The sequence below is a fragment of the Actinoplanes sandaracinus genome, from assembly GCF_030009775.1.
Taxonomy (GTDB): Bacteria; Actinomycetota; Actinomycetes; order Mycobacteriales; family Micromonosporaceae; genus Actinoplanes; species Actinoplanes sandaracinus.
This window is the reverse complement of sequence record NZ_JASCTH010000027.1, coordinates 1-54,180: the sequence shown is the minus strand read 5'-3', so window position 1 is coordinate 54,180 and position 54,180 is coordinate 1. Positions and strand designations below refer to the sequence as shown.

62 protein-coding genes and 1 pseudogene are annotated in these 54,180 nt (G+C 70.2%); 37 read left to right on the top strand and 26 right to left on the bottom strand.

The annotated features are described in order from the left end of the window. The first annotated feature begins 112 nt into the window (after positions 1 to 112). Complete coding sequence (locus QLQ12_RS34285) at positions 113 to 1,252, top strand: MFS transporter (protein WP_282764908.1); 1,140 nt, start codon at positions 113 to 115, stop codon at positions 1,250 to 1,252. A 108-nt stretch (positions 1,253 to 1,360) separates the two neighbouring features. On the opposite strand, the gene QLQ12_RS34280 is transcribed toward QLQ12_RS34285, so the two are convergent. Next, positions 1,361 to 1,723, bottom strand: a complete 363-nt coding sequence (locus tag QLQ12_RS34280; RefSeq protein WP_282764907.1) for a hypothetical protein — start codon at positions 1,721 to 1,723, stop codon at positions 1,361 to 1,363. A 314-nt stretch (positions 1,724 to 2,037) separates the two neighbouring features. Between QLQ12_RS34280 and QLQ12_RS34275 the strand changes: the two genes are divergently transcribed. After that, on the top strand, positions 2,038 to 2,388 hold the full coding sequence (locus QLQ12_RS34275) for a DUF1330 domain-containing protein (RefSeq protein WP_282764906.1): 351 nt from the start codon (positions 2,038 to 2,040) through the stop codon (positions 2,386 to 2,388). 68 nt (positions 2,389 to 2,456) lie between these two features. Here QLQ12_RS34275 and QLQ12_RS34270 read toward each other — a convergent pair whose 3' ends face one another. Then, positions 2,457 to 3,434, bottom strand: a complete 978-nt coding sequence (locus QLQ12_RS34270) for a hypothetical protein (protein ID WP_282764905.1) — start codon at positions 3,432 to 3,434, stop codon at positions 2,457 to 2,459. A 172-nt stretch (positions 3,435 to 3,606) separates the two neighbouring features. On the opposite strand from QLQ12_RS34270, the gene QLQ12_RS34265 reads away from it, so the two are divergent. Next, positions 3,607 to 4,098 carry a GNAT family N-acetyltransferase gene (locus QLQ12_RS34265; RefSeq protein ID WP_282764904.1) on the top strand — a complete coding sequence of 164 codons (492 nt, stop codon included), beginning with the start codon at positions 3,607 to 3,609 and terminating at the stop codon, positions 4,096 to 4,098. 257 nt (positions 4,099 to 4,355) lie between these two features. Here the strand turns inward: QLQ12_RS34265 and QLQ12_RS34260 are convergent, their stop codons facing one another. After that, a complete protein-coding gene (locus tag QLQ12_RS34260; RefSeq protein WP_282764903.1) occupies positions 4,356 to 4,838 on the bottom strand; it encodes a hypothetical protein in 483 nt (160 codons plus the stop codon). 156 nt (positions 4,839 to 4,994) lie between these two features. Between QLQ12_RS34260 and QLQ12_RS34255 the strand changes: the two genes are divergently transcribed. Then, entirely contained in the window at positions 4,995 to 6,734 is a 1,740-nt protein-coding gene (locus QLQ12_RS34255) for a hypothetical protein (RefSeq protein WP_282764902.1), read from the top strand. 103 nt (positions 6,735 to 6,837) lie between these two features. Here the strand turns inward: QLQ12_RS34255 and QLQ12_RS34250 are convergent, their stop codons facing one another. The 4 genes from QLQ12_RS34250 to QLQ12_RS34235 all read right to left on the bottom strand — a co-directional run bounded on the left by QLQ12_RS34250 (position 6,838) and on the right by QLQ12_RS34235 (position 9,640). After that, complete coding sequence (locus QLQ12_RS34250; protein ID WP_282764901.1) at positions 6,838 to 8,337, bottom strand: MFS transporter; 1,500 nt, start codon at positions 8,335 to 8,337, stop codon at positions 6,838 to 6,840. Continuing rightward, positions 8,334 to 8,573 carry a hypothetical protein gene (locus QLQ12_RS34245; RefSeq protein ID WP_282764900.1) on the bottom strand — a complete coding sequence of 80 codons (240 nt, stop codon included), beginning with the start codon at positions 8,571 to 8,573 and terminating at the stop codon, positions 8,334 to 8,336. Before QLQ12_RS34245 ends, QLQ12_RS34250 begins: the two co-directional genes overlap by 4 nt. Further along, the gene (locus tag QLQ12_RS34240; protein WP_282764899.1) at positions 8,570 to 9,154 is read right to left on the bottom strand and encodes a TetR/AcrR family transcriptional regulator; all 585 of its coding nucleotides are present in this window, start codon (positions 9,152 to 9,154) and stop codon (positions 8,570 to 8,572) included. Before QLQ12_RS34240 ends, QLQ12_RS34245 begins: the two co-directional genes overlap by 4 nt. 150 nt (positions 9,155 to 9,304) lie before the next feature. Next, a complete protein-coding gene (locus tag QLQ12_RS34235; protein WP_407651662.1) occupies positions 9,305 to 9,640 on the bottom strand; it encodes a YnfA family protein in 336 nt (111 codons plus the stop codon). Between the two features lie 190 nt (positions 9,641 to 9,830). Here QLQ12_RS34235 and QLQ12_RS34230 point away from each other — a divergent pair, with 190 nt between their 5' ends. The 3 genes from QLQ12_RS34230 to QLQ12_RS34220 all read left to right on the top strand — a co-directional run bounded on the left by QLQ12_RS34230 (position 9,831) and on the right by QLQ12_RS34220 (position 12,537). Further along, positions 9,831 to 10,313 (top strand): hypothetical protein, encoded by a 483-nt coding sequence (locus tag QLQ12_RS34230; RefSeq protein WP_282764896.1) that lies wholly within the window; start codon positions 9,831 to 9,833, stop codon positions 10,311 to 10,313. A gap of 236 nt (positions 10,314 to 10,549) precedes the next feature. Then, positions 10,550 to 10,936: a hypothetical protein gene (locus QLQ12_RS34225; RefSeq protein ID WP_282764895.1), complete on the top strand. Its 387-nt coding sequence runs from the start codon at positions 10,550 to 10,552 to the stop codon at positions 10,934 to 10,936. Further along, a complete protein-coding gene (locus QLQ12_RS34220) occupies positions 10,933 to 12,537 on the top strand; it encodes a flavin-containing monooxygenase (RefSeq protein WP_282764894.1) in 1,605 nt (534 codons plus the stop codon). Before QLQ12_RS34225 ends, QLQ12_RS34220 begins: the two co-directional genes overlap by 4 nt. Positions 12,538 to 12,599: 62 nt before the next feature. Here QLQ12_RS34220 and QLQ12_RS34215 read toward each other — a convergent pair whose 3' ends face one another. After that, complete coding sequence (locus tag QLQ12_RS34215; protein ID WP_282764893.1) at positions 12,600 to 13,085, bottom strand: VOC family protein; 486 nt, start codon at positions 13,083 to 13,085, stop codon at positions 12,600 to 12,602. 260 nt (positions 13,086 to 13,345) lie between these two features. Here QLQ12_RS34215 and QLQ12_RS34210 point away from each other — a divergent pair, with 260 nt between their 5' ends. From QLQ12_RS34210 to QLQ12_RS34165, 10 genes are all read left to right on the top strand, one after another. Beyond that, complete coding sequence (locus tag QLQ12_RS34210; protein WP_282764892.1) at positions 13,346 to 13,990, top strand: GNAT family N-acetyltransferase; 645 nt, start codon at positions 13,346 to 13,348, stop codon at positions 13,988 to 13,990. Positions 13,991 to 14,031: 41 nt separating this feature from the next. Next, on the top strand, positions 14,032 to 14,817 hold the full coding sequence (locus tag QLQ12_RS34205) for a GNAT family N-acetyltransferase (protein WP_282764891.1): 786 nt from the start codon (positions 14,032 to 14,034) through the stop codon (positions 14,815 to 14,817). A gap of 189 nt (positions 14,818 to 15,006) precedes the next feature. Then, positions 15,007 to 15,291 (top strand): hypothetical protein, encoded by a 285-nt coding sequence (locus tag QLQ12_RS34200; protein WP_282764890.1) that lies wholly within the window; start codon positions 15,007 to 15,009, stop codon positions 15,289 to 15,291. A gap of 213 nt (positions 15,292 to 15,504) precedes the next feature. Beyond that, positions 15,505 to 16,299 (top strand): GNAT family N-acetyltransferase, encoded by a 795-nt coding sequence (locus tag QLQ12_RS34195; protein ID WP_282764889.1) that lies wholly within the window; start codon positions 15,505 to 15,507, stop codon positions 16,297 to 16,299. 210 nt (positions 16,300 to 16,509) lie between these two features. Then, positions 16,510 to 17,556 (top strand): LacI family DNA-binding transcriptional regulator, encoded by a 1,047-nt coding sequence (locus QLQ12_RS34190; RefSeq protein WP_282765049.1) that lies wholly within the window; start codon positions 16,510 to 16,512, stop codon positions 17,554 to 17,556. A gap of 263 nt (positions 17,557 to 17,819) precedes the next feature. Beyond that, positions 17,820 to 19,922, top strand: a complete 2,103-nt coding sequence (locus QLQ12_RS34185) for a glycoside hydrolase family 36 protein (RefSeq protein ID WP_282764888.1) — start codon at positions 17,820 to 17,822, stop codon at positions 19,920 to 19,922. A gap of 58 nt (positions 19,923 to 19,980) precedes the next feature. Beyond that, entirely contained in the window at positions 19,981 to 21,288 is a 1,308-nt protein-coding gene (locus QLQ12_RS34180) for an ABC transporter substrate-binding protein (protein WP_282764887.1), read from the top strand. A gap of 85 nt (positions 21,289 to 21,373) precedes the next feature. Then, positions 21,374 to 22,330, top strand: coding sequence for a carbohydrate ABC transporter permease (locus QLQ12_RS34175; protein ID WP_282764886.1), 957 nt, complete (start codon positions 21,374 to 21,376; stop codon positions 22,328 to 22,330). Continuing rightward, entirely contained in the window at positions 22,327 to 23,175 is an 849-nt protein-coding gene (locus QLQ12_RS34170; RefSeq protein WP_282764884.1) for a carbohydrate ABC transporter permease, read from the top strand. Before QLQ12_RS34175 ends, QLQ12_RS34170 begins: the two co-directional genes overlap by 4 nt. Positions 23,176 to 23,199: 24 nt before the next feature. Beyond that, complete coding sequence (locus QLQ12_RS34165; protein ID WP_282764883.1) at positions 23,200 to 25,896, top strand: carbohydrate-binding protein; 2,697 nt, start codon at positions 23,200 to 23,202, stop codon at positions 25,894 to 25,896. Between the two features lie 137 nt (positions 25,897 to 26,033). On the opposite strand, the gene QLQ12_RS34160 is transcribed toward QLQ12_RS34165, so the two are convergent. After that, positions 26,034 to 27,140, bottom strand: coding sequence for a phospholipase D-like domain-containing protein (locus tag QLQ12_RS34160; protein WP_282764881.1), 1,107 nt, complete (start codon positions 27,138 to 27,140; stop codon positions 26,034 to 26,036). Between the two features lie 262 nt (positions 27,141 to 27,402). Here QLQ12_RS34160 and QLQ12_RS34155 point away from each other — a divergent pair, with 262 nt between their 5' ends. Beyond that, complete coding sequence (locus QLQ12_RS34155; RefSeq protein ID WP_282764879.1) at positions 27,403 to 28,281, top strand: hypothetical protein; 879 nt, start codon at positions 27,403 to 27,405, stop codon at positions 28,279 to 28,281. Between the two features lie 80 nt (positions 28,282 to 28,361). On the opposite strand, the gene QLQ12_RS34150 is transcribed toward QLQ12_RS34155, so the two are convergent. The 3 genes from QLQ12_RS34150 to QLQ12_RS34140 all read right to left on the bottom strand — a co-directional run bounded on the left by QLQ12_RS34150 (position 28,362) and on the right by QLQ12_RS34140 (position 30,678). Beyond that, positions 28,362 to 29,147, bottom strand: a complete 786-nt coding sequence (locus QLQ12_RS34150) for a PhzF family phenazine biosynthesis protein (RefSeq protein WP_282764878.1) — start codon at positions 29,145 to 29,147, stop codon at positions 28,362 to 28,364. Between the two features lie 81 nt (positions 29,148 to 29,228). After that, the gene (locus QLQ12_RS34145; RefSeq protein ID WP_282764877.1) at positions 29,229 to 29,564 is read right to left on the bottom strand and encodes a hypothetical protein; all 336 of its coding nucleotides are present in this window, start codon (positions 29,562 to 29,564) and stop codon (positions 29,229 to 29,231) included. 133 nt (positions 29,565 to 29,697) lie between these two features. After that, positions 29,698 to 30,678 (bottom strand): zinc-binding dehydrogenase, encoded by a 981-nt coding sequence (locus QLQ12_RS34140; protein WP_282764876.1) that lies wholly within the window; start codon positions 30,676 to 30,678, stop codon positions 29,698 to 29,700. A 701-nt stretch (positions 30,679 to 31,379) separates the two neighbouring features. Here QLQ12_RS34140 and QLQ12_RS34135 point away from each other — a divergent pair. Then, positions 31,380 to 31,562 carry a hypothetical protein gene (locus tag QLQ12_RS34135; RefSeq protein WP_282764875.1) on the top strand — a complete coding sequence of 61 codons (183 nt, stop codon included), beginning with the start codon at positions 31,380 to 31,382 and terminating at the stop codon, positions 31,560 to 31,562. Positions 31,563 to 31,643: 81 nt separating this feature from the next. Here the strand turns inward: QLQ12_RS34135 and QLQ12_RS34130 are convergent, their stop codons facing one another. Next, the gene (locus QLQ12_RS34130; protein WP_282764874.1) at positions 31,644 to 32,282 is read right to left on the bottom strand and encodes a DUF1036 domain-containing protein; all 639 of its coding nucleotides are present in this window, start codon (positions 32,280 to 32,282) and stop codon (positions 31,644 to 31,646) included. 376 nt (positions 32,283 to 32,658) lie between these two features. Next, entirely contained in the window at positions 32,659 to 33,231 is a 573-nt protein-coding gene (locus QLQ12_RS34125; RefSeq protein WP_282764873.1) for a TetR/AcrR family transcriptional regulator, read from the bottom strand. Between the two features lie 78 nt (positions 33,232 to 33,309). On the opposite strand from QLQ12_RS34125, the gene QLQ12_RS34120 reads away from it, so the two are divergent. After that, positions 33,310 to 34,062, top strand: coding sequence for a class I SAM-dependent methyltransferase (locus tag QLQ12_RS34120; protein ID WP_282764872.1), 753 nt, complete (start codon positions 33,310 to 33,312; stop codon positions 34,060 to 34,062). A 284-nt stretch (positions 34,063 to 34,346) separates the two neighbouring features. After that, positions 34,347 to 34,454 (top strand): annotated as a pseudogene (locus QLQ12_RS47425) (hypothetical protein); the annotation flags it as partial. 50 nt (positions 34,455 to 34,504) lie between these two features. Here QLQ12_RS47425 and QLQ12_RS34115 read toward each other — a convergent pair. After that, positions 34,505 to 35,803, bottom strand: a complete 1,299-nt coding sequence (locus tag QLQ12_RS34115; protein WP_282764871.1) for an extracellular catalytic domain type 1 short-chain-length polyhydroxyalkanoate depolymerase — start codon at positions 35,801 to 35,803, stop codon at positions 34,505 to 34,507. Between the two features lie 512 nt (positions 35,804 to 36,315). Between QLQ12_RS34115 and QLQ12_RS34110 the strand changes: the two genes are divergently transcribed. Then, a complete protein-coding gene (locus QLQ12_RS34110; protein ID WP_282764870.1) occupies positions 36,316 to 36,510 on the top strand; it encodes a hypothetical protein in 195 nt (64 codons plus the stop codon). Positions 36,511 to 36,546: 36 nt separating this feature from the next. On the opposite strand, the gene QLQ12_RS34105 is transcribed toward QLQ12_RS34110, so the two are convergent. Then, positions 36,547 to 37,422 (bottom strand): alpha/beta hydrolase fold domain-containing protein, encoded by an 876-nt coding sequence (locus QLQ12_RS34105; RefSeq protein WP_282764868.1) that lies wholly within the window; start codon positions 37,420 to 37,422, stop codon positions 36,547 to 36,549. 387 nt (positions 37,423 to 37,809) lie between these two features. On the opposite strand from QLQ12_RS34105, the gene QLQ12_RS34100 reads away from it, so the two are divergent. Further along, positions 37,810 to 38,556: an SAM-dependent methyltransferase gene (locus QLQ12_RS34100; RefSeq protein ID WP_282764867.1), complete on the top strand. Its 747-nt coding sequence runs from the start codon at positions 37,810 to 37,812 to the stop codon at positions 38,554 to 38,556. 177 nt (positions 38,557 to 38,733) lie between these two features. Here QLQ12_RS34100 and QLQ12_RS34095 read toward each other — a convergent pair whose 3' ends face one another. Then, entirely contained in the window at positions 38,734 to 39,195 is a 462-nt protein-coding gene (locus tag QLQ12_RS34095) for a nitroreductase/quinone reductase family protein (RefSeq protein ID WP_282764866.1), read from the bottom strand. 98 nt (positions 39,196 to 39,293) lie between these two features. Here QLQ12_RS34095 and QLQ12_RS34090 point away from each other — a divergent pair, with 98 nt between their 5' ends. Beyond that, positions 39,294 to 40,226, top strand: coding sequence for a CPBP family intramembrane glutamic endopeptidase (locus QLQ12_RS34090; RefSeq protein WP_282764864.1), 933 nt, complete (start codon positions 39,294 to 39,296; stop codon positions 40,224 to 40,226). Between the two features lie 37 nt (positions 40,227 to 40,263). Continuing rightward, positions 40,264 to 40,704, top strand: a complete 441-nt coding sequence (locus QLQ12_RS34085) for a hypothetical protein (RefSeq protein ID WP_282764863.1) — start codon at positions 40,264 to 40,266, stop codon at positions 40,702 to 40,704. A gap of 55 nt (positions 40,705 to 40,759) precedes the next feature. Here QLQ12_RS34085 and QLQ12_RS34080 read toward each other — a convergent pair whose 3' ends face one another. Both QLQ12_RS34080 and QLQ12_RS34075 read right to left on the bottom strand, forming a co-directional pair. Beyond that, on the bottom strand, positions 40,760 to 41,170 hold the full coding sequence (locus tag QLQ12_RS34080; protein WP_282764861.1) for a tyrosinase family oxidase copper chaperone: 411 nt from the start codon (positions 41,168 to 41,170) through the stop codon (positions 40,760 to 40,762). A 52-nt stretch (positions 41,171 to 41,222) separates the two neighbouring features. After that, positions 41,223 to 41,774 (bottom strand): hypothetical protein, encoded by a 552-nt coding sequence (locus tag QLQ12_RS34075; protein WP_282764859.1) that lies wholly within the window; start codon positions 41,772 to 41,774, stop codon positions 41,223 to 41,225. Between the two features lie 100 nt (positions 41,775 to 41,874). Here QLQ12_RS34075 and QLQ12_RS34070 point away from each other — a divergent pair, with 100 nt between their 5' ends. After that, positions 41,875 to 42,426, top strand: a complete 552-nt coding sequence (locus tag QLQ12_RS34070; protein WP_282764857.1) for a thymidine kinase — start codon at positions 41,875 to 41,877, stop codon at positions 42,424 to 42,426. A gap of 76 nt (positions 42,427 to 42,502) precedes the next feature. Here the strand turns inward: QLQ12_RS34070 and QLQ12_RS34065 are convergent, their stop codons facing one another. Then, the gene (locus QLQ12_RS34065) at positions 42,503 to 43,234 is read right to left on the bottom strand and encodes a Rossmann-fold NAD(P)-binding domain-containing protein (protein WP_282764856.1); all 732 of its coding nucleotides are present in this window, start codon (positions 43,232 to 43,234) and stop codon (positions 42,503 to 42,505) included. A 48-nt stretch (positions 43,235 to 43,282) separates the two neighbouring features. On the opposite strand from QLQ12_RS34065, the gene QLQ12_RS34060 reads away from it, so the two are divergent. The 3 genes from QLQ12_RS34060 (at position 43,283) to QLQ12_RS34050 (ending at position 45,045) form a co-directional block, all read left to right on the top strand. After that, a complete protein-coding gene (locus QLQ12_RS34060; RefSeq protein WP_282764854.1) occupies positions 43,283 to 43,651 on the top strand; it encodes a winged helix-turn-helix transcriptional regulator in 369 nt (122 codons plus the stop codon). 76 nt (positions 43,652 to 43,727) lie between these two features. Continuing rightward, positions 43,728 to 44,483: an SDR family oxidoreductase gene (locus QLQ12_RS34055; RefSeq protein WP_282764853.1), complete on the top strand. Its 756-nt coding sequence runs from the start codon at positions 43,728 to 43,730 to the stop codon at positions 44,481 to 44,483. Positions 44,484 to 44,550: 67 nt separating this feature from the next. Then, entirely contained in the window at positions 44,551 to 45,045 is a 495-nt protein-coding gene (locus QLQ12_RS34050; RefSeq protein ID WP_282764852.1) for a GNAT family N-acetyltransferase, read from the top strand. A 45-nt stretch (positions 45,046 to 45,090) separates the two neighbouring features. Here QLQ12_RS34050 and QLQ12_RS34045 read toward each other — a convergent pair whose 3' ends face one another. Both QLQ12_RS34045 and QLQ12_RS34040 read right to left on the bottom strand, forming a co-directional pair. After that, a complete protein-coding gene (locus tag QLQ12_RS34045; RefSeq protein ID WP_282764851.1) occupies positions 45,091 to 45,720 on the bottom strand; it encodes a GNAT family N-acetyltransferase in 630 nt (209 codons plus the stop codon). Between the two features lie 95 nt (positions 45,721 to 45,815). Further along, complete coding sequence (locus tag QLQ12_RS34040) at positions 45,816 to 46,049, bottom strand: hypothetical protein (protein ID WP_282764850.1); 234 nt, start codon at positions 46,047 to 46,049, stop codon at positions 45,816 to 45,818. Between the two features lie 153 nt (positions 46,050 to 46,202). On the opposite strand from QLQ12_RS34040, the gene QLQ12_RS34035 reads away from it, so the two are divergent. Continuing rightward, the gene (locus tag QLQ12_RS34035) at positions 46,203 to 46,589 is read left to right on the top strand and encodes a TipAS antibiotic-recognition domain-containing protein (RefSeq protein WP_282764849.1); all 387 of its coding nucleotides are present in this window, start codon (positions 46,203 to 46,205) and stop codon (positions 46,587 to 46,589) included. A 46-nt stretch (positions 46,590 to 46,635) separates the two neighbouring features. Here the strand turns inward: QLQ12_RS34035 and QLQ12_RS34030 are convergent, their stop codons facing one another. Next, a complete protein-coding gene (locus QLQ12_RS34030) occupies positions 46,636 to 47,259 on the bottom strand; it encodes a hypothetical protein (protein WP_282764848.1) in 624 nt (207 codons plus the stop codon). An 80-nt stretch (positions 47,260 to 47,339) separates the two neighbouring features. Here QLQ12_RS34030 and QLQ12_RS34025 point away from each other — a divergent pair, with 80 nt between their 5' ends. Further along, positions 47,340 to 48,278, top strand: coding sequence for a DUF2332 domain-containing protein (locus QLQ12_RS34025; RefSeq protein ID WP_282764847.1), 939 nt, complete (start codon positions 47,340 to 47,342; stop codon positions 48,276 to 48,278). Positions 48,279 to 48,284: 6 nt separating this feature from the next. Here the strand turns inward: QLQ12_RS34025 and QLQ12_RS34020 are convergent, their stop codons facing one another. Further along, positions 48,285 to 48,551, bottom strand: a complete 267-nt coding sequence (locus QLQ12_RS34020) for a hypothetical protein (protein ID WP_282764846.1) — start codon at positions 48,549 to 48,551, stop codon at positions 48,285 to 48,287. A 220-nt stretch (positions 48,552 to 48,771) separates the two neighbouring features. Here QLQ12_RS34020 and QLQ12_RS34015 point away from each other — a divergent pair, with 220 nt between their 5' ends. Further along, the gene (locus tag QLQ12_RS34015) at positions 48,772 to 49,251 is read left to right on the top strand and encodes a hypothetical protein (protein WP_282764845.1); all 480 of its coding nucleotides are present in this window, start codon (positions 48,772 to 48,774) and stop codon (positions 49,249 to 49,251) included. 73 nt (positions 49,252 to 49,324) lie between these two features. Here QLQ12_RS34015 and QLQ12_RS34010 read toward each other — a convergent pair whose 3' ends face one another. After that, positions 49,325 to 49,783: a hypothetical protein gene (locus QLQ12_RS34010; protein ID WP_282764844.1), complete on the bottom strand. Its 459-nt coding sequence runs from the start codon at positions 49,781 to 49,783 to the stop codon at positions 49,325 to 49,327. 143 nt (positions 49,784 to 49,926) lie between these two features. On the opposite strand from QLQ12_RS34010, the gene QLQ12_RS34005 reads away from it, so the two are divergent. From QLQ12_RS34005 to QLQ12_RS33990, 4 genes are all read left to right on the top strand, one after another. Next, on the top strand, positions 49,927 to 50,655 hold the full coding sequence (locus tag QLQ12_RS34005) for a DUF4253 domain-containing protein (RefSeq protein WP_282764843.1): 729 nt from the start codon (positions 49,927 to 49,929) through the stop codon (positions 50,653 to 50,655). Between the two features lie 79 nt (positions 50,656 to 50,734). Continuing rightward, complete coding sequence (locus tag QLQ12_RS34000; protein ID WP_282764842.1) at positions 50,735 to 51,112, top strand: hypothetical protein; 378 nt, start codon at positions 50,735 to 50,737, stop codon at positions 51,110 to 51,112. 237 nt (positions 51,113 to 51,349) lie between these two features. Next, a complete protein-coding gene (locus QLQ12_RS33995) occupies positions 51,350 to 51,958 on the top strand; it encodes a DUF4360 domain-containing protein (RefSeq protein WP_282764841.1) in 609 nt (202 codons plus the stop codon). Positions 51,959 to 52,444: 486 nt separating this feature from the next. After that, positions 52,445 to 52,624 carry a hypothetical protein gene (locus tag QLQ12_RS33990; RefSeq protein WP_282764840.1) on the top strand — a complete coding sequence of 60 codons (180 nt, stop codon included), beginning with the start codon at positions 52,445 to 52,447 and terminating at the stop codon, positions 52,622 to 52,624. A gap of 248 nt (positions 52,625 to 52,872) precedes the next feature. Here the strand turns inward: QLQ12_RS33990 and QLQ12_RS33985 are convergent, their stop codons facing one another. Then, on the bottom strand, positions 52,873 to 53,814 hold the full coding sequence (locus tag QLQ12_RS33985) for a hypothetical protein (protein WP_282764839.1): 942 nt from the start codon (positions 53,812 to 53,814) through the stop codon (positions 52,873 to 52,875). 209 nt (positions 53,815 to 54,023) lie between these two features. Between QLQ12_RS33985 and QLQ12_RS33980 the strand changes: the two genes are divergently transcribed. Beyond that, positions 54,024 to 54,180: Clp protease N-terminal domain-containing protein (locus QLQ12_RS33980; RefSeq protein ID WP_282765048.1), on the top strand; the 157-nt coding region annotated here is incomplete at its 3' end.

Here is a 54,180-nt window from a genome sequence, read left to right as displayed (position 1 = left end):
AGCCTCGCCCGCGTCCCGATGCGCCGGCGTCGCCTGATCGAGGGACCCGGCGATGATCTCAGCCAGAATTTAATCGGTGTCGCCGCGGAGATCCGGCCGGTACGAAGATCACGTGCCCTTTCTCGCGCTGTTCACCGCGGTCCTCCTGCTCGGCGTCGCGGACTCGATGATCCACTCCTACATCGTCCTCTTCGGCGCCGATGTGGTCGGGCTGACGCCGCTGCAGATCGGCGTGTGGGCGTCGGTGTCCGCCGTCAGCGGGATCACGATCAGCTGGTGGCTGGGGCGGCGGTTCGACCGCCGGCCCGCGCGGGCGTACGCGATCGCCGTGATCCTCCTCGGCGCGGCGGGCTATGTGCTGCTGCCCCGAGTGTCGAGCTTCCTGCTGCTGCTCCTGATGGCGGCGACGGCGCTCGGGGCGATGGGGGCGGCCTTCCCGCAGTTGTTCGCCCTGGCCCGCTCCGTGCTCGGCGAAGGCTCCGCCGGGCAGCGTTCCGCGCCGCTGCTGCGCTCCGCCTGGTCGCTGGCGTGGGCCGTCGGGCCGTTGCTGGGCGCGCTGGTGCTGTCCCGGGGCGGCTATTCATGGTTGATCTGGACCGCCGCCGGGGTGTTCCTCGCTTCCGCGCTGACCGTTCTCGCCGTGCCGCGACCCGAGTCCGTCGTGGTGACGGACTCGACGCCGGGCAACGCGCCGGTCCTGCTCATCATGAGCGTCACCCTGTTCTTCGCCGCGATGCTCGCCGGCGGCCTGGTGCTGCCGTTGTTCGTCACGCGGGTGCTACATCAGCCGCCCGCGTCGGTCGGCGTGCTCGTCAGCGTCTGCGCCGTCGTCGAGGTGGCGGTCACGCTGGGATTGGCCGTCGTGCCCGGCCGGGTCCGTCAGCGGGCCCTGATCGTCGGCGGCTTCGGCTCGCTCGTCTGCTACTACGCCCTGACGGTCGTGTCGTCGGGCATGCTGATGCTGATGATCGGGCAGGCCCTCCGCGGCGCGGGGATCGCGATCGTCGGGGCCGCCGGCCTGCGCTACTTCCAGGATCTGCTCGCCCCGGCGACCGGCCGCGCCACCACGCTGTTCGCCAACGCGTGCACGGCCGGTCTGCTGGTCTCCGGCGTCCTGTCCGGTGTGGCGGTCGAGCGCTTCGGCTATCGAACGGCGCTCCTGCTCTGCGCGGTGGCGGCTGCGGCCGGCGGAGTCGCCTTCCTCCTCGGTTCGCGCCACCGGAGCATGCCGAAGGTGCATGGCAGCGTCTGAGCTCACCCTTCGACGCGGTACCCGGCCGGCCGCGGATGTCGCGCCTGCCGGGCGCCGACATCGCGGTACGGGCCCGCCTGACTCCGCTCCTTCGTCCTCATCGCCCGATCAGTCGAAACAAATGGGATCATCCAGGATCTTCACGCCGACGACCACCTTTGAGGCGCCTCCCTGGTTATGGAACCAGGTGCCTTTCGGCGCAACACAGTCCTCTGTTCCGTCGGTGTGCAGCAACTGCACCACGTCGTTGTTCCGGGAATTGAAAACCGCGTAGGCGTGCCTGCCACCCGAGCCCAGTTTCCGCCAGTTGGAAATAATGTTCTGGTAGGTCGCAGTGGGTTTCCGGAAGGCCCAGTCCTCGCTGTTGAAGTACAGGCACACCTTCGGGTAATCGCAGCCGAAGTCGGCATCGGCCGACGCCGGAGCCTGGCTTGCCACAGACATCGCGGCAGTGCCGACGACAGCTACCAAGGCATGAATCGGTATTCTCGATCGCATCTTCTCAAGTCCTCGTCCGAATCGCTCCAGAATTCAGTGCCAACCCGCACATGATGCCATGCGATTTTCTTTGGCATAGCATATTCGCCACGTTTTCCAATGGCACCACGATCACGTTTGGATCCTTTGCGCCACAGCGTTCTCATCCGGCCCCAAATCTGCGTCAAAGGCGTCGCAGACGCTCGCGTCGATGCGCATCCGTCTGCGGGCCCTTACCTGGCAGGTAATTGTCGCCGCGGCGCGAGGGCGGCACGATCAGGCACATCACCGCATCGAGGAGGACCACGATGACCGCCTACGCCGTCGCCCACCTGCGCACCCTGTCGAGTCACGACGACGTGCTGACCTACATCGAGCTGATCCAGGACACCATGGAGCCGTACGGTGGCCGCTTCCTCGTACACGGCTCGGATGTCGAGGTCGTGGAGGGAGAGTGGCCGGGCGCGCTGGTCATGCTCTCCTTCCCGGATGTCGCATCGGTCCGCGACTGGTACGCCTCCCCGGCGTACCAGAAGATCCTGCCGCTGCGGACCGCCCACATCGCCGGCGACGTGGTCGTCGCCGAAGGCGTGGCGCCCGGCTACGACGCCCGGCAGACCGCCGCCGCGATGCGCGCGGCCCGCGCGGCGCAGTCCTGAACCCTCACCCCGGCGTGCCGGGCCTCACCAGGGCGGGCTGCCGCGCCTGACCGGGCTCGCCGCACCGGTCAGGCGGCCAGGCGCAGCAGGCCGGCGAACAGCACGACGCCGGCCGCCAGAGCGAGCAGCACGCGGGGCCGGCGCAGGCCGCGCCACCAGGGCAACGCCCAGAGCAGCGCCCACAGGCCGAGGAACCCGAGCACGTGCACGCGGATGACGCGCCAGGTGAGTTCCTCGCAGCCGTTGACGGCGCGGACCCCGTCGCAGATGGCCGGGGACTCGGAGCTGCTGCCGAGGATCACGATGCCCCAGAACAGCACCAGCGCCGGCGCGGCGAACAGCGTCACCAGCGGTACGCCGATGTAGGCCAGCAGATCCCGCCGCCGGTCTGCTCCCCACGCCGCGATCCCACCGGCCCGCGGCTCGGCCTCGGCGACCGTCTCGTCACCCGGCACGTCACTGTGGGTCGCGGCCTCGCTGCCATCGTCCTCCGGGACATCGTCACCGGCCTCGGGCTCACCGGCGGCGCCGGTCCCGGCCGCGGAGCCTCTGGTCGCCGCGGCGGCGAGATCCGCTGCGAGCGCGGCGGCCTCAGCCGCCTCCGCCGAGGCGGCCGCTGCTTCGGCGGCGGCGTCGGCGGCGGCCGCGGCGGCGCTCGCGGCGAATGTGGCCGCCTCCGCGGCGACCGTTGCGGCGACGGCCGCCCGCGTCACCGCGGAGTCGGCCTCCGGGTCCGCCGGGGGGACAGCGCCGGGTTCGACACCGGTGGAGCCCGAGTCCGCGACTAATAGCTCCGCCGCCGCGTCGGAGCCGGTCTCTCCACCTGCGACGGAGGCGGCGGCGCCCACATCGCGGGCGTTCCCGCAGGTGTCCGGCGACTCCACCACAGGCGCGCCGCCGTCCGGCACTCCCTCGGGCGAAGAGGACGCCTCGTGGTCAGCCGGGGCCGAGGATGAGTCGTCACTGTTGTCCGACGCGGTTCCGGAGGGATCTGCGCTGTCGGCGCCCGGCACGGCAGAGGGGGAGGCGGCACTACGTTCGGACATGAGGCAAGATCATAAACAGCGATGCGGGATTTCGATGCCCGTCCCGTCCGGGCCTCTCGCGCCGCGGCCTGCCACATAGCGCGCACACTCCGCCGGCCTCGCCGCGACGGCGCGCGGTCGATCGACGAAATGCGATGGCAGGTGGAGCGACAGTGCGGCAGGATCACGCGGCGTGATCGAACTACGTGTGCTCAGCCCTGACGATTGGCAGATCTGGCGAACGTTACGGCTTGCGGCCCTGGCCGAGGCGCCGTACGCGTTCGGTTCGCGCTTGGCGGACTGGCAGGGCGAGAACGACCGGGCCGAGCGCTGGCGCGACCGGCTGGAGCTGCCCGGTTCGTACAACGTCGTCGCCCTGCTTGACGATCAGCCGGTGGGAATGGCCAGCGGTGTGCCTGTCGATGAGCCAGGCGTTGTCGAGTTGTTCTCGATGTGGGTCAGTCCGACGGCTCGGGGCCGCGGCGTCGGGGATCGCTTGGTCCAAGCGGTCGAGCAATGGGCCGGACAGCGGCAGGCCAAGGTTCTCCGGCTGTCCGTCATGCGAGGCAACGAGGCCGCCGAAAGGCTCTACCAGCGTTGTGGCTTCGTCGGCGCCGAAGCCCCGGCGGACGTAGTGTCCGAGGAAGCGGGCCGCGAAGACGTCATGGAAAAGATCGTCGGCTGAAAAGCCTGCCGGGCGCGAATGTCACGTCCCGCAGGTTCACCGGCAACACCAGCCGACAGGGGCCCGCCGACTGCCGAGCCGTCTAGGCCCGGATCGTCGACCTGGGCGACAACACCGACTCCGACAGCACCTGCACTGACCGCTGACCACTACTGGCGATGTGGCCCTGGAGTGCCCAGCGATGCGGGCATCGGGGCGAGGACCTCGGCCGGGGATCCTGCGCGGCGGCGTCACTTCGCGGCGCGGGATCCACCGCCTCAAGGCCGGCCGGTGAACCAGGTCGGCTTCTCCCCGCCGAGCACGCCGATCGGCAGCTCGACCGGGCTCTGCACCAGCATCAGGAACCGGTCGCCCATCAGCAGGTGCTCATACGACGCACGCGTCACCACGTCGCACAGGCCGCGAGCCCACTCCGGATCAGCCGCGAACGTCTCGTCGAAGCGGCGGATGACGAGCGCCCAACCCGTACGCCCGCTGAGGTCGAGATGGCGGAGCGCGCCCATCGTCGCGCCGAGGTTGCCGACCGCGTAGTCGTAGTGTGCCGGGATGGGTTCGAGCAGTTCCAGCAACATCGTGGCCCCGGTCCCGCCGGTGACCTCGGCGATGCCGTACCCGAGTTTCGTCAGCTCGGCGATCACATGGTCGAGCATCTCCTCGCTGCGGAAGCCGGTGACCGCGCCGTCGGAGAGCAGTTCGTAGTCCCACTGCCGCTCGGTCTCCGCCGCGGTAAACGATGCCATGCCGGGCAGCCTACGGCCGCGGAGACCAGGCGGAGCGTCACGCCACCGCGCTGGAGCGTCGAACGCGGCACGCCGGCGCTCTACGGCACAACCGCTGACGGGGGCTTTCCGGCGAATCGGCGGATCCCCTGACGAGGGCCCGCCTACCTTGGGCCGATGAGGCGAATGAGGGTGCTGGCCTGCGCGGCTGTGGCTCTGCTGACGACCGCCGCGGCGGGCACGGCCGTCGGCGGGGACGTCGCCCGGGGGGTTCCGGCGCCGGCCGCGTCGCCGCCCCTCGGCGACGACTACTTCACATCCAGCGAGATGGAGCGGGGCCTGCCCGCCGTGGCGGACCTGCCCGCGGGATACACCGTCGCCGACGGCAGCACGGACGTGGGGTTCGCCACCTCCAACCCGTGCTCCTTCATGCCGAGCGACTTCCCGAACAACACCACGGTCGTCTCGCGGACGTACGCGCACCGGAGCGGGGCCCGGCTGACGATCGACATCGTCGCGTCGGGATCCACCTCGGCCCGGGAGACCGTCGCGTCAACCGCGGCGGTCCCGCGGACCTGTCCGACCGTCACCGACATCGACGACATCAGGCGGAACTCGCCCCTGCCGGTGCCCTCGCTCGGCGACGCCTCGGCCGGGATGATCTCGGTGACCGAGTCCCCGCACCATCCCCCGCAGCGCCGATACTCGGCCGTCGTAGCCCTGGGCGACGTCTACGTGGGCTTCGTGGAGACGGATGGCGACCAGGCCCGATTCATCGAGGTCGTGAAGGCGGGGACGAGGACGGCCGACAAGGTCGACGATCCGCCCTCCGCGACGGATCTGGAGCGGGCGCTGATGACCACCGCGGACCTCCCGGCCGGCTATCGACCGGCCGACGACTCCGTGGAGAACACCCGGGACTTCTTCACCGAGACCAAGTGCGACGGGACCCCGGTCGACTACGGCACTCCGGCGACCTTCGTGCATCGCACCTTCACCAAGGGCAGCGGCGGGCCGACCATCCGGGTGGCGGTCGGGACCGCCGAGAGGGCCGTCGACCTGATCGGGGCCATCTCCTCGCGGCAGGGGACCTGTGGGACGGACACCGAACTGCGGCTTCCCTCCACCGATCTCACCACCCGGGCCGGCATCGTCTACCCCGGGCTGCCGGTACGGGCCCGGGCGATCTTCGTCTACCGCGACGTGTTCACGCAGATCCTGGCGACGACGCCCGACCTCACCGGCATCCCCGAGATCGAGAAGATCATCGAGAAAGGCTGGCTGTCCAAGGTCTTCGACGTCTACTACCCCGACAGCCCGGAACGGCAGCGGCTCCACGCCTGGGGACTCTCGGCGCCCGCCACGTCGCCTCCCCCCGCCGGCGAGTACTACACGTCCGTGGAACTGGAGCGCGGCCTGCCCGCCGCGGCGGACCTCCCCGCGGGCTACACCGTCGCCCCCGACGACGATGAGCTCGGCCGTTTCAGCCCGTGCGACTTCCTGCCGGCCGCATTCCCGGACGACGCCACGATCGCCTCACGGACGTTCACACACCGGGGCGGCACTCAACTCACGATCGTCATCGTCGCGGCCGGGTCCGCCTCGGCCCGGGAGGCCGTCGCGCGCACCGCGGCGATTCCCACGACATGCCCGGACGTGAGCCAGATGTACCAATGGCGGACCAACACCCGCCTGCCACTGCCGGCTCTCGGTGACGCCTCGGCGGGGGTGGTGTCGGTGACCGAGTCTCCGCACGACTTCACGACGCGTATCTACTCCGCCGTGGTGGCCTACGGCGACGTGTACGTGGGATTCGTCGAGACGGGCGGTGACCAGGCCCGCTTCGTCAAGGCCGTCGAAGCCGGGGTGCGGACGGCACGGAAGATCGACGGCCCGAAACGGTACGGGCGGCGCTGAATCCTCCGAGGAGGGATCAGGTCGATCGTCGTCACCCGCCCGGTCGACCCTTCGGCACCGACGGCGAGCTGGCCCGGCCGCACGGTCCGGTTGTCCGGAAGTGTTAGTCGGCCACGGTTTCGACGATCATGGCGGCCTTCGCGGTGGTGGCGGCGAGCCGGTCGGCGAGCACGCTCTGGTAGGCGCTGCCGTGGTAAAAGGCGTGAGCGGCCGCGACCGAGGGGAACCGCCAGATGACGGTGTGGGTGCCGGCGGGGCCGGCTTCGGCCAGGTCGATGGTGTCGGTGGTGAGGGCGATGCGTTCGGCGGCGGCGCTGAGCAGGGGCCCGGCCGCGGTGCGGTAGGCATTGAGGGCGTCGGGGTCGGTGACGTCGTAGTTGAGGATCAGCAACGCGGCCATGGGCGGGTCCTTAGGGGTCGGCGCGGGGGTGGTGGGCTGGTCGGGGTGGCGGTGATGGGTGCGTAGCCAGGCGGCGGTGGCGGCGGCCAGGGCAGCGGCTCCCAGCAGGGCGGCTGTGGGTGTCACGATGGTGCTGGCGGTGATCAGCAGCCAGGGGGCGGCGAAGCCGAGGTAGGTCAGGGCGAGGAACATCGCGGTGCCCGCGCCGCGGTGTGCCGGGTCGCTGAGCTGTTCGGTGGTGCGCAGACCGGCGTTGAGGCACAGCCCGTACGCCGCGCCCAACGCGACTGCGGCGACGAAGACCGATCCGGTGACCGTGGTGGCGGCGACGGTCAGCCCGGCCACCGCGCAGCCCAGGCCGGTCAGCGCGGCCGCGCTCGGGTCCAGGCGTCGGGCCAGCATCTGTGCTGCGGTGCCGGCGCCCAGGGTGACGGCGGTAACCAGCCCGGCGCCCAGGACACTGAGCGGCGTGGTCCGGGCGGGTAGGGCGGCGAAGGCGGTGGTGGCGCAGCCGAACACCCACGGCGCCATGGGCACGACCGTGACGCGAAACGCCCGGCTGTCAAGGATCGCGGGCAGCCGGTGTCGCCGCGGCGTGGGCGGTGGCCGCTGCGGTGGTGTGCCGGGGTGCCTGGTGGTGGACAGCCAGGTCAGCGTGACGACGATCAGCGCCAAGTGCGGCAGGTAGGCGGTGACCAGCGGGGCGGATGTCCAGGTCGCCACCAACGCCGCGGCCAGCGGGCCGGCGCCGAAACCGGCGGACAGCGCTATGCTGACCCGCCGGGCGGCCAGACCGGCGTCGGCCGACAGGCCGGTGACCCAGGCGGTGGCCGTGGCGAAGACCGCGCCGGCGGCCACGCCGGTCAGCAACCGGCCCGCGGCCAGCACCACCGGCGTGTGCCCGCCGGCCATGACCATGATGGTCGCGAGCCCGGACACGGCGACGAACGCGATGACGATGCGCCGATGACCGTGGCGGTCGCCGGCCGGCCCGGCCCACAGCAGGGCGGGGATCAGTCCGACGGCGTACACCCCGAACAGCACCGCACCCGCGGTGGCCGACAGCCCGGCGTCGCGGTGGTAGGCCCCCAGCAGCGGGGTGAAGGAGTTCGCGCCCCACCCGACGGTGGACAACGCCAACGCCGCCGGCTGCCACCGCGCACCCACCACCGCCGCACCCGCGAACGGCGCGGTGCGCGTCACCGCCCGGTCGCCGCGGCTGATGCGACGGCCTGGTGGTGCACCTGGCGCCAGCCGATGCCGGCCTGGTGAGCGAAGACCCGGCGGGTGCGGATCGACAGGTCGACCGTGGTGGTGCCGACGGTGAACCCCCCGCGCTCACGCCGGCGAACACCACCGTCCGGGCCCTCCCGGCGAGTCCGCGGCAACACCGAGCGGGCATCACGGCCGAACACCGCGTCCACGGTGGTGATCATCATCGGTTGTCGCCTTCGACGGGGCGGCAGCAGGCGCGCAGCAGCGCGGCGGCGCCGGCCTGGGCGCGGCGCATCGCCGCTGGGTCGTCGGTGGCACGCGCCAGTACGTAGCCGCCCTGCACCACGGCGACCAGGCTTGCCGCTACCTCGCCGGGGTCCATGCCGTCGGTCAGCCGGCCGGCTGCGGCGGCCTCGCCCAGCCGGGCAGCCAACCGCCCCTGTACGTGGTGGAAGTACGCCGCGATCGGCGCGGCGATCACCGCCTCGCCAATCGCCGGTTCGGCGGCCAGGCGCCCCAACCGGCAGCCCCGCAACGCGTCACGTGGGGCCTGCAACCAGTCCAGCACCGCGACCACCGGATCCGCTGCGGCGTCGAGGCGGTCGTCGACCGCCGTGCGCATTTCTGCGCTGACCTCGTGCAGGGCGGCGGCGGCGAGGTCGCTCTTGCCGCGGAAGTGGTGATACAGGCTGCCCTGCCCCGCGCCGCTGCGCGCCAGGATGTCGCGCGGACTGGTACTGCCATAGCCGTCCTCGGCCAACAGGTGCTTCGTCGCCTCGATGAGTGCCTCACGCGTCTGACCCATGGCGTACATACTAGTAGGTACAGAACGGGTCGCGACGAGAAGGCGGCCCGTCACCGCTGAACGGTCATGGTTACAGCGTGTAACGGACGGCGGGCCGGGAGTGCCGGCGGGGCGCCGTCAGGGGGCCGGGACCACCGATCGGTGGATGTCTCAGGCGGCGTCGCGGGGCGCGTACATGATCACGGCGACGCCGATCAGGCAGAGGCCGGCGCCGATCAGGTCCCACCGGTCGGGGCGGAACCCGTCCAGCACCACGCCCCAGAGGAGTGAACCGGCGACGAAGATTCCGCCGTACGCGGCCAGGATCCGGCCGAAGTGGGGGTCGGGCTGGAGGGTGGCGACGAAGCCGTACGCCCCGAGGGCGATCACCCCGGCGGCGATCCACCAGAGGCCGCGGTTCTCCCGCCAGCCCTGCCAGATCAGCCAGGCCCCACCGATCTCGGCGACCGCGGCCAGGCCGAACAGGAGCAGGGAGCGCGCGATCATCACGATCGGCAACCCTAGCCGCTCACGAGGGGGATGAGAGTTGGCACGCAGAGGCGTCGTAGGGTGACACAGGCTCTCACGGTCGGCACGAAAGTGTCGATACGGATAGAGGGCCACGTGGTCGCGTCGGAGCGGAGGTCGGATGGACGAGTACGGAACGGAATCCGCTGGGGTCGGGGCAGCTCCGTCGGTGGCGCGTCTGCTGCTGGAACTGCGCAGCAGGGCGAACACCGACGTGAAGACGGTGGGAAAGACGTTGCAGGTGCGCCCCAAGGGCGGCAGCGGGATCGCGGTGCACATCCACCCGGGCGGGGTGGACGTCGCCGTCGCCCAGGACCGGGCGAACGAGGTCGCGCTCAGCATGCCCGGCGCGTATGTGCGGGATCCGGATGATCCGGACTGCTTCGTGTCGGTGCAGGCCGAGCTGATCGACGAGAACTACGACGCGCTGCTCGACGCCGCGGTCGAGGCGGTCGCCATGCGTGCCGCGGGCCCGCCGGCGCCGGTCCGCAAGACCCGGGCCGCGGCGGCGCCGAAGACCACCGCGGTGAAAGCGACCCGGGCCAGCACCGCGAAGCCGAAGCCGCCGGTGCGGCCGGATCCGCCGCGGTGCTCGAAGTGCCGCCAGTACGAGTTGCTGGCCAGCGGGGAGTGCCCGTCCGGCTACTGCTGACCGGTTGCCCGGGGCACGTCGCCACCATCGTCACACCGGGTGCACGGCCCTCGGCGGCCGCCTGGCCGCCGTGGGCCGCGGCCGGTTTCCCCTATCCTGGCGGTGCCAGCACGAGCATGGACCCCCTCGGAGTTCGACGATGAGCCCCCGATCAGTAGCCGTCACCGGCGGGCGGCGGCCCCGGACCGAGCAGGTGGAGCAGACCCGGGCCATGATCCTCGCGGCGGCCGGCGCAGTTGATCACTGAGCCGAGCCTGCTGGAGCTGGCCGCCGATGAGTTCCGGGACGCGGCGATGATGAACGCGGTCATCGACGGGCTGCAGCGGTGCCTTCCGGACCTGCCCGAGGCGGTGCGCCAGGAGCGCACCCACATGACCTACACCCTGATGGTGCACTTCTGCGCGCAGCGTGAACGTGCCGCCGCTCCGGCGTGGGAGGCGACCGCGGCCGGCCTCATCGACGCGATCGTGGGTCTTCTTCGCGCACCGGTCACCGACGTTACCGGCTGGAACGTGACCGCCGCATCCGTCCGGACGGCGCTACCCAATACCGGCGGGCCGCCGGCGAGTTCGGCTACTACGCCAAGGATCCGTACACCGAGCGGGTCGAACGCGAGCCGGTGACCGACCGGGTCGAGGCGGTGGTGATCGGCGGCGGTTTCGGCGGGCTCCTCACCGGCGCGCGGCTGCGGGAGGCCGGCGTCCAGCAGATCCGCATGATCGACGAGGGCGGCGACTTCGGCGGCACCTGGTACTGGAACCGCTACCCCGGCATCCACTGCGACATCGAGTCGACCGTCTACCTCCCCCTGCTGGAGGAGGTCGGGTACGTCCCGCAGTGGCGGTACGCCCCGGGCGAGGAGATCCGGCAGCACGCGATCGCCATCGCCCGCAAGTTCGACCTCTACTCCGACACCATGTTCCACACCCGGGTGACCGGGCTGACCTGGGACGAGGAGAACGCCGAATGGCGGGTGACCACCGACCGCGGTGACCACTTCCGGTCACGCTACGTGGTGATCTCCTCCGGCACGCTGACCCAGCCGAAGCTCCCCGGCATCCCCGGCATCGAGGACTATCGGGGGCACACCTTCCACACCAGCCGCTGGGACTACGGATACACCGGCGGTGACCAGACCGGCGGCCTGGAGAAGCTGGCCGGCAGGAAGGTGGCGGTGGTCGGCACCGGCGCGACCGGCGTCCAGGTCATCCCGCACCTGGCCCGGGACGCCGAGCATCTGTACGTCTTCCAGCGGACCCCGTCCTCGGTGGACGTCCGCGACAACCGGCCCATCGATCCGCGATGGGCGGCGTCGCTCCAGCCGGGCTGGCAGCGGGAGCGGATGGAGAACTTCCTGACCATCGTCACCGGCGGTCACGCCGACGTCGACATGATCGACGACCGCTGGACCTCGACCGCCAAACTGCAGCGGCAGATGCTCACCGGCAGCGTCGACACCAACATCTGCGCCGAGGACCTCGACGAGATGGCCGACTTCCGCAAGATGGACGAGATCCGGGAACGGATCGACGCGGTCGTCCAGGACCGCGCCGTCGCGGAGATCCTCAAGCCCTGGTACCGGTACATGTGCAAGCGGCCCACGTTCAGCGACTTCTACCTGGAGACGTTCAACCGGCCCGCCGTCACGCTCGTCGACACCGCCGACCACGGCGGCATCACCCGGATGACCGCCTCCTCGGTCGTGGTGGGCGAGCAGGAGTACGAGGTGGACTGCGTCATCTTCGCCACCGGCTTCGAGGTCGGCATCTCCGGTGTGCTGTCCGGCACCCTGCCGGTCGCCGGCCGCGGTGGGATGCCGCTGCTCGGGCACTGGCGCAACGGCCCGCGCACCCTGCACGGCTTCTACAGTCACGGCTTCCCGAACCTGTTCCACCTCGGATCGCTGCAGAACGCGGCCGCCGTCAACTTCGTCCACGTGCTGCAGGAGCAGGCCACCCACATCGGCGCGCTCGTCGGCGAGGCCGAGAATCGCGGCGCCCGCTGGATCGAGCCGACGGCCGAGGCCGAGGAGGACTGGGCGGCGACGATCTTCCGGACCGCGCCGAAGAACTTCGCCTTCCAGTCGGAGTGCACCCCCGGCTACTACAACGGGGAGGGCAACCCGCGGCCGGTGAACTTCATGTACGGGCCCGGCCCGGTCGCCTTCCACGAGCTGCTGCGCACCTGGCGGGCCGACGGCCACATGGACGAGGTGCTGCGCTGACGTCCGGCGCGCCGCCGGGCCACTCCGGCGGCGCGCCGGTGTCAGAATTTCGATACGCGCCACTACCCGCGCGGTGAGAAGTCGGCGCCCTGCACATAGTCCATGTTCGCCACGAACTCCGGATCACGCAGCCGCCGGTCCAGTTCCTCCCCCACCGGCGCGGCGACCCGCTGGTGGATCCACCACAGATTGCCGAACGGATCGGAGAACCGGCTCACCCGGTCACCCCAGAACAACTCGGTCGGCTCCGTCACCACCCGGGAGCCGCGCTTCACCGCCCGGGCCAGCACGGCCGCGTCGTCGGCCACGTAGAGCCGCAGGAACGACGGGGTGCGCGCCCACTCCGGCTTGTCGAAGAGCATCACCACCGAGTCACCGATGCGGACCTCGGCATGCCCGATGACGCCGTCGGTCTCCATCCGCCCGAGATCGGCGCCGTCGAACACCTCGACGAGAAAATCGATCACCGCCGCGGTGTTCCCCGCCGAGATGATCCACGGCGTCACGGTGTGATAGCCCTCCGGGACAACACTCAAACTCTCCGTCATGATTCGAGGCTAGAAGAGCTTGCGGTCACTTCCCGACCGCAATTCACGATTTCGTACGGCTACCGCGGGCACCGTGGCATCCCCGCGAGGTGGGCGCGGGGCGAGGCCGCCGCGCGGCCGCCGGGCTGCTGCGCGGCTCCCGGGCCCGCGCACACCCGCACCCGGCCCGTCTCCCGGCGGCCGGGGTGACATACCGTCGATCCGCTCGCCACGTTCGCGTTCACCGTCGATCCGCTCGCCGACAAGGGAGGCCCGACCGCATGGGGCAGACACTGGAGGAGATTCTCACGGCCGCGGCCGACGGGATCTTCCCGCCGCCGGACGGCCGCACCACCGTGGTCGCCCAGGCGGCCCACCGCGACGCCGGCGTGCTCGCGTTCACCGCCCATGCGGTGGTGTTCATCGACGAGGACCCCGACTGGGTGCACGCCACCCTGGCGGCCACCGGCTGCGACCCGCTCGCCGCCGCCATGCACCCGCGTTTCCTGACCGCCCTGCTCGACCGCACCGGCCGCCGCACCGACACGATCGACCTGCTCACCGTCGCGTCGCCGCTGCCCGGCCCGCCGCCCGTCGAGCTGCGCGAGATCCTGGATCCGGACCATTCGCGGGCCGCGAGCTCCCGGCGCCGGCGCTCCGGTGTGCGCCTATGGTCCGCCGACGGCGGGGTGATCGTCCTCGGCCGTGGCGTGGCCGGCCGCTGGGAGGTCGCCGTCGAGGTCGACGAGCGGTCCCGCCACCGCGGCCTGGGCCGCACCCTGGCCGTCGCCGCCCGCCACCTCGCGCCGGGCCCGCTCTGGTCCCAGCAGTCGCCCGGCAACGCCCGCAGCGTCCGCGCCTTCCAGGCCGCCGGTTACCGCCCGGTCGGCTCCGAGGCCCTCCTGATGCCACCGCCGGCGGCGTAAATACGTTGCCGGCGGCGGCATCGAGGTGCTGGGCTGCACCCGTGGAGCAACAAGAGGTACTCGCACTGTTCGACCGTCAGATGCGCCGTGAGTTCCGGCTCGAAGGCTCGTCGGCGCGCGTCGATCGCAGCGACACGATCGTCCGTCAGACCGGCGCCCCCGAGGACTGGAGCGCCGTCGTGTGGTCCGGTCTGGACGCCGGCACGGCCGATGCGGAGATCGCCGAGCAGGTGCGTCACTTCACCTCGCTGGGGCTGGGTTTCGAGTGGAAACTGTACGGCCACGACCAGCCCGCCGACCTCGGTGACCGGCTTCGCGAGGCCGGCTTCGCACCGGAGGACGAGGAGACGCTGATGGTGGCTGCGATCAGCGAGCTGGCCCTCGACGTGAAGCCGCCCGCCGGCGTGCGGTTCGACGAGGTCACCGACGCGGCCGGCGTCGACCTGATGGTCGACGTCAGCGAGCAGGCGTTCGGCGCGCCGTCCCCCGGCCAGCGGCACCGCCTGCTGGACCAGCTCACCGAGGACCCGGCGAACGTGCGCCTGATCGTCGCGATGGCCGGCGACGAACCGGTGTGCGCGGCCCGTCTGGAGCTCTCCCCCGGCACCGCGTTCGCGAGCCTGTGGGGCGGCGGCACGGTGCGGGCCTGGCGGGGCAAGGGCGTCTACCGGGCCCTGGTCGCGCACCGCGCCCGCATCGCCGCCGACCTCGGCTACGAGTACCTGCAGGTGGACGCCTCCAGCCAGAGCCGCCCGATCCTGGAGCGCCTCGGCTTCACCGCCCTGACCGTCACCGTCCCCTACCAGTTCCCCGCCCCGGCTCGTTGACCTCGCCACACGCCGGCGGCCCGGTTGAACCATGCGCTTGCGCGCGACGTTCACCCTGTCAGAGAAGAAAGTTGTCGTACCCCAGGCATAGCGTCAGCGATGAGTCGGCGGCCGCCGACCTGTCTTCACTACCGAGGACGTCGCTCATCCCGATATCCGTCGAGTTCGTCGCGCGAAGGAGGAGACATCATGACCACCGAGACCCCCGCCCTGACCGCCGCCCGCGCGGAGGCGCTGTTCACCACCGGTCTGGCCACCGGCAGCCGGCCTGAGTTCGAGGTCGTCGAGGAAGCCATCCGTGCCGCGGTCCGCACTCACGGCGGTGTCCGTGGTTGCGCCGCCGACGTGGCCGCCGAGTTCGGTGACCATCCCGAGTGTGCGGTGCCGCGCATGCGGTGGGCACTCGACCTGGTCGTCCTGCGTTACCCCCCACGCCGGAGCCGCCGCACGCACCGCTGGGCGCTGGTGGCCTGACCACCGGCAGCCCTCAGACGTCGTCCTGTCGGGTAAATCGCTGGGACGACACCGTGGAGGGCCGATAAACTGCCGTCGGCTGTGGCGCTGATGCAGGAGGTGAGTCCCGTGATCGTGGTATTGATGGGTGCTCCCCTCGCCGTCACGGCCGGCGATTGACGTAGGTGTCGCCGGGAGCCTCTCGACAAGGCGCTCCGGAAAAGGTGACACCTCATGGATTCTGCTTATCCGTCCTCGGCCGTGGACGAGAACACCGCTGTGGTCACGCGGGTCTCCGACCGGCACTGGCACGCTCTGGGCCCCGACCGGGTGGTCGGCCGCGGCGAGGTTCTGCGCAGGCCCGACGGCCGGCGTTTCCTCAGCGTCGACGCGTGGCACGGCGCCGTCTTCGACCAGCTGGCCGGCGCGATGCTGGCGGCCCTGCCGAAACCGCTCTACACCGTCGTCGACGAGGCCGACGTGGACCTGCTGTCCCGGTGGGAGCTCATCGGCTTCGGGCCCCGGCGCCGTGAGTGGGAGTTCGTCGTGCCCACCGATCCCCGGCTCACCGGTCTCGGCCCGGTGCCGCCGCCGGGCGTGACGCTGCTGGCGCCCGGCGAGGCCGAGGAGGGCCCGCTGCGCCTGCTGGACCGCCTCATCCGCGACGAGGTCGAGGCCACGCTGGGCTGGCAGAACATGCCGGCGGAGGTGCCGGCGCTCCCGGACGGCTCCTCGCTGCTGGACCCGTCGAGGTATGCGGTGGCGGTCCGGTCCGGGCAGTACGTGGGACTGGCACGGGTGGCGCCGCTGCCCCGGCAGCCACGGATCGGCCTGATCGCGGTCCGGGCCGGCCTGCACCGCCGGGGGATCGCCCGGGCGCTGCTGGCCGAGGTGCTCGGCGCGGCACACCGGCGCGGGATCACGACGGCGTCCGCGGACGTGAACCAGTCCAACCACGCGGCGATCGCCCTGTTCGAAGGCGTCGGCGCCCGGCGTGCGAGCAGCAACCTGGAACTGGTGCTCCGATGAGCCCGTCGCCGGCAAGGGCCCGCGCGACGACCGGAGCGACGACCGGCGTCCAGGGCCGGTCGCCCGATGCCGATGCCGTAACCCGTCCGGGGCGGTGACGGCCCGGCGCGGGGCCCGGCCGCGATCAATGCAGACCCGCCGTTATGACCCCTATGGGAGTGGAAATACACTTTTGACCTGTGCGTTGCCGCGGATCATGCTGTGCACGTGATGCGACCGTCTTCCGGCCGGCTGGACCGGCGTCAGCGCGAGGCCGTCCCGAGCATTCGTGATGTGGCGGCCACGGCGGGCGTCTCCTATCAGACAGTCTCCCGGGTGCTCAACGAGTCGCCCCGGGTCCGCCCGGACACCCGGCGGCTGGTGCTCGACGCCATCGACCGCCTGGGGTACCGCCCGAATCGGGCGGCCCGGGCGCTGGGCCTCGGGCGGGCGAACGCCGTCACGGTGGTGACCTCGGACACCATGCTGTACGGCTATGCCAGCACACTGCGGGGCATCGAGGAGGCGGCGCGGCAGACCGGCATGGCGGTCGGCGTCCGGGTGGTCGAGTCGGACCGGCCCGCCGATGTCCGGCAGACCGTCGAGCACGTCAGCGACCAGGGCGCCGGCGGCGTCGTGGTGATCGCGTTCGACGCCGCCGGAGCGCAGGTCCTGCGGGAGTTGCCGGCGGGGGTGTCCGCGGTCGCGGCGACCGAGGCGGGCGGGATCCCGGGCTGCGAGCGAACGATGATCTTCCTAGATGAGCGGCAGGCGGCGGCCGACGCCACCCGGCACCTGTTGTCCCTGGGACATCGCACGGTCCACCATGTCGCCATCCCGTCCGAGACCGGCCGGAGCGCCCGCCAGGTGGGCTGGCGTGACGCCCTCGAAAGCGCCGGGGTCGCCGTTCCCGAGATCCTGCCGGTGGACTGGTCACCCGGCTCGGCGTACACGGCGGGCCGTCGGCTGGCCGCGGACCGCGACGTCACCGCCGTTCTCTGTGGCAACGACGACGCCGCACTGGCGGTGCGCCGGGCGCTGTACGAGGCCGGGCGCGATGTTCCCGGGGACGTGAGCGTCGTGGGGTTCGACGACGTGCCCGGCGTGGCGTACTGGACGCCCGCGCTCACGACGGTCCGCATGGACTTCGTCGGGCTGGGCCGGGCCTGTCTCGCCGCGCTCCTCGACGAACCGGGCGGCGACCCGCGGCCCGGCGCCGCGCCGGAGGCTCCGCGCCTGGTCGTGCGAGAGTCGAGCGCTCCGCCGAGCCGCGGGTAGACATCGACTGGTAACAAAAGCGTAACGCCCCCTTTCGGTCTGCCGTGTGACCGGTCACACTCCTTTCACGCCGCACGTGACCGGTCACATGTGGCGCCCCATCCCCGCGATCCTCAGCGCCCGCACGCCATCGGCGGTGTCCACCGGCAGGCACCACCTCGATCTCGCATCCGTCCGGAGCTCACCTTCACCCGGCGGATCGTCACCACCGATCAGCCGGCCCTCGGCGGCCGGCGTCAGGCACCAACGAACAGGAGTCAGCAGTGGACACCAGGCTGGTGTGGGGACACACGGCGTTGCAGCTGGCCATCGACATCTCGGCGGATGGCCCGGTCGGCGTGCGTTCGCTCTCCACCGCCCCGGCGCAGGGCCCGATCCGGGCGACACAGCCGATGGTGGAACTGCTGACCGCCGGCGCGGGCCGGGCGCGGGTCTCCAGCCGCTTCTCGGAGACCACCATCGGCCGGCGGATGGTCTACGCCGGCAGTGAGCAGAGCCGGGACGGAGCATGGCGCGAACTGCGCGTCGATCTGCGCGACGAGCAGACCGGCCTGGCCACGCGGACCCTGTTCCGGTCGGCCGAGGGAGTGAGCGCCGTCCAGGTGCGTACCCGGGTGGTCAACCAAGGTCCGGAACCGGTGCTGCTGCTCGGCGTGACCTCGTTCGCCGCCGGGCTGCCCGGCCACCCGGTGGCGGACCTGGATCTCCTCCGGGGGGACAGCGAGTGGCTCGGCGAAGGCCGGTGGACCCGCCGCCCGCTGCGCGACCGCATCACTCCCGATCTCGCCCTCCCGCTGCACGGGCAAGACGGCCGCGGCCGGTTCGCGGTCGTCAGCCAGGGCTGCTGGTCCACCGGGACACACCTACCGACCGGCGGGATCGTCGACCGTCACGCCGGCGACGCGTGGCTGTGGCAGGTCGAGCACAACGGGGCGTGGCGCTGGGAGATCGGCGAACGGGTCGACGGCGCGTACCTCGCGTTGCTGGGCCCGACCGACATCGATCACCAGTGGAACCAGCGGCTGCTCCCCGGCGAGTCCTTCACGACCGTGCCGGTGTCGGTCGCCGTCTCCTCCGACGGCCTGGACGGCGCCGTCGCCGCGCTGACGGGGCACCGGCGTGCGCTCGCGCGCCCGCACCGTGACCGGGCGACGCTGCCGGTGGTCTTCAACGACTACATGAACACCCTTATGGGCGACCCCACCACGGCGAAGCTCCTGCCGCTGGTCGACGCCGCCGGCGACGCCGGCGCCGAGGTGTTCTGCATCGACGCCGGCTGGTACGACAACGACAGCACCTGGTGGGACAGCGTCGGCGAGTGGCAGCCGTCGCAGACCCGCTTCCCCCGCGGCATCGAGGAGGTCCTCGCACACATCCGGGACCGCGGGATGCTCCCCGGTCTGTGGCTCGAACCCGAGGTCATCGGGGTACGCAGTCCGCTGGCCGACAAACTGCCCCCGGAGGCGTTCCTGCAGCGCGGCGGCGTCCGCCTGGTCGAGCACGACCGCTACCACCTCGATCTACGCCACCCCGCCGCCGTGGCCCACCTGGACGAGGTGGTCGACCGGCTGGTGGAGCAACTCGGCGTCGGCTACTTCAAGCTCGACTACAACATCGACCCCGGCGCGGGCACCGACCTCGACACCGGCAGCGTCGGCGCCGGCCTGCTCAAGCACAACCGGGCTCATCTCGCCTGGCTGGACCGGCTGCACGAGCGCCACCCCGGCCTCATCCTGGAGAACTGCGCGTCGGGCGGCATGCGGGCGGACTACGCTCTGCTGTCCCGCATGCAGTTGCAGTCCACCAGCGACCAGCAGGACTACCGGAAGTACCCGCCGATCGCGGTGGCGGCGCCCCTGTCGGTGCTGCCCGAACAGTCCGCGAGCTGGGCGTACCCGCAGCCCGACATGTCGGACGAGGACATCGCCTACACGATGTGCACGGGCATACTCGGCCGCCTCTACCTGTCCGGGCGGCTGGACGGGATGAGCGCCGGCCAGATGCGGTCGGTCCGCGACGCCGTCGAGGCCCACCAGGCCGTCCGCGCCGACCTCGCGCGCGCCGTACCGGTGTGGCCGCTCGGTCTTCCCGGCTGGAGCGACGCGTGGCTCAGCCTCGCGCTGCACGGCCCGGACGTCACCTACCTCGGGGTGTGGCGGCGCGAAGGCGCCAGCGAGACCACCGCGTTGTCCCTGCCCCACCTGCGCGGCCGGCAGATCACCGTCGACGTGCTCTACCCACGCCACCTGCCGGCCTGGACCAGCACGTGGGCCGAGTCCAGGGGTCACCTGACCCTGACATCGACCTCCTCCGACCCGTATGGTGCGCGGATCTTCCGCGTCGCCGCCTCACCCCCCGGCCTCTGACCAGGCCCGTTCCGCCCGGTCACCCTCCCCGCAAGCTCACACGCAAAGGATCGACACGATGAGACGATGGATCAGCGGCGCCGTCGCGGCGGCGCTCACCCTGGGCCTCGCGGCATGCAGCGACCCCGCCGCCGAGACGTCCGCCGGCACCACGGTCACGTGGCCGGAGCCCACCACGAAACTCGACGGCGTCAAGCTGACCATCTGGGCCGCCCAGAACAGCAACACCGTGCCGAAGAAGGTCGTCGAGGGCTTCCAGGCCGCGACCGGCGCCACCGTCGAGGTGGTGACCATCCCGGACCCGTACGAGCAGAGCATCCAGACCAAGGTCGCCACCGGCGACAAGCCGGATCTCGCCTTCTGGCAGCCGACCGCGTCGATGTTGACCGCGATCAACGCCAAGACCAACCTGCAGCCCCTCACCGACGCGCCGTGGCTGCCGAAACTCGCCCCGGACCTGAGGGACATCACCGGCCTGCTCGACGGCACCCGGTACGCCGCGCTGGTCACCAGCCCCGCGGTCGAGGGCGTCTACTACAACAAGGAGGTCTTCGCGGCCAACGGCGTCACGGCCGCCCCGAAGAACTTCGACGAGATGGTGACGCTCGCCCAGCAGCTCAAGGGCAAGGGCGTCACCCCGTTCCACGAGATGGGCGCCGACCGGTGGGCCACCCAGTGGTGGGTGCAGGTGCTGCTCGCCGACGAGGCCAAGAAGGGTCTCTGGGAGCGGATCAACACCGGCAAGGAGAAGTTCACCGACCCGGCCGTGCTGGGCGCGATCAAGAAGTACCAGGAGCTGATCAACGCGGGGCTGTTCAACGCCGACATCAAGACCGCCAAGTTCGAGGACCAGGGCGCCGCGCTGCTCGACGGCAAGGCCGCCATGGTGGTGCAGGTCAACTCGTTCTTCGGGCAGCTGCAGGCGAAGGCCGACACCGCGACCCTGGACTCCAAGGTCGGGTTCTTCCCGATCTCTGAGTCCGGCAACGTCGGCACCTTCATCCCCGACCAGTCCAACGCCCTGGTCGCCTTCAAGACCGGTGACGCCAAACGCGAGGCGGCGGCCCGGCAGCTGCTGGCCTACTGGATGGGCCCCGGCTACTCCGACTTCGTCACCGACCGCAAGACGGTGTCGCTGCAGAGCGCGGTGCCGAACCCGCCGGGTGTCCCCCAGGCTCTGCTCGACGTGCACGCGGCGCTGCCGGCGGCAGCCGGTTCCATGCAGGCCCTGGCGGTCGCCAACCCCGACCTGTACATCAACCTGGCCGACATGATCGCCGGGACCATGACGCCCGAGCAGGTCGCGCAGGCGACTCAGGACCAGTTCGCCCAGCTGGCCAAGGCCGCCGGGGCCACCGGCTTCTGACGAAGCCTGTCCAGACCGGCGTGCAGGGGTGCGCTTCTTACCGTTCCCGCACCTCCGCACGCCACCACCTAAGGAGCCGCGCCCGATGCCCACGGCAGTAGACACGCCGGTGCCCGACCGAACCCTTCCGCGACCGCCGTCGGCGGGCGCCGGGCGCAGCGCCACCAGGGCGATCACCCGGCGCACGCATCCGCTGTGGTTCCTCGCGCCCGCGTTCGCCATCCTCCTCGTGTTCTTCTTCCTGCCCACCCTCTTCAACTTCATCTACGCCTTCACCGACTGGTCCGGCTTCAAGGCCGCGATCAACCCGGTCGGTTTCGACAACTTCACCGACCTGGCCTCCAACGGCACGCTGTTCCGCGCCCTGCGCATCACGATCGTCTACGCGGTCCTGGTGGCCGTGTTCCAGAACCTGTTCGGCTTCCTTCTGGCGGTGCTGCTCGAACGTGACACCCGGCTCAACCGGCTCGCGCGGGTCTTCTTCCTGATCCCGGTGCTGATGTCGGCGCTCGCCGTCGGCTACGTCTTCCAGGCCCTGCTCAAACCCGACGGCGGCCTCAACGCCCTGATCGGTACGGTCCTGAGCCGGCCCTTCGACTACGGCTGGCTCGCCGACAACACCTGGACGATCGTCGTCGTCGCGCTGATCCACTCCTGGAAGTGGATGGGCCTGTCGATGCTCATCTACCTGGCCGGGCTCAAGACCATCCCGGATGACGTCATCGAGGCCGCCCGCATCGACGGCGCGACCCGCTGGCGGACGTTCTGGGCGATCCGGTCGCCGCTGCTGGCGCCGGCGGTCACCTTCAACGTGGCGACCGCGCTGCTCGGCTCGATGAACGGGTTCGACATCGTGCAGGCCACCACCGGCGGCGGCCCGGCCCGTACCACCGAGATCCTCAACATCTTCATCTACCGCACCTTCGGGCAGGGCCTGTTCGCCCAGGCCACCACCATGAGCCTGATCCTTTTCCTGCTCGTCGCGCTCATGGCCTTCCCCGTCATCCACCTGCTGCGCAAGCGTGAGGAGGTCCTGTCTTGAACGCCTCACCGAACGGCCTCAGCGACGCGCGAATCTGGACCCGGCTCCAGCCCGTGGTCGCCACCGCGCTGGTCGCCGCCCTGATCGGCATACCGCTCTGGCTCGTCGTCGCGACCGCCGGCAAGTCCCAGAGCGAGGCCATCAAGCCCGACCTGTCCCCGCCCACCGACTGGCGCCTGCTGGAGAACCTTACCCAGATCTGGACCGACGCGAAGGTCCCGGCCGCCTTCCTCGGCAGCCTGCTCATCCTCGTACCCACCGTCGCCGGGGTCTTGGTCTGCGGGTCCATGGCCGCCTGGGTGCTGGCGCGCCGCGCCACCCGGTTCACGGCGTTCCTGTACGCGATCGCCATCAGCGGCATCGTCCTGCCTCCGGCCGTCGTCACGGTGGTGCTACTGCTGCGCCAGCTCGGCCTGGCCGGCACGGCCGTCGGGATGATCGGCGTGTACATGGGCATCTACCTGTCCACGGTGGTCTTCTTCGTCACCGGGTTCGTCCGTACCATTCCGGTCTCGCTGGAGGAAGCGGCGCGGATCGACGGCGCGGGCCCGCTGCTGGTGTTCCGGCGCGTCGTCCTGCCGCTGCTGCGGCCGGTGCTGGCCACCGCGACCATCCTGATCTGCCTCTACGTCTGGAACGACGTCTTCTACGCGTTCTTCGTCGTCGGCGGGCGCCTCGACACTCTGCCGCTCAACCTGTTCCGGGTGGCCAGCGCGGGGCTCTACCTCAACAACTGGCACCTCATCTTCGCGTACGTGATCCTCATGAGCCTTCCGCTGATCGTGGTCTTCGCGGTCGCGCAACGAAAGATCATCTCCGGCATCACCAGCGGCGCCGTCAAATAGGGCGACTTGAATCGGGAGAACTGGATGAAGAGACTCACCCTGCTGACCGCGGGCATCACGCTCACGGCCGGAATCCTGTCCGTGCCCGCGGCCGCCGGCCCCGCGGCGACGGCCGACGTGCTGAGCGTCGACTTCGCGAAGAGCACCGGCACGTTCCGGGGCGGCGCGACGGGCACGCTGTACGGCTTCGGCGACGACGGCGCGCCCACCCAGGCGCTGATCGACGGCGCCCACATCACGAATACCTCGCAGAAGGCGCCGTTCGGCACCCAGCACCCGAGCGGCGACGCGATCAAGGTGGAGGACGGCTTCTTCCACAAACACGGCCGGGACATGTACATCTACGTCCAGGACTACTACCCGGACTGGTCGTACCACGGTGGCCGCCGTCCCGGCGACACCCGCACCTACCACCAGGCCGACGGCACGTACACCAACCAGCCGAACGGGATTTGGGACTACCTGGAGGTCGTGGAGTTCGTGGCCGAGGCGGTCGCCACCACCTCCGAGCGCCCCAAGGACTACGTGTTCATCCCCTTCAACGAACCCGACGGCGGGAACTGGTACGCCGACTGGGCCGGCCAGAAGGACACCTTCCTGGCGGACTGGAAAGCCACCTACCTCAAGATCCAGGAGGTGTACCAGCGGCACGGCCTCGGCCACGCCCGCATCGGCGGCCCCGGCGACACCCGGTGGCAGCCGGAACGCTCCGCCGACATCCTGGCCTACGCCAAGAAGAACCGCGTCCTGCCCGACGTGTTCATCTGGCACGAGCTGGGCATCGACAATCTGCGCACGTTCCGCTCCCACTTCGCCGACTACCGCAAGCTGGAAAAGCAGCTGGGCATCAAGCCGATCCACGTCAACATCACCGAATGGGGGATGCTGCGGGACATGGGCACCCCGGGCCAACTGGTCCAATGGCTCTCCATCATGGAGGACCTGAAGATCGACGGGCAGACCGCGTACTGGGCGTACGCCGGGAACCTCAGCGACAACAGCGCCCGGGCGAACGCCGCGAACGCCGGCTGGTGGATGTTCAAGTGGTACGGCGACCTGGAGGGCAGCCGTACCACCGCGGTCACACCGCCCGCCCTCGACACCGTCGACTCCCTGCAGGGCATCGCCGCGGCCGACGCCTTGAGCAAGCGGGCCACCGTCCTGTACGGCGGAGGCAGCAAGCCGGTCTCCCTCCGCCTGTCCGGGCTGGACCGCAAGACCTTCGGCGAACGGGTCGACATCGAGGTACGCGAGATCACCCTGTCCGGGGCCGAGGGCGTCCACGGCGCGCCGCCTGTGATCAAGGTGCTCGACGGCGTGTCGCTCGACCGCGGCTCGATCACCCTTGACGTTCCCACCTACGACCGGTACGCCGCCTACCAGGTGATCATCACACCCGAGCAGGACCGCACCCTGGTGGCCGGCGCCGTGTGGACGGCCGCCGTCGAAGCCGAGGCCACCAGCCTCACCGCGGCCACCGCCTACGACCAGGACCCGCAGTCCGGCGGCGGCTGGAAGTTCCTCGCCTCGGGAGGCCGTGACGTCGGCTCGTTCAACCGCCCGGCCTCCAAGGCCGAGTGGACGGTCACCGTGCCCCGCACCGGCCGTTACCGGTTCCAGGTCATCGGCGGCGCGCCGGGAGTCCCCGGACGGCACGCGCTCTTCGTCGACGACGCGAACCCGGCCATCGTCCAGTACACCGCCGACCTGGCCCTCACCCCGGTCCAGAAGTGGCAGTACCGCGGCAGCGCCGAGGTGACGATCCCGCTCACCGCGGGCAGTCACACCCTGTCGCTGCGGTCCAGCCTCGACGGCACGACCGTGCTGCCGAACTCCGACATCACCCTCGACAAGTTCCTGCTGACCGATGTCACCGACGGCGAGCCCACGGTCTACCCCGCCTCGACACTGCGGTACGCCAACGAGGCACGCGTCACCTACGACAAGGACGAGGTGCGCGGGTACGGCGAGATCCACGGCGACCGGGAGCGCGCCGACGCGTACGTGCAGGCCTGGGAGACCGGCTACCACGACGTGAGTTTCGACTACCGCAGCGACGGCCGCACCGACATCGACGTCACCGTCAACGGCCGCTCGATCGCCACCCTCACGGCGGCCCGCGCGGGTGACTGGCGCTCGACCGCACGCCTGCACCTCAGCCAGGGCATCAACGAGATCGAGATCCGCTCGAAGAAGGGCATCCTGCTCCAGCAGCTGACCACGACCAGGGTCGCCGCGGCCGACGCCGCCGCCGTCACGATCGAGGCGGAGGACACCATCCGGCACGGCGCCGCGGCGGTCACCACTCACCCGGCCGCCTCCGGCAGCAACGCCTCCGGCGGCAAGTCGCTCGGGCACGTCGGCAACGGCGCCGGCAACACGTTCGAGATCCCGCGGGGGCCCGGCTTCGACCGGCCCGGCGCGTACGACATCGCGGTCAGCTACGCGAACGCCGAACTCAGCGGCAGGCACGACTACAACCCGCAGGTCATCGACCGGCGGCTGGAAGTCACCGAGACCGGCGGCGCCAGCGCGTACGGGTACTTCCGCTACACCTACGCGTGGGACAGCTTCCTGGAGCGGACCATCCCGGTCACCCTGACGACCACCGGCGGCTCGCTGGTGTTCGGCAACCCCACGGCCTACGCCCCGGACATCGACAAGGTCGTCATCGCTCCCGCCGTCCTGGGCCGGCCGACCACCGTGGCCCGGCACCACTGACCCGTATCGCCGGACCCATCGAGGCCCCGGCACAGCACCTCTCGTAACCAGGCCGGACCTCTCGTAGCCCGGCTGGGCCGGAGTGCCGTATCAGGCTCTGCTGATGCGGCCTCCGTGCCCGGCCGGGCACGGAGGTCTCAGACGGGGATCGGGCGGGAGAGGTCGGCGACCATGCGGTCGATCTCGGCCAGGGCGTAGGCGGCAAGGCGGCGCTGGGCGGTCTCGGCGGCGGGGTCGGGCTCCTCGAGGTCGCCGAGGACGACGATGTTCTCGTCGTTGAGGGAGTTGGCGGGAGCGGTGAAGTTGAAGCTGCCCGCGACCACCAGCCGCCGGTCGATGATCATGAGTTTGTGGTGGACCTTGCGGACGCCGTTGCCGAAGGAGTTCTCGAAGAGTTCGGCGCCGGCCGCCTGGAGGCGCTTCGTGGCCGCCCACTTCTGCGAGCCCTGGCCGCGGTCGAGGACGCCACGGATCGGGATGCCGGCCTTGAGCAGCCATTCCATGGTGTCGTCGATGCCGGAGGACTGGGCGAACGTGAACATCGCGAAGTCGACGCGTTCGCGCGCCTTCAGCATCTGTTTCATGATCTCCATCTCGGGGCCGTGGTACGGCGCGAAGATCGGCTTCACCCTGATCTTCCCGAGGCGGAACTCGGCGGGCCGGGAGGTGACCCGTTCCTGCAACGCGCCGAAGGTGCCGGTGCGCATGCGCTGGAACTCGGCGAGGTAGAGGTTCGCGGCGGTCCGGCCGCGGAGGATCACCAGATGATTGAGGTTGTTGCCGGGCTTATCCGGGTTGTCCGGCGGGTTGGTGCCGGTGTCGGTGCGGGTGAAGTTCGTCGAACCGGTGAGGATCGCGGCGGTGTCGAGACCGGGATCGCGGACGATGAACTTCTGGTGGAAGATCTTCGGGTTCAGGTCGGTGATCAGGTCGACGCCGGCCCGCAGCAGGGCGGCGTGGATGATCCGGTTGCCCTCGTTGTCGCCGGTCAGCGCCCACGGGTCGGCCCGCGGCGGGCTCTCGCGCAGATAGTCGCCCTCCAGGATGATCTGCACGCGGACCTTGCGGAGTTTGGCGGCCAGGAGGGCTTCGGCGATCGGGCGGGAGTCCAGCTCCTGCACGGCGATCGACAATGTCGTGGTGGCGCCGTCGATGAAGTCGCGGATGACGGTGTCGAGGTCGTCGGGGCCACCGAGCACGGGCGGTCCGGTGTAGAACTCGACGCTTCCCAGGTCGATACCCACAGCGCCAGTGTCTGCCCGCGGGGCGCGGCCGCGCATGGGACGAACGGCCGCAACCGGCCGGCGAGCGAGAATGACACGATGACCGATCTTCACGTCCGCCGTGGAGTTCGCGTCCTGTGATCACCATCGGAATCGATGCCGGCAAGACCCCCAGTGGCCGTCCCGCCCTCGCCGATGTGGTGCGGCTACGACGGTGTTCCGAGGTCACATTCGTGGGACCGTCCTGCGGGTGTGCTGGACAGCCTCGTTAGCCTGCCCAGTCATGAACAACGGGGACGACGAGACCACACCCGCCGCGGCGGATCTGCCGCCGACGGCGATGACGCCGGTCGATCCGGCTCCGGACGGCGAACGGGTCCCGGCCGACGAGCCGGCCCGGAAACCGCGGCGTCGCGGGGCCGTCGTCGCGGCGGCCGTCGTCGCGCTGCTCGCCGCCGGTGGTGGGGCGGCGGCCGCGTACCAGACCTGGGGTCCTCGCGGGCTCGACCGGGCCGCGTCCACGCTGGGCCCCGGCGGCTACGGCCGCCTGCAGCTCGGTATGACGCGGGCCGAGGCCGTCGCCACCGGAGAGATCGGCACGGCGCCGGTCGGCTACCCGAAGGGCTGCGTCTGGTACTCCTTGCGCGGCGGCCCGGAGCCGGACGCCGCGTTGCTGGAGGCACAGCAGGCCGCGAAAAGGATCTCCGACGACGCGCGCCGCGAGGCCGACGAGATCGACAAGGAAGTCCGCCGGCTCGCCCAGACGGAATCGCCGCTGTCCGAGAGCTTCGTGAAGCGATTCGAGGAACGCAAGGCCGCCTACCGCAGATCCGCCGACTCGCTCCTCGATCTCGCACGAATCCTGTCGCGGCAGCAGGCGAGGATCGCGGCGGCCGGGGGTGTCGCGTTCGGCAGGGACGACCGGCTCGCGAAGATCGCGGCGCCACCCGGAGTCAACACCCCCGAGGGCGTCGGCCTCGGGTCCGCTGAAGACACGCTGACCCCAGCCTACCGGGACCGTGGACTGCAGCGATCCTCCAGCGGCAGCTCGTACGAGGTGGCGGTCTCCGGCGAGCGCCCGGCCCACGGCTACACGTTCGACGTGAAGAACGGCCAGGTAGTCGGCGCCTTCATCATCGACAAGGACATCGCCTGCGGTTGACGGGGTGCGGCGGGCGACGGGGCCGCACCCGTGGTGACAGCGTCCCGGCCGGGCCGGTGATGCGGACGTACGGTGGGCCGTCAGACCTCGATGGAGCCATCGAGGTAGAAGACGCAGGAGCCGTGCAGCCGCACCCGATCTCCGTGGAGCCGGCAGGTGAGTTCGCCGCCGCGCCGCGACGCCTGGTAGGCGAAGAAGGCGTCCTTGCCGATCCGCGCAGCCCAGAACGGCACGAGCGCACAGTGCGCGCCACCGGTGACCGGGTCCTCGGGAATGCCCTTGGCGGGCGCGAAGTAGCGGCTGACGAAGTCGTACGTGCCGTCACCGGCGGCCGTCACCACGACTCCGGTCCGGTCCAGACAGGCGATCGCGGCGAGGTCGGGCTGGAGGGACCGGACGTCGCCGGCCCCAGCGAGTAGGGCGAGGTAGTTGTACCCGTCGGTCACCGTCTCCACCGGTGTGACGCCGAGCGCGGCGGACAGCGCCGGTGACGGCGGCACCGCCCGCACCGTACGAGCGGGCAGGTCCATGCGATACCCGGTGTCCTCACGGCCGACCGTCAACGGGCCGCTGGCGGTGTCGAACACGACGCTGTCACGGCCGGGTTCCAGCCGCTCGATGACGACGGCGCCCGCGGCGAGCGTCGCGTGCCCGCACAATGGCACCTCCACGGTCGGCGTGAACCAGCGCAGCCGGTAGCGCCCCTCGGACGGCACGACGAACGCCGTCTCGGCGAGGTTGTTCTCCGCGGCCACGGCCTGCAGAAGAGCGTCATCGAGAAACCGGTCCAACACCACGACGGCGGCCGGGTTGCCGGCGAAGCGGCGAGTGGTGAAGGCGTCAAGCTGGAAGATCGGGGCTCGCATGGCTTCAGCGTAGGGACGCGCTCCCCGCGGGTCCGTTACGGTCGCCGTCGGAGGGCGGTGGCCGCGACAGGCGAACGCCGGTCAGTCGATCACGACACAGCCCGAGCAGTACAGCAGACTGTAGCCCCAGGCGAACAGGCCGGCGGCCGGCAGGAGGCTCAGTGCCCAGCCCGCGGTCGCCGCGAGCCTGGCGCGCGGGAAACGCCACAGCATGATCGGCAGGAATGCCAGCAGAAAGAGGGCCCAGATTCCGGCGGTCGCGTAGACGCTTCCGACACCGTCGGCGCTCAGGTTCTCCATCCACTCGGTCTCCGCGCCCGCGGCGAGACGGGAGAACGGAATCGCTGCCGCCACCACCCACATGGTGCGCCCGAACGCCGAAGCCGTAACGCGAAACCCCTGCTCGTCCTTGTTCACGGGCGACATCCTGACATAGCCGGTCAACATCAACTAACGGGTGGCCGGGCGTCGGCGGACGCCGTTCCGGGGCTGGAGGCGAGGACCAGCCCCGGAACAGGGCGTATCGATTTCGCCCGCGTCGGCCGCGAGGTCAATCGGCCGATGGGCCGCCGACCAGCAACAGTGACTTGCCGACCGTGGCGCGTGCCGCCAGTGCTCGGTGGGCGTCAGCGGCCTGCTCCAAGGGATAGGTCGCGCCGATCGCGGGACGTAGGCGCCCCTGCGCGGCCCGCTCCAGCGCCAGGCCCAACAGTTCGCGCACGGTCTGCTCGTCCGGTGGGCCGTCCAGAAGCGGACTGAACACCCGTACGCCGCGGCGTGCGGCCACCTCGGGGTCCGGGGCGGCGAAGCCCTCGGCGGTGCCGTAGGTGACGAATCGGCCGCCGTCGGCCACCGCATCGAAGGCGACCGTGCCCAGTGGGCCACCCGCCCCGTCGTAGACCAGTGCGGCGCCGTCACCGGTCGTCTCACGGACCCGGTCGGTCCAGCCCGGCCGTGTGTAGTCGACGGTGGCCTCCGCTCCCAGCTCGCGGGCCAGGGCCAGCTTGGCGTCGCTGGACGCGGCGGCCACCACCCGCGCCCCGGCGTCGACGGCCAGTTGCACCAGCAGCGATCCGGCTCCGCCGGCGGCCGCTGTGACCAGCACCCATTCGCCCTTCTGCGGCGTGCCCAGCCGGTCCAGGCTGAGCGCGGTCACACCGTCGTGCACCAGCGCCGCGGCCACCTCGATGGCCAGCCCGTCAGGCACCGGCGTGATCTCCTCGACGTCCGCGACGACTCGCTCGGTGTAACCGGTACTGGTCCGTACGACCACCCGCCGGCCGATCCATGCCCGGTCGACCCCGGCGCCGGTCTGCACCACCGTGCCCGCTCCCCCGCCACCGGGCACGTAGGGCAACGTGCGGGGGAAGAAGTCCTGTCCCCAGCCACCGCGCAGCAGGGTGTCCAGGAAAATGACGTCCGCTGCCGCCAGGCCGACGACGACCTGGCCGGGCCCGGGCGCCGGGTCCGGCAGTTCCGCGAGCGACAGCACTTCCGGACCACCGAAGGCAGCCACTTGAATGGCACGCATGTGTAGCACCCCTCACGTGAGACAGCATCCCGATCAGTGTTCAAGCTGAACCTTGATTGAGGTCAACACGCACGCTCAGGTAGCTCCGAAATCACGTCAGGCGGCACGCCTGGTCCGCATCTCAGCGCCAACTCGCCACACTCGACAAACAACGTGTACGGCTCACTGCGGAACTCCGTACCGGTGAAGCGGCTGGCGGGGGAATTCGTCGTCGATGCCGATTTTGACGTCGGTGAGCCCGCCCTGCCGAAACCGGTGCCGGCGGCGCCGTCCGACCGTGGCGCGGTCCGCTCACGCCGTCCGCGAGGGAGGTCTGGATCGCCGACGGGGCGCCGAGGTTGACCGCATACCCAGCGATCGCCTCGGTCGGCGCGCCTCGTGCGGGCCGACCCGGCGAGCCCGGCGGCGCGGTAGCGGGCCAGCCACCGCAGCGGCACTCGATTCGGACGCGTCACCGCATGCAGGCATACATTGAGGTATATGAGTAAGCCGGACGTGGTTGATAGGCGGGTGGCGTTTTCCTCTCTGGCGCCGTTCTTGCCGTGGTGCCGCTGGTGGCGGTGCTCCTGGTGGGGTCCCTCTGCTTTGGGTGGGACTGGACGACGGACCGCGGCGCTCGGCATGCGTCTGCGACCGGCATCCTCACCATACTGATACTCGGCGCCGTTGCCCTTGGGACTCGTTTTTAGCCTGTGGTCCCTGTGGCGGCTGATGTCGGTTCCGGTTTCGTAGGCGGCTGCTGGTGCGCCATCGACCACGTCGAGGTGCCGCGAGTAGCCGGGCTCCTCGCGGCCGGCGGCTGGACCGTGGACGAGGTCCGGACGACGCTGGCCAGCTCACCGGACGCGGCCGACGCCCCGGACCCGGGCGCGCAGGAGAAGTGACGCGGCACGCGATCGACGACGCTCCGCGATTCGCGTGTCGCGCACACATCACCGGGCGTAATCCCGGAGGACGAAGTCTGATTATCCGAGCGTCCAGGTGAACACGTTGCCGGCGACAACAGGGACTATAGGGAAGCCAACCATGAAGCCGCCTTGATCCGAGCATGTAGTTGCATCACCCGGAGAAGGTTCAAGCTTGAAAGGTCCAGGAGTTATCACGCAACCCTGGAAGACGCGGCCCTCCGAGCCGTCCGGGGTCCAAGTAGTTTCGAAGGTATCTTCTCTATGAACAAAAATGTAGTCCGCTCTCAATGGGACGGTGCATTCACCATTACCGACTCTCCGCCAGCCTGCCGTATTCATGCTCCCTCCGGCGGCCCACCCTCTGGCGATGTAAGCTGTGAATCCCGATTCATTGCACGTTTTGATATGCCTGAAGTCGTAGCGCTGCTCGTACTTTCTGCCGTCGGTGAACTGGGTAGGCTCGTTCTTTGGAGGTCTAAATCCAGATACGTGTTTCACATAGTCGCAGGCGGGCTGCAGAAAGCCACCACACGGGCCGCTCATCGTCAGTTCCTGACTTCCCATCGCGGCGTTCGCGGGCGTCGAAACCTGGCCATCGGGCGCCGAGACCTCCGCGCCGGAAGCAGCGGCAGGAAACGCAGCCACACCTATAGTCGATACTGCGATGGTTTTCAATATTAATGATCTAGTTCTCATTTCCCCTCATTTCAACGTCACATGTTGGGGCAAAGTGTGTGCGCTTGTCGATTCCACTAAGCCATGAAGCGTCGATGTGCCGAATTTCGGCCTTGACGTACGCGTTTAGCTTGGCTTGAAGTATCAAAAGACTCTGCACGCTGGCGTCGATCCTTGCAGAGAAAGTGGCGGGCGGCTGAGATATCGATAACAACGTTCAATCTTGCCGTTCAACCTCCGGCGCTCGCCTGGCATCGCCGCGGAGCAGCTCGCGGCGCCCCCGAGGGCGACTACGGTGCGTGCCGGTGGACGAGCCGATCAGGTGGCGCCGAGCGCCGGCCGCGCGTTATCTGCGGCATGCGGCATGAGTGAGCCATGGCCGGCTCCGGCATGCTCGTCAGCGCAGGACGCTCGCCACGACATGGTGTACGTCTTCGACTGGCGGCTCGCCGCGGTGCTCGGTGAACAGCAGCTGCACAGTGCCGATCAGGGTCGCCGCCAGCACCTGCACGTCCGCGTCGGCGGCGATCCGGCCGCGGTCGCGCTCGGCTGCCAGATAGCCGGCCACCGCGGCGACCGCCTCCCCCACCAGGGGGAACCGGGCGGTGCCGGCCGCACGCAGGCGGTTGCGCAGCTCGTCGCGGGCGATCGTGAGCACGATGATCGCGGACATGACCGGCTCGAAGAGTTCGAACATCGCGCCGGTGAGGTTGCCGGCAACGGTCCCGGTCCCCGTCGCGTCGCGAAGCGCGGCACCTTGCGCCTCGACCCACGCTATGCGGTCGAGCACCAGATCGACCAGGAACGCGTCGAAGTCGGCGAAGTGCCGATGCAGCACGCCCTTGGCAACTCCGGCCTCATCGGTGATCGCGCGGCTGGTCAGCGCCGCGACCCCGCCACGGATGAGCACCCTCACGGCCGCGTCGAACAGTTGCTGGCGCGGATCGCGCAGAGCTACGCCGGTCGGCATGGGATGCTTTCGCTTTCCTAGTGGGCGGTTGCCCACTAAAGTGGGCGCATGGTCACTCTACCGCCGCAACCTCACGAAGTGCGCCGCGTCGCAGAGTCGTTCGGAAGCGATCCGGCGCGCTACGACCGCAGTCGGCCGCCGTATCCGGACGCACTGATCCAGCACATCGTCGCCGCCGCGCCGGGCCCCGCGTTCCTCGATGCCGGTTGCGGGACCGGAATCGAAGCCCGCCAGTTCCGCGCCGCCGGGCGCACGGTCCTCGGCGTCGAGCCCGACCCCCGGATGGCCGAATTCGCCCGCGCGAGCGGCATCGACGTCGAGGTCGCCACCTTCGAGACGTGGGAGCCGGCCGGCCGCGCCTTCGACGCGATCGTCTCCGGCACGGCCTGGCACTGGGTCGACCCTGTCGCCGGAGCCGCCAAGGCAGCCGAGGTTCTGCGCCCGGGCGGCGTCCTCGCGCCGTTCGGCCACGTCTACGAACTGCCGTCACCGATTGCCGCGGCGCTCGCTGAAGGGCTACGCCGGGCTGCGCCCGACCTGCCCTACCGGCAGCCGACCGGCTCCATCCTCGACGGCTACCGCGCCCTCTACGACCGCGCCGCCGAGGGAGTCCGCGCGTCCGGCTGCTTCGCCGAACCCGAGATCCGCCGTTACGACTGGCAGCACACCTACACCCGCGACGAACTGCTCGACCTCATCCCGACTTCCGGCGGCCTCGCGAGCATGCCACCAGACAAACTCACCGAGATCCTGTCGACGGTCGCCGCCGCGATCGACGGCGACGTCACCCTCGCCTATGCCACCTGGTGCCTGACCGCTGTCCGCAGGTAACCCGCCGACGCCGCTCGCCGCGACAGGCAGCGCTAGTCACACACCCGGATGACCTGCATCAACAAAGTGCGCTCACATCGTCAAATCCTTGCGCTCACAGAGCCGACGGCACACTCTGAGCGGACCAGGAGCACCCGATCCCGTTCATCGAGGACCACCGCGATGACACCGTTCAACGGCAACGGAGCATGACCGATCTTGGTACGCGGGGAGACGACGAACTCGGGAATGGGCATGCGAGCCACCCTACGAAGGACATGCCATGATTCGGCGCCGCAGTCGCGCAAGGTAGCTTCCGTCCGTCCAGGCCACACCACGGCAGACCGGCACACGTCGCCGGATTCTCTCCGTCCGGAGAGCACGTCCATGTGACTAACGTGCGCCCCGACTGATCGGGCCGCTGCCGCCGGACACCCCCGTGTGACCGGTCCGGCGGCGCCGGTCAGACCGTGGAGCAGGCGGAGCCGTTCAGCGCGTACCCCGCGGGTGCTCCGGCGTTGCCGGTGTGCGTGGCCTGATATCCGATGGTGACGGAGGCTCCCGGAGCGACCGTGCCGTTGTGGCCGGCGTTGCGGGCGGTGACCTGACCGGAGGCCGGGGTGTAGGTGGCGTTCCAGCCGTTGCCGATGGTCTGCCCGGACGGCAGCGTGAAGGTCAGGCTCCAGCCGTTGAGTGCGGTCGCACCGGTGTTGGTGACGGTGAGGTTCGTGGTCAGCCCGGTGTTCCAGGCGGTGACGGCGGCACGGACCGAGCAGGAGCCGCCGGCCGGCGATGTCGAGGGCGACGGTACCGGTGGCGTCGAGGGCGACGGTGTCGTCGTGTCCAGGCCGAAGAAGGCGATCGCCATACGCGCCATGCCGCTCATCGGCATCGAGTGGCTGCCGCCGGCCACGCTGACCCCCTCGACCGGCGCCTGGGTCGTGTTCGCGCCGTAACGGGTGCGGGTCCAGCCCGGCCGCGGGGTGTCCGTCGCCGTCGGCGTCTGGCTGACACCGAGCACGTTGGTCCACTGTTTGATCTGCTCGCCGAAGTTGGGGTACCGCAACGTGGTGTCATCGGTGCCGTGGAACACCTGCATCCGCGGGCGGCGGCCGGTGTAGCCCGGATAGGCCGCGCGGACCAGGTCGCCCCAGGCCTGCGGAGTCCGGCTGACCTGGCCGTTGGCGCACGCGCTGTTCCACAGCGAGCCGTTGGTGGTGGCGAAGCAGCCGAACGGCACCCCGGCGAACGCGGAACCGGCCGCGAACACATCCGGATAGTCCCCGAGCAGGACGTTGGTCGTCATGGCGCCGGACGAGGCCCCCGTGACGAACGTGCGGCCGACGTCGGTGCCGTAGCGCTGCTGCACGTACCGGACCATCGACACGATCCCGACCGGATCGCTGTTGCCGTTGTGGGTGAGCGCACCGGGCGTCGAGACGTCGAAGCAGTTCCCGGAGCGGGTCGCCGACGGGTAGACGACGATGAAGCCGTACTGGTCGGCGAGCGACGCGAACTCGGTCCCGGAATGGAAGGCGGGGCCCGAACCGGTGCAGTAGTGCACCGCCACGAGCAGGGCCGGGCGCGGGGCGAGCCGATCCGGAACGTACAGATGCATTCGCAGGTTGGTGGGATTGGTGCCGAAGCCGTTGACCTCCTGGAGGGAGGCCGCTGCGGCCGGGCCGGCCTGCAGGGTGATCCCGGTGGCGATCGCCGCCGCTGTCACGGCGCCGGCTAGCAGGGTGCGCCAGATTCTTCTCATCACTTGCCTTTCGGGGGGTGGGGACGGGTGGCCGCGATGTGAATGTGGGGATCTCACGGTGCACGCCTTTGCCGACGGCGGACGACCGCGGTGGCGCCAGACGCGGCACCACGGCAAGCTATCGACCATCGTCATTCTGGAAGTTAGCCAACCCATCCGATATTTTCAACAACCGCCGACGCTTGCCGTAGCGAGGCCGAGGACCATATGGCTGCACGACTCTTCATCGAGCGCGGTGGCGCGTCCGAAACTTCCGGAGACTGCCGGACTCGGATATGCGATGCTGCCCCCGGGCCTGCGCGACGAGTGATTCACGGCCTATCCCGGCCCCGTGATCCGGCGGCCACCGTCTGATCAGGCACTCACCATGGTCACGGTCTGTCCGGGAAACCGTCCCCGGGTGGCCTCCTCCACCATCGCCGCCGCGACCGTCGCCCGGCTCACCCCACTGGGGAACAGCCACCTCGGGGCCGGTTGAGCGACCCGGTGGACGAGATGCTCGCTTCCGTCCGTTGGTCACGGGCTTCGGGCTGGCCACCGAGCCACTGCCGGCACCGCTGGACCTGCCGCCGGTGCCGATCGTGTGCAACGGGCATCAGCGGTACGACACCGACCCCGGCCACGCCTGGCTCCGCGACCGGACCGGGGACGCCCTGAGGACGATTCTCGGCGCCAGCCGATCCGCCGCGCCGGTCGAGACGCCGTGAGCGGCACCGATGATCGTCGCCGCGATCCGCCCCGCCCTATGGTGCTGAGCGGGTCGTCGCCTGGATGTGGTCGACGATGGCCCGACGGCCGGCCCGCGCCTCCGGGACCGGCAACAACGGGTAGACGTGCACCGCGCCCTCCTCCTCGTGGTAGGTCAGCGGCACCGACGACGGCAGACGATCGCGCAGCAGACGGCAGTCGGGCAGGGTGATGTCGCGGGTGCCGACCAGGATCTGCAGAGGCGGCAGCACGCTCAGGTCGCCGAAGATCGGGCTCAGCCGTGGGTCCCGCAGAGGCACGTCACCGGCCCATGCGGCGGCGAGTGGCCGCAGCCCGGGGCGTTGGAGCCACGGGTCGTGCGGTTCGACGGCGTCGACCTCCGGATTGCTGATCGACAGGTCGAGCCACGGTGCGATCGCGGTCACCCCCACCACACCGCCTGCGGCGGCGCCGACGGCCTGGGCGGCCAGGAGGGCGAGGCCGCCGCCGGCCGAGTCGCCGGCCAAGTAGCAGCGCCGGCCCCGCGCGACCTCGGCGGCGATCACCCGGGTCACGAACTCCCGTGCCTGGAGGCCGTTGTGCGCGGGCGCGAGGCCATAGACGGGCACGACGACCTCATGCCCGGTACGCCCGGCGAGATACGCGATGAGCGCCCAGTGCTGCCGCACGATCTCGCTGGTGTAGGCGCCACCGTGCAGGTAGATCACCGTGACCCCGGTGTCAGGCCGGCCGGCGCTCACCCGGTGCAGGTCGAAACCGTGGTCGCGGGAGGTGCCGACCGTGTACTTCCTGGTGATCGACGACGGCGGAGCGGACGGGCCCTTGGGACGCGCGAGTGAACGCAGCCCAGCCTCGGCCGTGGTGAATCTGCGCCGGTAGACGAGCCGGGTGAAGGCCGCTACGACATTCATCTGCCAGCTCGTCACGACGCCTCGCTCACATCGCAGTGAAGATCACGGCACGGCCGGCGGCCGCCGGCCGGGGAGACAAGCCCGGCACGTCGACGATCGTCACCAACGGCGGCGAGCGGCTCTCTCCCCTGCTCGGCGGTGATCGCGAAGCGCACTCCCCACATGGCGCCGATCATAGGGCCACCCTGGCGACAAAATCCTCCGGCGAACTCCTGCCGCATGGTCCGGCGCCCAGGACCACGACGAGACTCCGCGGAAATCCGCTCGCCCGGTCGTTCGGCCGCGGCTAGATTCCAGCTCTCACATCGACTCAATGGGGTGGCTGCATGCGTGTTCGCGTCGGTTCCGGCTTTATCATCCGTTCGTCCGACGTGAGGATTCGTAGAAGTGGATCTGCCACGTAGTTTTGTCGTCCGGGAGCGGGACCACCGCATCCACAACCCGTTCACGGCCGGGAAACTGGCCACGCTGGGTGCGGCGATCCGGTTGCGGCCGGGCATGTCCGTGCTGGACCTGGCCTGCGGCAGCGGGGAGATGCTGTGCACGTGGAGCCGTGACCACGGTATCACCGGCACCGGCGTCGACATCAGCACCGCCTTTCTGGCCTCCGCCCGTGCCCGCGCGACCGAGTTGGGCGTACGGGATCGGGTGTCGTTCGTGCACGGCGACGCCTCCGGCCATGTCGCCGAGAGCCGGGTGGACGTCGCGGCCTGTGTCGGCGCCACCTGGATCGGCGACGGTGTGCCCGGCACCCTCGACCTGCTGGAGCGCAGCCTGCGTCCCGGCGGGACCGTGCTGGTCGGTGAGCCGTTCTGGCGGCTCGACCCCCCTGATCAGGAGGCGGTCGAGGGCAGCGGCGCGTCCGCTCGCGACGACTTCCAGGACCTGCCCGGTCTGGTGGAGACGTTCGGGCGGCTCGGCTGGGACCTGGTGGAGATGGTGCTGGCCGACGACGACAGCTGGGATCGGTATGTGGCCGCCCAGTGGCTCGCCACCCGCACCTGGCTCGACGAGAACCCGGATGACGAACTCGCACCCGCGCTCCGCGCCGAACTGGACACCGCCCCGCTGCGGTACGTCCGTTACCAGCGGCGCTACATGGGCTGGGGCGTGTTCGCCCTGAAGCGGCGCTGACCGCTGACAGAGCTGGCCGCTGAAGGCGCTGGCCGCTGATCGTGGAGGGGCCGCCGCGCCCCTCCACGATTCGTCACCCGTCCTCAGCCGGCCGTGAACGCGGCGGGCATCGCTCGACAAGGTCGCGGCGGCCGGCCGTATCGACCGCGGGCCCGGCGGAAGGGTTCCCCAGCCGGCTCAGGCGCGGGGCTCGAGAACCACGACAGTGGTCGGTGACGAGCGCAGAGCGGCGAAGTCGTCGAGGTCCGGGCTGGTGGTGCGCCACTTCGCCCAGAGCCGGTCGCGTTCGGCGCCCTCGGCTGCCCGGCCCCGCACCCGCCGCGACCCACCGGGCAGCTGGGCATGCGCATCCGGGTGGGCCTGCAGGTTGAGCCACCAGGCGGGTTCGCCCTCACCCCAGCCGTTCATCGCCAGCGTGAACAGGTTCGGCCCGTCCTCGAGGTAGGCGAGGATCACGCCCCGCTCCTGTCCGCTGCGGCGCCCGGTCGTGGTGAGCCGGAACATCCCCCACTGGGTGTCCTTGGGCCGCCGCAGACCGAAACGGCCGCCCGTGCCTTTGTAGAGTCCGCGGTGCACCACCCAGGCCGTTCTGATGAACCAGCGTGGCGGAACCTTGGCCGAAACCTGCTTGCCCGACATGGCGACCTCTCCGTGAACGATGCTCAGACTCTCCTCTGTGTCACCTGTGCGCACGCTGAGGGACGATGCGGCGACCTGAAATTTGGCATGCTGGCGCGATGCTGGATGTGCGGGTCTTCCTGGCGATTGTCTTCGCGCTTCCGTGGGGGTTGTGGTTCGTCGAGCGGGCCACCGGGGTGCGGCTGCTGTTCTTCGCGGCGATGGTGTCGGTGGCGATCGCGACATATGTCGCCGCGCGGTGGGTGTGGCGGCCGGCCGACCTCGCCGCGGCGACCGCACTGACACCGGTCGGGCCACGCCGGCGCCTGATCGGGTACTGCCTGCTCAGCTTCGTGTTGTTCCTGGCCATGTCGGGACTGGCTGTGACACTGAACGCGGTGACCGGCATCTATCCGGTCGATCTGGACGGGTTCTCCGCGCTGCGGCACTTCTATGAGGCGGAGACCGGGCCGCAAACCGGGCTGGAGGCCGCCGGGCAGACCGGGGTGCCGTGGGGGCTCGTCGGGCAGGCGCTGCTGGCGAACCTGCTGCAGTTCGTGCTGATCCTGCCGCTCGCGTTCTGCGAGGAGTGGGGCTGGCGCGGCTACCTGTTGAACCGGCTGCGCGACCGGTGGGGCACCTGGCCGGCACTGATCACGATCGGGGTGATCTGCGGGGTCTGGCATCTGCCGTTCTACGTGCCGATGGGGCCGGAAGAGGCGCGGTCGCTGCTGCCGTTCACGATCTTCTGCGTCGTGTTCGGAGTGCTGCTCGGGATGCTGCGGCTCGCCGCCGGGTCGATCTGGCCGGCGGTGGTCGGTCACGCGGTCAACAACACCGTCGTGTTCGGGTTCGTGCAGGTGGTGGTGGCCGACCAGGCGGCGGAGTCGCGGATCGACGGGTGGCTGACCGGGCTCAGCGGCTGGCAGGGCTGGCTGATCATGGGAATCCCGATCGCGGTGCTCGCCGTCCGTACCCGAAGATCGATTGATGTGGGAAACCCGACCGACGGGAGCGGTGACTCCCGGAAACGCGCCAGTTACCCCGAGTAAGGCGGGAAGCCTCGGCGACCGGAGGACCGTCCCCCTCATGAATAAAACCGCAAGTATCGCCACCGCCCTCGCGGTGGCCGGCACGGCCGCGCTCGTGCCCGCCACAGCCGCCGCGGCCCACACCCCGGTCACCGGCGGATGCGCGCCGGCCCGGCCCGGCTCCGGCTTCTACGCAGGGGGCCGGATCGCCTCCGCACCGGTGACCGTGCCGGCATCGGCGTGCACCACCATCGCGGTCTCGCACATCCGCGACATCCACCGCCCGTCCGACAACTGCCAGACGTTCCTGCTGGCGTTCGTGTCGCCCGATGGCGGCGACTACACCTACAGCGAGCCGGTGCAGGCCTGCTCGACGACGCCGCGGCAGCGCACGGTGCTGGCCCGCAACGTGCCCGACGGCACGGTGTTCCGCGTGTTGTACCAGGTCGACTACATCGAGCCCGAGATCCAGACCGTCCGCTTCACGGTCTGGCGTTGACCGCACCAGAAGGCGCTGCGCACCGCGCAGCGCCTCGCCGGAGCGTCAGACGGCCTCAGCCCTGCGCGGGCGGGCCTTTCACGAAAACGGGGCAGTGCCGCACCGGATCGGCCGGCGGGACCATCGTGAACTCGCCGAGGACCCGCGCCGACGCCCTGGTGATGCTGCGGACACCGCGTTCTTGCTGGTACGCCTGGAGCGCGCTCAGGTAGTGATCGCCGCCGACGGGGTAGAGCACCAACTGCACGCCGTCGATGTAGGCGCAGGCCGACTCGTCGCGGCCCCAGCCCATGACCCAGTGGCCACGATAGGACTCGGCGAAGAAGCCGGCACGCTGCGTGCTGGCCGCCGCGGCGTCCACCTGCCCGCCCGGCCGTGAGACGGACGCCGCACCGGCCGGGCCGGCCAGGACGATCGGGCCGGCGACAACGGCCAGTGCGGCCGCCAGGGACGCGATCACGCGCATGAGATCTCCTCCGGTCCGTGGCCGCCTGGTCCAGGCGTGCACCACCGCCGAATTAAATCACGTGCGTCGATACATTGCGCTCCGCGGGGTCGCGGCCGGCGGCCGGCGCGGCGAGAGTCCTCTGGGCGGTGCCGTGCCAGTGCGCGGCGCCCGGCGAGGTCTGCCTGACGATCCGGTCGGGCGCCGCGGGCGCGGGCCAGAACTGGACCAGGTACCGCTCCGGCGGGTCGTCGGTCAGCTGGTCCTCGTTGTCGAAACCGATCGCGCAGTACCGCGCCCGGTAGGTGCCCTGCTCCAGCGCGAGCGCCACCGGCGGCGAACTCGAACTCACCAGCCACACGTCCGGATCCACCGGGGTGAACGACGCCTCGACGACGTCGGGCCACATCTCGCCGAGCGGCGGCTCGGTGTCGTGCCGTTCGATGCGCAGCGGCACGTTTCCGGTGTGCAGACCGGTGGTGAAGATCAGGTTGCCGGGTTCGGCCGCCCCGCACAGGCCGTTGACCTGGCCGTCGCGTCCGTAGCCGACGGCGTCGGCCTCCTGTCCGCCGAGGAAGAACAGGTGGAACTCGGTGTGGACGAAGTCGTCGAACAGCACCCGCATGCCGGTCAGGATACGGACGGCCAGGGTACGAGGCAGCCCCGCTCTCACCGGCGGGTGGGGTGCCCGATACCGGCCGGACCGCGAATGGCACGGTGACGGCATGGATTTGACCGTGATCCTCGGCCCGATGAAGGGCGGCAAGTCGCTGGAGATGATCAGCCTGCTGTCGCCGTTGCAGTACGCGGACATCCCGCACCGCGTCTACCAGTCGGCGCGCCACGGCCGCGACACCGCGGTGACGTCGCGTTCGGGCGGCAGCCTGCAGACGGTGAAGGTGAGCTCGCTGGCCGGGGCCGCGGACGGCGGGGTCGAGGTGATCGGCGTCGACGAGATCCACATGTTCACGGTCGACGACATCGCCGTGCTCGGGGCGGCGGTCCGTTCCGGCATCAAGGTGGTCGTCGCCGGTATCGACCTGGACCACCGCGGCCAGCTGTTCGCGCCGGTGCGGGCGCTGTTCGAGCTGGCCCCGGCCGAGGTGATCTACCGGCGGGCGGTGTGCGACGTGTGCCGTTCGCTGGACGCGACGCACACACAGGTGCTGGAGCACGGCAAGCCGATGATCCGGGAGCTGGCGCCGTCGACCGCGCTGCCCGACGACGGCACCTACACCTATGAGGCTCGCTGCCGGCGCTGCGTCGTCCTGCCCTGAAAGAAGTCCTGCCCGGAGAAGAAGTCGCCGTGCCCGGAAAGAAGTGGCCCGGAAAGGGTGCGGGGAACTGGCCGGCTCAGGTCAGATCCTCCAGCAGGCGATAGAGGCGTGCGGCGTCGTCGGATCCGGGCGACGGCACCGGAGTCCCGCGGCGCAGAGCGGTCAGCGGCGCGTCCGGCGGATCGGCCAACAGGCCCGCCAGGGGTGCGGCCGCGGTCGCCGGTGAGGCCCCGAACAGGGCGGCCAGGACACCGATGACCCAGCGCATCGGCCGGCCGAGGTAGCGGTGCATGCCGCTGTCGACGAACAGCGGGTTGTACAGCACGTACCGGACAGAGGTCGAAGGGTGACGGGCGGCGAACCCGGCGCCGAGCAGGTCGTTGGCCCGTGCGCCCTGCATGGTCGCGGCGAGCAGCGAATAGCCCCGGGTGAGCTGCGGATCGTCCCAGTGGATGCGCCCGGCGCGGATGCCGCCGACGCCGCAGAGGTTGAGGATCACCGGCCGCGGCGCCCGTTCCAGAGCCGGCCGCAGCCCTTCGGCCAGCAGATGCCTGGCCAGCACCCCGATGGCGAACGTCTGCTCGAAGCCCTCGGCGGTGACGATCCGCCGCGGCGAGAAGCGGCCGGCCGACAGGACCAGGGCGTCGATTCTTCGCGGCAGCCGCTCGATCAGGGCCCGGGTCTCCTTGACGGAGGACAGGTCGGCGTCGGCGCTGCCCAGGGCCACGACGTTCCAGCTGTCCTCGAGGCGGGCGGCGAGGGCCCGGCCGATTCCGCGGGTCCCGCCCGCGATCACCACAGTGCGCATACTGGAATCGTCGAGGCTGCCCGGCCAAGCCCGAAAGAAGGCACATTGATGTCACCGGTCCTGCCGCTGCCCGTGACCCCGGCCGACCGCGCGACGTGCGCGGCCACCGACATCCTGCGGATGGTCGGCGAGAAATGGAGCGTCCTGGTCCTGGCGATCCTCGCCGACGGCGGGCCCTACGGCTTCAACCAGCTCGATCGGACGATCGAAGGTCTGAGCCGCCGCATCCTCACCCGCACCCTGCGCGCCCTCGAGGCCGACGGGCTGATCAGCCGGCGGCAGACCCCCGAGCGGGTCGAATACACCGTCACCGACCTGGGCCGGTCGCTGCTGCCGCTGGTCGTCGCGGTCGGCGAGTGGGCGATCGAGAACGCCCCGCGCATCGAGGCCGCCCGTCAGCGCGGCGGCTCGCGGTAACGGTGGTGGATCGCGCTCGCCCGGGGGCCCTCAGCAGGGCTGTCACATCCGCGCGCCCGCGTTCGTCCATCCCGGTATGAAGCACATCCTCGTCACCGGTTCGACCGGCACCCTCGGCCGGCAGGTGGCCGGCCTTCTGCGCACCCGCGGCGCCGACGTGCGCGGCCTCAGCCGCCGCCCCGGCCAGGCCTATCAGGGCGATCTCGCGACCGGGGCCGGTCTCGACGCGGCACTCGACGGCGCCGGCGCCGTGGTGCACTGTGCCAGCGACACCCGCCGGTTCGGCAGGTCCGACATCGACAGCACCCGCAATCTGCTGGCCACCGCCTCCCGCACCGGCCATCCACATGTGATCTTCGTGTCGATCGTCGGCGTCGATCGGATCCCGTACCCGTACTACCGGATCAAGCTGGAGGCCGAGGGCCTGATCGACGCCTACGGCGGCACGATCCTGCGGGCCACCCAGTTCCACGACTTCGTCCTCGGCGGCGCCCGGATCGCCGCCCGGCTCCCGCTCGTGTTCGCACCCGACGTGCCCGTCCAGCCGATCTCCACCCAGGACGTGGCCGCGCGCATCGCCGACCTCGTCGACACCCCGGTTCCCGGCCGCGCCGCGGACCTGGGCGGGCCCGAAGTGCTCCGGGCGCCAGAGGTGTTCCGGTCCTATCTCGCGGCCACCGGCAGCCGCCGCCGGCTGGTCCCGGTCCGGCTGCCCGGCGCCACGTTCCGCGCCTTCCGCGACGGCGCGCATCTGGCGCCCGCCAACCCCTCCTCGGGCGAGCGGTGGTCCGATTTCCTCACCGCCCGATTCCCTGCCACCGGTACGACGTAAGCCGGCCCGCCCTCTTCGCCGATCGTCACATGGTCCACGACCCGCGACCTCACGTAGTCTTCCGCGGGTGAGAGAGATCGTGACCTATCTGGAGATGACAGTCCGTGACCAACTCACGCCAGCCGATCCGGTGCCCGGCCTGACGCTGGAACCCTTGGACCGAGACTCGCCGTTGGTCGTCGCGTTGCAGGTCCGGATCGGTGCCCCCTACGGCTGGAAGTGCGCGAGCCGTACCCGGGAAGAGTGGACCGCCTGGCAGGCCCAGCACCCGGACCGGCTGTTCTGGCTGCTGTCCTTCGAGGGCGAGCCCGCGGGCCTGGCCGCCTACGATCTCCACCCCGGCAACGAGGTGGAGATCGAGACCTTCGGGCTGGTGCCGGAATTCGTCTCCAGGCGCCTGGGCGGTTACGCGTTGACGCTCGCGCTGCGGAAGGCCTGGGACCTGGCTCCCGCGGTGGAGAGGGTCTGGCTGCACACGTCGTCGCTGGACCACCCCAACGCTCTGCCCAACTATCAGCGCCGGGGTCTGCGCCCCTTCAAGACGGAGGAGGGCGAACGTTAGATCCGCGAGCTGATCGTCTCCGCCGGCCATCCCGGCCGGCACGTCTTACGGGCGCAGTCGAGCCTTGAGGTCGTGTTTCACCGTTGGCCAGTCGTCGTCGGTGATGGCGTACATGACGGTGTCGCGCCATGAGCCGTCGGCGCGGCGGCGATGCTTCCGAAGGACTCCCTCACGGCTGGCGCCGAGCCGCTCGATCGCGGCCTGAGCGCGCTCGTTGCGGATGTCGGTGACCAGCGATACCCGGATCGCGCCGAGGGTTTCGAAGGCGAAGCCGAGCATCAGTAGTTTCGATTCGGCGTTCGCCCCCGTGCCCCACCACGGCCGTCCGAGCCAGGTGTATCCGATCGTCAGGGTGCGCAACGTCGGGTCGGGGTCCGCGAAGGACGTCGTGCCGGCGAACCGGCCCGTCGCCGCGTCGATCTGAGCGTAGGGGAACCGGACCCCGCGGGCCCGGGCGGCGAGCGCGGCCACGATGTGCGCACGGGCGTCCTCCACGGTCGCCGGCCGGGTCAGCGCCCCGCCCGAAGGGCTCTGCCACCGGAAGATCTCGGCCGCGTCCTCGCTGTCGCCGACTGCCGCGAGATAGTCCGTCGCGTGTTCGTACCGCAGAGGTTCGAGCCGGATCCGTTCGCCGGCCAGAGCCGGCATCGCATACCAGAGGCCATTGTCGATCACGGCGGCATCATCGCAGCCGCGAACCCTTCTCGCCGCTGATATATGTGTCGGCCACCGCGCGGGTGGCAGCACCGTACGGCCCGATGCCGAACCGGCTAGCGGCAGAGGAGGAGCAGCTTGAAGGCCGCGTAGCAGGAGACGGTCAGGGTGATCGTGACGGCGAGCGGACCGCGGGCGAGGACCAGGCCTGCGCCGCCCACCAGCAGTGCCCGGAAGCCGGCCAGCGGGGCCCGGCGCTTCGCGAGCCCGGCACGCTCGCCCTCGAAGAAGAAGATGGTCGGCTCCCTGGTAGCGGTCTCGGGACCGCCGATGAAAGCACGCCCGGCCACGATGATCAAATCAGCGGTCGGTCATGGCCCCCTGCCCGCTCCGGCCGATCCGGGGCGCGAAAAAGGAGTTGCCGTGCCGGTGTCGGCATGCGACCGTTCGCAGCCGTCGGGCCGAAAGGCTCACTCCCCTGCCGAAAGGGCACCACAGCACAGATGAGCACTCCGACCATGGATCACGAGTTCGCCGACCGGTGCCGCCGCTCGCTCGCCGACGAGCAGGCCGCCAGCCTCGCCGCGACCGGCGGCTGGGCGCACGTCGACAAGGACCGGGTCCACAGCGACTGGCGCGAGCTGTACGGCGAGATCGCGGCCGCCATGACCGGGGGCGCCCGGCCGGAGGACGAAACGATCCAGGACCTCGTCGGCAGGCACTACGCCATCGCGTGCCGGTTCTACACCCCCAGCCCGGACGCCTACCTCGGCATGGCGCTGCTGTACGCCGAGGACGACGCCATGAGGGACTTCCACAACGCCTACCACCCGCAGATGGTCGAGTTCCTCGGCGCGGCGATGCGCCGGTACGCCGAGACCCGACTCTGACCCGCGCTGTGGCGGTGCGGACCGCGGCTGCCGCGGTCCGCACCGGTCAGGCGGACTCCCCGGCAACCGCCGGCCGGTACCCGCCGTGCGAACCGGCCAGGGCGTCCGCCACCAGCGCGGCATCCGCCTCGGCGACGTCGGCCGGGTACTCCGGCAGGAGGTCGTCCCAGACCATCAGCCAGGATCCGTACATCTGTGCCTGGCCCTCCGGCCGGGCGAAGAACCAGACGTGCAGGTGGGCGGCGCCGTCGCCGATCCGGTAGACGTGGGCGCGGGAGATGTGCGGCAGAGCCTGCATGTGGCGAACGATGCGCGTGGTCAGCAGGCCCAGCTCCGCGGCGAGCTCGTCGGGGAGATCGGCCATGTCGTGGTGATCACGCGGGAACAGCATGAGCGCCAAGGGCACGCCCACTTTCGTGACCCGGGCGAGCCGCCAGTGGTCGTTGAGCCAGATCCCCTCGTCCCGCTTGCGGCACATGCCGCAGTTCGCCGGGTCCTCGCCGTGCCGGTCGGGTTCGGGCAGCACCGGCGGGCGCAGCGCCGCGACGCGCAAGCCGTCCTGTTCGAACGGACTGATGTCCCATTCCGTCATGCGCGCCAGGGGCAGCCTTCGCTCGCTGTCCGCGACGGCGACGGCGTGTTCGTAGAACTCGTCCGGATTCAAAGGCATGATCCAAGACTAGTACGGCCAAGATCCACGGCCATCCATCGCCCCGGATCGCGGATCCTGGGTTGTGTCAGGATCGCACGGTGACTACCGCTTCGGTGTACGCCGAGTTCGCCGCCCTCGAGGCTCACGGGGTTTCCCCCACTTATGAGCGGCTGTCCCTCGCGGTCGCCGGCAACCCGACGATCCTGGGCCTGCTCGACGGCCTTCCGCCGGCGAAGCGGCAGCCGAACCTGCTGTTCGGCGTGGTGCGGCTGCTCGGCGGCCCGGTCGGCGATCCGTCGGACTTCCACGACTTCACGGTCGCCAACTGGGCCGAGGTGGAGGCGAACCTGCGTACCCGGTCCACCCAGACGAACGAGCCGGGCCGTTGTGCGGTGCTGCTGCCCGTACTCGCGAAGCTGCCGCAACCGCTCGCCCTCCTGGAGGTCGGTGCCTCCGCCGGCCTCGGTCTCTACCCGGACCGGTACTCCTACCGCTACGGCCGGCACCGGCTCGGCAGCGACGGCCCGGTCCTCGACTGCGCCCTCACCGGCACGCCGCCGCCGGACCGGCTGCCCGAGGTGGCGTGGCGGGCCGGCCTCGACCTGAACCCGTTGCGGGTGACCGATCCCGCCGACGTGGCCTGGCTGGACGCCCTGATCTGGCCGGAACACCAGCACCGCCGCGACCGGCTGCGGGCCGCCGCCGCGATCGCCGCCGCCGACCCGCCGCTGCTGATCCGCGGCGACCTCGTCGACGACCTGCCCGGCCTGGCCGCACGGGCTCCCGCCGGCGCGACTCTGGTGGTCTTCCACACGTCGGTCCTCTACCAGGTTCCCGCGGCGAGGCGAGAAGCATTCGATCATCTGGTACGGACACTGCCCGGTCACCGGATCTCGGTCGAGGCGCCGGGCGTCGTCGCCTTCGACAGCCTGCCACCCGCGCCCGACGACACGCTGCACAACGTCCTCGCCCTCGACGGCCGGCCACTGGCCTGGGCCCGTGGCCACGGACAGGCCGCGACATGGTTCGGTGCCTGACAGCCGTCACTGCTGTCTCGTGCGGGCGTGCCGACGCCGGTCGAGGACGACCAGACAGCCCAGAACCGTCAAGGCCCCCGCGACAGCTCCCGGCTTGCCGGACAGGTGAAGCAGACGGCCGCCGGCGTACCCCAGCACGGCGCCAACCAGGCACCACGCTGTGACCGTCGCCCAGCCGGCAAGGTTCAGCCGCACGCTCCGGAACAGCCGGACATCGACCAGACGTGCGCGCCATCGCGGCACGGGCCGGTACTCGGCGAATCGACGTCGCACTCCACACCCTCCTGGCACCACCCGAGCGGTCGGCTCATGCTCTCGCGAAACGGGCTGGCGGAGCCAGATCGGACCATCATGAGGCGGGCCGGCGGGCTGTCCGGAAGCGGTCGCCCTCAGGAGCCTCCACATCGCGACGGGTCGTCAACGGCGCCGGCACCCACCGGTTCATGACGGCGGCCGGCGAATGATTCTTCGGCGCTGTGGGCAATTCACGGCCATGGATGACGGCCGCACCGCCACGTCGTACACCTTCGGCAGCTTGCTCGTGCGCACGGCCGCGGTGCTCGCCGCGTTCATCGCGCCGATGGCCTTCGGCATAGCGGGGGCGGCGGGGTTGTTCGGCGCCGATCGCGTGTGGCAACGGATCGCCTTCGTGCCGATCGGCTTCGTCATCGGGGCCGTCTACGGGTACCTGGCGCTGTTCCGGATCGCGTACCGGCTGCGGATCGCCGACTCACGACTGCACTGGCAGGCCGTGCTGCGCGGCGGCAGCGCACCGCTGGCCGACGTGCGTCAGGTGGTGCCGCATCCGAAGAACTACACGACCGTGGTGCTGGCGGACGGGCGGCGGATCCATGCCGCCGGTGTCCACGACGTGTGGCCGTTTCTCGATGGGTTGCGCCGGGCGGCGCCGCACATCCGGGTCGACCAGCCGATGGGCCTGTGGACACCGCAATGGTTCCGGGCCGAAAGATGACCGCCGGAGCGAAGAAACACTGGTGGCGAGCGTAGAGCGCGGTGGCAGGAAGGCATGCCGCATCGACGGTTCATCAGGTCCAGGTCGACAGCCACCTCGTCATCGACTCCGGCGCGGCCAGTCGCAGATCTCCGTGCGGCTCCCAGCGCACCCAGCCGGGACCGAGTAGACCCAGAGTGACGAGCTGAACGCCGTCTCCGTCGGCGAACTCGAACCACAGGTCGGGCCAGCTCATCCAGTCCATGATCTCGGTGTCCGGACACAACCGCAGCGCCGCCAGCAGCGCGATCAGGGCCTCGTCAGTCAGGTCCGCGAGCAGCGACGGCGGCGTATTCTCGTGTCGTTTCCGAGCCGCTTCAACCCGGCCTCTCCGGTCGAACACCCGGACGCGGCAAGCGCCGCTCAGCACTTCCGCCAACCTTCGCACCAACTCGTCGGCCGACGTCGCGGATAGACCGTGTCGGCCCGGCTCGGTGCTCACCGGCGCATACTCCCACGCGGCAAGGCGATCGTCGCCGATGCCCGTTGCCAATGAAGCTTGTCCGTGTGCCACTGAACCTTGTCTCTGGGTGCGCCGAACGAGTGACGGTTCCGCCCACGGCAGCTGGCGAGACGAGGCGCTTCCAGCAGCGAGCGACGTGCGACAGCATGAAGCCCTTGGGGCATCATGATCGGATGCGGGACACGCCACCTACGCAGCCGTTGTTCGTCACACCGACTGGAGCAGAGGTTATCGGGTTCCAGGCTGAGGGCGACGAGGCTCTGCGGTGGTGGGAACAGCTGCGGCTGGCCCATCCGGAGAGTGGGCTTTGGCCGCTGCTGATGGATGCCGACGCCCCTGAGCAACTGACCGAGTCGTACCCCTCTAACGGGCAGGTCTGGTCGGCGGCCGACGCGCAGGCGCTGAACGGCGCCGCGCTTCTGGCCGAACGCGGCGAGCGGTACCTGAGCACCAGTTCCCCGAGCTACGCCGCGGAGCTGCGCGCCGAACTGGCCGGTGAAGGAGTATGGCCTGAGAAACCGGAACGACCCGGATTCGGGCTCCCCTACGGCTGGGACGGGGAGCCGACCGAAGTCACCGTCGCTCTGGTGCCCGCCACCGCACCGTGGCTGGTGCCGGTGACCCTGCAGCACAGTGTTTTCTGGGAGCCGGACCCGGCCGAGCATTCCGCGATCATGCGTTACTGGCACGGCCGGTACGGAGCCGAACCGGTCGTCTGGACCGACACAACCCTCGAATACGCCGTCGCCCGCCCGCCGACTACCCCGCCCCACGCTCTGGCCCTGGCCTGGGAATACCGGCAGTACAACGACGGCGAGTTCGACTACTATCGCGCTGCCACCCTCACCGAGCTGGCCGCCGGTCTGATGAATGCCCCGGTCTGGCGCGTGTGGTGGGACTGATCTGAGCATCCGGACCATCGTTGTGCCCGTCGTCTAGGAGACGGGCACAACGGTCTTCCAGCAGTGCCAACACCCGGACGTGGCAGATTCGGATCCCTTGCGGCGATCATCGCAGTTCCAGTTCGGGCTACGCGAAGACCGAACTCGGCCTCGATCAACACCAGCGTCGCCGCTGACGGCCTGGCACCGCTGGACCACCCTCGTCATCGCCGCCCACGCCTTCCTCGCCGCCGCGACCACACCATGCACCGCCAACGCCGAGGGCTTGATCCCCATCACGGTCAACGAGCTCCGCCGGCTCTTCCACGACCTGATCATCAAACCCGCAGCCCGTATTGCCACCGGGATCGCATGGTCCCCTTTTCCGTCGCCGCCATCAACAAACAGCGAAGATCAGCCACTACGGCCGGCAAGCCCTCAACGAGCCTTGAAAACGGATCTCCTGCTGGAGTATTAGCCCTGTCGTTGAACTGGAGAAACCGAAGACGATGGAGGACTGCACCGACGCCTGATCGTGGTGGCTACCCTCGTGGGCCGAGCCGTCCGGAACCCGGCCCACGAGACGAACAGGGCTACGTTCCGCTGGGTAAAGCGCCGAGATCCTGGTGATCCTGTGTGACAATGTGCGCTCGGTGAGTACTGCCGAGGGAGCCCATTGGGCGGTTATGGGGATGTTTGCATGCCGGGAACGCACGTGATCGCTGCACTGCTCATCTCAGTCATGATGATGTCGCCGGCACAGGCGTCGGCAGTCGACCCGCCCAATGACCACGTCACCATCGAGAAGCTGAAGGTGAATGGCACAGGGTGCCGAGCGAACACGATCGCGGTCGGGGTGTCGCCCGACAACCAGGCGTTCACCGTGATGTACAGCGCCTACCTTGCGCAAGCCGGCGCCGGCGCCGGGAACAAGGATCAGCGTCGCACCTGCAGCATCACCGTTCGGCTCAACGTCCCGGCCAACATGCAGTACGCCATTTCCGCCGTCGACTACCGCGGGTTCGCCCACCTCGAACCGGGTGCTTCGGCCACCCTATCGGCGCGCTACCACTTCCAGGGCACCGGTGCGCCAACGTACACCGTGCACTCCTTCGCGAGTGGACTGGACGACGGATGGCAGGTCACCGACTCGGTCGGCAGCGGTCTTGTGTTCAGTTCGTGTGGTAAGGACCGGAAGGTTGATATCGACACCGAACTGCGCGCGACGGCGGACCGGGCCGATGCACCCACCAGCCTGATCGCCATGGATTCGACCGACAGCGAGGTCGCCAGCACCTACCACCTCACCTACCGAAACTGCTGAAAGCTGCATGTCGCAGCACCATCAATCCCTCATTGGGATCAGCGCTGCCAGCGCAAGCCACTTCACCCGCCAGGCACTCATGGCACCTGAAACGGTTCTCCTGCTGTAGTACTACACAACCTGTGTTCCGCGAATGGCCGCTGGCGATGGTGGGAGCCTCGGGCGTTCTGACGTTCGTCAGCAGCTTTCTTCCGTGATGGGTCCTACATTCGACACCGACATGCCGAGCGACGGACCAGCCCTGTACGCCTACTGCCTACGCCATGCACGACTGGTCATCGGCCGCTACCGCGATGCCGGCCACACCTTCGCTGTGGACTGCGCGAGGCCAGACTGCACCCTGGTAGACACCCGTCTGTGGGTACCGGCCGTCCCCACCGCGCCGGCTGCGGCCCCGGTTGGCACGTGCGTCACCGGGCCCGGCCGGCCTGTCGTCGACACGGCGCTGACCAGTGTCTCGGCGACGACGGCCGGACGCAGGCGAGGATGACGCTGTCCGGCGATCGCTGGACCGACCTACTCGTCCAGCTGACTGAATCCGCTTACTTCGAGGACGAGGTCGCCGTCGAGACCGGCGATGCGCCGCAGAACAGCGCCGACTGTCGCTCGCTGGTCGACACAATCTCCGCCAAGCTGGGCGGCCCGGACCATCCCCGCGTCAACTGATTCGAGACTCCATCACTGGCGAATCCTCCGTGACCACCCGTAACGCGCGACTCGCGGCACGAGAGGGCGTGGCGCCAGCATGCGCGGGATCGTGGTCTTACCGTGAGGCCGTGTTCGTAAGGTATCGAGAACAACCATGACGGGCGAGCCTGTGTGGCCGCTCGCGAAGCTGTCGGCGCTACGGCTCGGCCGCCGTTTGGCGCTCGAGGTGCCCGCAACAGATCCGGGTCGGCGTGCCTTCGTCGACATCACACCGGGTGACGTCGAAGAAGACGCTCAGCCCGGACCGGTTCGAGTACGCCTGGGACACCGCCGACCCCCGGTAGCCCGGCCGACATCGTCTGGATCATCAGACGCGGATCGTTGATGGGCAGGATGTGGGTGCCCGGTTCGGTGTCGAGGCGTACTCGGTATCCGGTGGGTGAGCCGGTCTGCTCCCAGTCGGTGCCGACCACGGTGCCCGATCGGCTTCCGACGCGTACCCGTACTCCTGGCGGCAGACAGTCGTACGGTTCGACGAGGAGCGCGTCCAGCGTGTGCCGGACGCCGTCGAGCGAGCTGCGCAGGCTGGTGGATCGCAGTTCCCGGCCGAGGGTGATTGCCGCGTCGCGAACCCGCCGGTCGGGGTTGGTTCCGCCCGCGGTGAGCGCGGCGTCCACCCGGACCCACAGCTGCCATCGGTCGTCGTCGAGCAGGCGCCGGGCGGCCCGGTCGAGCGCGGCGCAGGCGATGTCGACGCCGGCGTCCTCACCGAGTTCGGCCGCCCAGGCGAGTTCGTCGGCGGGCGGCAGCAGTTGCGGCGCCTCGTGTTCGAGCACGGCGTACAGCATGGCGATGGCCGTCTCGCGGCCCTCACCGCTGTAGAGCGGGCCGATCCCGGCGGTGGCGCGCAGTGGCGGGAACCGCATGGTCAGGTGTGCGGCGCGGCCCAGCGGGAGTTCCGCGGCCGATCGGGCGTCGCGCACGCGAGCGTTGAAAGTGCGGTGTTCGCGAGCAGCGAACATCCACGCCCGGTGCTCGTCGGCGCCGATCGGGAACACCGGGTGGGTGGAACCGGCCGGCGTCGAGGTCCGCGCCGTGAGCAGGCGCGCAGCGACCGAATAGGCCACGCCGAGCTCGGTGGCCAGGGCTCGGATCGCGCGTTTGCGGGCGCGGTCGGGTACGGGTCGCCGGCTGCGGGTCTCGGTCATCGTGGTCCTCCCTCCCTCATCGTAGGTCTCATCCGTTGTACGGTGACAGGGCAGCGCGCCTGCACGAGCGTAGCGAGGTCCCCCACGCGGACCGCGCGTCAACGCCAAGAGGCTTCGACTCAGCGCACGCCACCCTTGCCGCTTCCGCGCGTCCGCGTGCGTCTCCTTGGGCGAGGTGCGTGGGGCTTCGCCGCGAGGACGTGAGTGTCGTGTTCGAGCGGTTCACCGACCGTGCCCGTCGGGTTGTCGTCCTGGCCCAAGAAGAGGCCCGGATGCTCAACCACAACTACATCGGGACAGAGCACATCCTGCTCGGCCTGATCCACGAGGGCGAGGGCGTCGCCGCCAAGGCTCTGGAGAGCCTGG

Coding starts and splice junctions, on each gene's coding strand:
- QLQ12_RS34055 (WP_282764853.1), top strand. CDS start 43,728: ATGAAGCACATCCTCGTCACCGGTTCGACCGGCACCCTCGGCCGGCAG.
- QLQ12_RS34125 (WP_282764873.1), bottom strand. CDS start 33,231: ATGCCGACCGGCGTAGCTCTGCGCGATCCGCGCCAGCAACTGTTCGAC.
- QLQ12_RS34065 (WP_282764856.1), bottom strand. CDS start 43,234: ATGCGCACTGTGGTGATCGCGGGCGGGACCCGCGGAATCGGCCGGGCC.
- QLQ12_RS34180 (WP_282764887.1), top strand. CDS start 19,981: ATGAGACGATGGATCAGCGGCGCCGTCGCGGCGGCGCTCACCCTGGGC.
- QLQ12_RS34070 (WP_282764857.1), top strand. CDS start 41,875: ATGGATTTGACCGTGATCCTCGGCCCGATGAAGGGCGGCAAGTCGCTG.
- QLQ12_RS34190 (WP_282765049.1), top strand. CDS start 16,510: ATGCGACCGTCTTCCGGCCGGCTGGACCGGCGTCAGCGCGAGGCCGTC.
- QLQ12_RS34260 (WP_282764903.1), bottom strand. CDS start 4,838: ATGGCATCGTTTACCGCGGCGGAGACCGAGCGGCAGTGGGACTACGAA.
- QLQ12_RS34175 (WP_282764886.1), top strand. CDS start 21,374: ATGCCCACGGCAGTAGACACGCCGGTGCCCGACCGAACCCTTCCGCGA.
- QLQ12_RS34015 (WP_282764845.1), top strand. CDS start 48,772: ATGGATGACGGCCGCACCGCCACGTCGTACACCTTCGGCAGCTTGCTC.
- QLQ12_RS34095 (WP_282764866.1), bottom strand. CDS start 39,195: ATGTCGGGCAAGCAGGTTTCGGCCAAGGTTCCGCCACGCTGGTTCATC.
- QLQ12_RS34155 (WP_282764879.1), top strand. CDS start 27,403: ATGAACAACGGGGACGACGAGACCACACCCGCCGCGGCGGATCTGCCG.
- QLQ12_RS34085 (WP_282764863.1), top strand. CDS start 40,264: ATGAATAAAACCGCAAGTATCGCCACCGCCCTCGCGGTGGCCGGCACG.
- QLQ12_RS34240 (WP_282764899.1), bottom strand. CDS start 9,154: ATGGGTCAGACGCGTGAGGCACTCATCGAGGCGACGAAGCACCTGTTG.
- QLQ12_RS34255 (WP_282764902.1), top strand. CDS start 4,995: ATGAGGCGAATGAGGGTGCTGGCCTGCGCGGCTGTGGCTCTGCTGACG.
- QLQ12_RS34275 (WP_282764906.1), top strand. CDS start 2,038: ATGACCGCCTACGCCGTCGCCCACCTGCGCACCCTGTCGAGTCACGAC.
- QLQ12_RS34140 (WP_282764876.1), bottom strand. CDS start 30,678: ATGCGTGCCATTCAAGTGGCTGCCTTCGGTGGTCCGGAAGTGCTGTCG.
- QLQ12_RS34210 (WP_282764892.1), top strand. CDS start 13,346: ATGGGGCAGACACTGGAGGAGATTCTCACGGCCGCGGCCGACGGGATC.
- QLQ12_RS34090 (WP_282764864.1), top strand. CDS start 39,294: ATGCTGGATGTGCGGGTCTTCCTGGCGATTGTCTTCGCGCTTCCGTGG.
- QLQ12_RS34235 (WP_407651662.1), bottom strand. CDS start 9,640: ATGATCGCGCGCTCCCTGCTCCTGTTCGGCCTGGCCGCGGTCGCCGAG.
- QLQ12_RS33990 (WP_282764840.1), top strand. CDS start 52,445: ATGACGCTGTCCGGCGATCGCTGGACCGACCTACTCGTCCAGCTGACT.
- QLQ12_RS34200 (WP_282764890.1), top strand. CDS start 15,007: ATGACCACCGAGACCCCCGCCCTGACCGCCGCCCGCGCGGAGGCGCTG.
- QLQ12_RS34270 (WP_282764905.1), bottom strand. CDS start 3,434: ATGTCCGAACGTAGTGCCGCCTCCCCCTCTGCCGTGCCGGGCGCCGAC.
- QLQ12_RS34165 (WP_282764883.1), top strand. CDS start 23,200: ATGAAGAGACTCACCCTGCTGACCGCGGGCATCACGCTCACGGCCGGA.
- QLQ12_RS34075 (WP_282764859.1), bottom strand. CDS start 41,774: ATGCGGGTGCTGTTCGACGACTTCGTCCACACCGAGTTCCACCTGTTC.
- QLQ12_RS34215 (WP_282764893.1), bottom strand. CDS start 13,085: ATGACGGAGAGTTTGAGTGTTGTCCCGGAGGGCTATCACACCGTGACG.
- QLQ12_RS34195 (WP_282764889.1), top strand. CDS start 15,505: ATGGATTCTGCTTATCCGTCCTCGGCCGTGGACGAGAACACCGCTGTG.
- QLQ12_RS34035 (WP_282764849.1), top strand. CDS start 46,203: ATGAGCACTCCGACCATGGATCACGAGTTCGCCGACCGGTGCCGCCGC.
- QLQ12_RS34105 (WP_282764868.1), bottom strand. CDS start 37,422: ATGAATGTCGTAGCGGCCTTCACCCGGCTCGTCTACCGGCGCAGATTC.
- QLQ12_RS34150 (WP_282764878.1), bottom strand. CDS start 29,147: ATGCGAGCCCCGATCTTCCAGCTTGACGCCTTCACCACTCGCCGCTTC.
- QLQ12_RS34130 (WP_282764874.1), bottom strand. CDS start 32,282: ATGAGAACTAGATCATTAATATTGAAAACCATCGCAGTATCGACTATA.
- QLQ12_RS34030 (WP_282764848.1), bottom strand. CDS start 47,259: ATGCCTTTGAATCCGGACGAGTTCTACGAACACGCCGTCGCCGTCGCG.
- QLQ12_RS34060 (WP_282764854.1), top strand. CDS start 43,283: ATGTCACCGGTCCTGCCGCTGCCCGTGACCCCGGCCGACCGCGCGACG.
- QLQ12_RS34080 (WP_282764861.1), bottom strand. CDS start 41,170: ATGCGCGTGATCGCGTCCCTGGCGGCCGCACTGGCCGTTGTCGCCGGC.
- QLQ12_RS34245 (WP_282764900.1), bottom strand. CDS start 8,573: ATGATGATCACCACCGTGGACGCGGTGTTCGGCCGTGATGCCCGCTCG.
- QLQ12_RS33985 (WP_282764839.1), bottom strand. CDS start 53,814: ATGACCGAGACCCGCAGCCGGCGACCCGTACCCGACCGCGCCCGCAAA.
- QLQ12_RS34005 (WP_282764843.1), top strand. CDS start 49,927: ATGCGGGACACGCCACCTACGCAGCCGTTGTTCGTCACACCGACTGGA.
- QLQ12_RS34115 (WP_282764871.1), bottom strand. CDS start 35,803: ATGAGAAGAATCTGGCGCACCCTGCTAGCCGGCGCCGTGACAGCGGCG.